This is a genomic window from Pseudomonas parafulva, assembly GCF_002021815.1.
Classification (GTDB): Bacteria; Pseudomonadota; Gammaproteobacteria; order Pseudomonadales; family Pseudomonadaceae; genus Aquipseudomonas; species Aquipseudomonas parafulva_B.
This window is the reverse complement of the sequence record NZ_CP019952.1, coordinates 1,763,885-1,821,555: the sequence shown is the minus strand read 5'-3', so window position 1 is coordinate 1,821,555 and position 57,671 is coordinate 1,763,885. Positions and strand designations below refer to the sequence as shown.

The following is a 57,671-nucleotide window of genomic DNA, read 5'->3' as shown; positions in this document are numbered from 1 at the left end:
AAACAGATCGTCGAGCCAGGCTGGCGTCGCGCCTTGCCAGAAGCGTTGACGCCAGCCAAGGGCCGCGAAGCCGCCCCGCCCCAGGTACTTCCAACGTTGCGCGAAGGCCAAGCCTGCGCGGTCCAGGATGTCCAGCTCAAAGACCTGTGGACCCAACCACCCAAGCCCTTCACCGAAGGCGACCTGATCAAGGCCATGAAGAACGTGGCCAAGCTGGTGGACGACCCTCGGCTTAAGCAGAAGCTCAAGGAAACCACTGGGATCGGTACCGAGGCCACCCGCGCCAGCATCATCCAGGGCCTGCTGGACCGAGGTTACCTAGTCAAAAGTGGCAAGGCGCTGGCAGCAACGCCTGCCGCTTTCAGCCTGATCGACGCCGTACCCCGCGCCATCGCCGACCCCGGCACCACTGCCATCTGGGAGCAGGCACTGGACATGGTGCAAAGCGGCGACATGAGCCTGGAAGAATTCGTGGCCCGGCAATCGGCCTGGATGGGCAAGCTGGTAGAACGTTGCCGCGGTCTGCGCATGACCATTACTGGGCCGGCGGCGGGCGCTGCCCCGCCCTGGAAGAAAAAGCGCAGAAGCAGCGGTAAGGCCCGATCAACGTCAGGTAAGGCAGCAGGCCCCAAAAGTGGCGCAAGTAAAGCCAGGCAACCGAGGAAGAAGCCCACATGAACCTGTGGGTGCAGGCCATAGCGGGCGGATTGGGCGGCATCTGCTAGATTTCCCTGGACCTGTTCCACTGTGGAGTCGCCCATGAGCCTGGACTCGGAACGCACGCCTGCGCAAACGAGCTTCCCGAATGTACTCGCTGAAGTTCGCACCTTTCGTGCCCGGTATCCCGACGTGCACCATGTCGACCTGATCAGCCTCGACATCCCAGGCCATTTCTATGGCAAGCGCTACCCGATCGACATGCTTGAGAAGGTCGCCGCCGGTAGCCCGCTCAAACTGCCCCAGAACGCGGTGCTGCTCGGCACCCAGGGTGGCCTGTTCCAGATCGGCGACTACTGCTTCAACGACGGCGACCCTGACGCCCTGCGCCGGCTGGTGCCCGGCACATTGAAGCCCGTCACATGGGAAGCGCAGCCCTTGGGGCAGATGCTGATCAGCAGCGACGCAACGCCAGCGCCCATCGCGTTCGAGCCTCGTGAGGTGCTGGCGCGTGTTCTGCAACGCCTGGCAGGCCGCGGGATTCATCCGGTCGTGGCGTTCGAGCTGGAGTTCTATCTGTTCGACCGCGCGCTCAAAGCGGGCCTGCCGCAGTTTCCTCGCGACCCGCTGAGCGCCGATGAGGACGACCAGCCCAACTTGCACATTGAGCGCTTGAGCCGCTTCGCAGACGTACTGCATGACATGGTTGCCACAGCCAACGTGCAGGGCGTGGATGCCAACGTCATCACCGCCGAGCTGGGGCCAGGCCAGTTCGAGATCAATTTCGGACACTGCAATGACGGGCTGCAAGCGGCGGACTGGGCGGCGTTGTTCAGCCGTAGTACGCGCGGTGTCGCGCGCAAGCACGGCCACCGCGCCTCGTTCATGAGCAAACCCTACCTGCATGCGCCCGGCAGTGGCATGCATGTGCATGTCAGCCTGTATGACGAGGGAGGCAACAACCTGCTGGCCGCCGATGGTCAGCGTCCGCTGCGCCATGCAGTAGCCGGATGCCTGGCTCTGCTGCCCTATTGCATGCCAATCTTCGCCGCCAACCACAATGCATTTCGCCGTTACGGCGCCATGGTCAACGCCGCCAGCCGGGCCAGCTGGGGGTACGAAGACCGCGATGCCTGTATTCGCATCCCCGAATCCGATGCCCGCAACTTGCGCATCGAACATCGTCTGGCCGGCGCCGATGCCAACCCCTACCTGGTGCTGGCCGCCATCCTGTGCGGCCTGGTACAGGGCCTTGACGCCGCGCAGGAACCCATCGCACCGTTAAACGACGACCGCACCAGCGGCATCGACTTTCCTAAGGACATGCTCAGCGCAGTGACGGCCATGCAGCACGCGCCTGCGGTGATCGAAGGCTTGGGGGCCGAATTCGTTAAGGTGTACTGCGAAAACAAGCGCCAGGACCACCTGGCGTTCATGCATGAGATCAGTGCTCGCGAGTACCGCTGGTTTCTGTGATCACGACCGTATCGTGCTGGCGCGGGCACCTCGATCAACCCCCGCGTTGGCACTTGCACGGTAGGGGTATTAACATGTCCCGCTTATCGCGCGGCGTTTTGTCGCATACCGTCACATTGCCTGCCAGATTCCCATGCCTTTCGAACTTACCGTAGAACCCTTGACCCTGCTCATCCTGGCAGTGGTCGCTTTCGTCGCCGGCTTCATCGATGCCATTGCTGGCGGCGGCGGCCTGCTGACCACGCCCGCCCTGCTGACAGCCGGCATGCCGCCTCATCTGGTACTGGGCACCAACAAGCTCAGCTCCACGTTCGGCTCGGCCACGGCCGGCCTGACGTACTACAGGCGCAAGCTCTTTCACCCGGTGCAGTGGCGTCGTGCCCTGTTTGGCACCTTGGCCGGGGCCCTGCTAGGGGCGGTCGTTGCGCACTACATGCCCGCCGAATGGTTGAACAAGATGCTGCCGGTGATCGTGTTCGCCTGCGGCCTGTACCTGTTGTTCGGCGGTACGCCAAAGGCGCCACTGGACGCCGATGCCCCGATTCGCAAGAAGTGGCAGCTGCCGCAAGGCCTGACCCTGGGCTTCTATGACGGCGTGGCTGGGCCGGGTACAGGTGCGTTCTGGACGGTCAGTACCCTGCTGCTCTATCCCATCGACCTGGTTCGCGCCAGTGGCGTGGCCCGCAGCATGAACTTCGTCAGCAACATCGCAGCCCTGACGGTGTTCGTGATTTCCGGGCAGGTGGACTACATCGTCGGCCTGTGCATGGGCCTGTCAGTCATGGTCGGCGCCTTCTTCGGCGCCAGAACGGCAATCAGCGGCGGCAGCAAGTTCATCCGCCCTGTGTTCATCACCGTGGTGCTGGCCCTGACCGTGCGCCTGGCCTGGCAGCACTGGTTTGGCCAGGCGTGATACGCCAGCCAGGGACTGCACGCATAACGGCTTAGGAGCCGCGCCCTCTGGAGCGGGCCTGATCGGTCACTGTCCGGGGAAAGCAGGTTCGGCATGGCCCAGTCGGCGGGCTACGTACAGGTCGATCAGGTAACGGGCAATCGACCGCCCCGCCGGCAGCGGCGGCAGGTCGTGCACATTGAACCAGCGGGCGTCCTCGATTTCATCCGGCTGCATGACGATGTCGCCAGCGGCGTATTCGGCATGAAAGCCCAGCATCATCGAGTGCGGAAAGGGCCAGCACTGGCTACCCACGTACTGGATGTTCTTGACCTCCAGCGCCACCTCTTCGCGCACCTCGCGCACCAGGCAGTCTTCGGCCGACTCGCCGGGTTCGGCGAAGCCTGCCAGGGTGCTGTACACACCTGCCACGAAACGCGGCGAGCGCGCCAACAGAACCTCGTCGCCCCGTGTAATCAACACGATCATGCTGGGCGAGATGCGCGGGTAGCTGCGCAGGTCGCACGCGCTGCAGTGCATGGCGCGCTCCCAGCGAATTTGCGACATGGGCTGGCCGCAACTGCCGCAGAACCGATGTTCGCGCGCCCAAGTGCCGATCTGCGCGGCATAACCCAGGACCGTGTAGGTCTCGGCATCCCCTTCGAGCATGAACGTGCGCAGGCCGCGCCAGCTGCAACCGGCTATTCGGGCGGCCTTGGCGAGCTCAAGTAGAAACACCGGCTGGCCGTCGAAGTGGCCGATGCCATGCTCGCACAGCACATCCAGCCCCTGGCGCTTGAGCCAGTCGCGCTGGAACAACGCGCCCTCTTCCCCAACCAGAAAACCCTCCGGGCTGTGGGCCACGGCCAGTCCGGCGGGCGTTTGCGGGTCGAGTACTGCGGTCGTCCAGCGTGCTGACATAAGGGCATTCCTGTGAGGTGCGCCCGTCGACTCTGTCAGTCGGCGAACGACGGTTTGTGTTTGTTCATGTGTGCAGCCATGGCCAGGCGCATGTCTTCGGACTGCAACATCGCCGCATTCCAGGTGGCGATGTACTCCAGGCCGTCGTCGATGCGGTGATCACGCATGTAGCTGAGCATGTGCTTGGTACCCGCCACGGCGATCGGTGATTTGGCTGCGATGTCCCGGGCAATGGCGAACACACCTTCGAGCAAGGCGGCCTGGTCATCGTAGACCCGGTTCACCAGGCCGATGCGCAGCGCCTCTTCGGCTTCGACGGTGCGTCCCGTGTAGGCCAGTTCCCGCATGATGCCGTCGTTGATGATGCGTGGCAAACGCTGCAGTGTGCCGACGTCCGCGGCCATGCCCATGTCGATTTCCTTGATGGAGAACTGGACGTCACGGCTGCAATAGCGCATGTCGCAGGCTGACAGCAGGTCGATGGCCCCGCCGATGCAGTAGCCCTGCACCGCTGCCAGCACGGGCTTGCGGCAGCGGTCGACGGCGTTGAACGAGGCTTGCAGGCTCAGGATGGTCTTGCGCAACGTGCGGGCGTTGCGCGAAGGGTCCTTGCCCATCTGCCCCGCGACCGAGGCCAGCATGGCCAGGTCGATACCGGCCGAGAAATGTTTTCCAGCGCCGCTGATGACCACGGCCCGTACCGCGTCGGTGTCATCCACCCACTGGAAGATCTCGATGATTTCCTCCCAGAACGCGGCATTCATGGCGTTGAGTTTTTCCGGGCGGTTGATCTGAACGTGGGCAATGTTCTCGTTCAGCTCGACCTTGAACGCGCTGTACTGGGTCACGGGCGACACTCCTGTGGGCTCTGGCAATGACAGCGATGGTAGCGCAGCCCGGTTGCCGTGCGTCTGCCAAAAGCGGGACTGCCGGAACGGGCGGACGGTCCAGGCCTGGCAACGCGCGTACAACTTTTGCTCAAGGCAGGCATCGAATCTGTGTAAGCACTCACTCTCAGGAGAAACACAATGGCGATACGCAAGGCATTGATGCTTTCCTGCATGGCCCTTGCCCTGGTTGGCTGCGCCGGCAATGATCACCCTGCCCCACCGCGCACGCAGCAGGTGGACCTGCAACGCTACCAGGGCACCTGGTACGAGCTGGCAAGGTTGCCGATGTTCTTCCAGCGCAACTGTGTGCAATCAGAAGCCCACTACGCCCTGCGCACCGATGGCCGAATCGATGTGACCAACCGCTGCAGGGAGAAAGACGGCCAGTGGAACGAGGCCAAGGGTATCGCCGAAGCTCAGCAGCCGGGCAGCACCGACAAGCTCTGGGTACGCTTCGACAACTGGTTCAGCCGTCTGGCGCCTGACCTGACCAAGGGTGAGTACTGGGTGCTCTATCACGACAAGGACTACCGCGTAGCGCTGGTCGGCCATCCTAACCGCGAGTACCTGTGGCTGCTGTCCCGCACCCCGGCCATTCCGGACAAGACCCGTGACCAACTGCTGGAGATTGCCCGCGAGCAAGGCTATGACACCAGCAAACTGGTCTGGCGCCAGGCTGACAGCACAGGCGTCGAATAAGACTTTGATGGCGCATGACAAGGAGTAGACATGGACCTGCTGTTTCTGGGCACCAGCGCCGGTGCCCCGACCAAGGCCCGCAACGTGAGCGCAACGGCGCTGCTGGAAGCGACGGGTAAACGCTGGTACTTGATCGATTGCGGTGAGGGCACTCAGCATCGTCTGCTGCACACATCGCTGTCGACCCATGACCTGGGCGGCATTTTCATCACCCATGTACATGGCGACCACTGCCTGGGTTTGCCCGGCCTGCTGGCCAGTGCAAGCATGAACGGGCGGCGCCAACCGTTGGATGTGGTGCTGCCCCGGGCCTTGCACGATTGGGTGCGCGTCAGTTTGGCGGTTACCGACAGTCATCTGTCCTTCGATCTGCGGCTGTTGCCCGTCGAAGAGTTCAGTGGCTGGCACAACGCGGCCGTAACGGTGAGCACCGTCACTTTGTCGCACCGCGTGCCCAGCGTGGGCTACCTCTTCGAGGAGCGCTGCCCCGAGTCACGGCTGGACAGCAGGCGCCTTGACGCCGAAGGCGTGCCTCGTGGGCCGCTGTGGGGAGCGCTGGCGAAAGGCCTGGCAGTGAATCACCAAGGTCGTGAGCTGCAAGCGGCGCACTACCTTCAGCCTGGTCGAGCTGCCCGCCGCATCATGATCTGCGGCGACAACGACACGCCCGAACTGCTGGCCGAGGCAGCGGCAGATGCCGACGTGCTGGTGCATGAAGCGACCTTTACGCAACCTGCGGTGGAGCGATCCGGCGTGACATATGGCCACAGTACTGCGGCGGCAGTGGCTCGGTTTGCCGAAGCGGCCGGAGTGCGTAACCTGGTGCTGACGCACTTCAGTGCGCGCTACCAGGCTGACAATCGGCGCAGCCCCTCGATCGATGACATCAGGCAGGAGGCTGCCCTGCACTATGCCGGCAACCTCACATTGGCCGCGGACCTTCAGCGGTATCATTTGGGGCGTGAGGGTGTTTTGTTGCCAGTCGATTGAGCGACCTGCATGTGCCCGGGTGGTATTGGAATGGGTATGAGTCGCCTTGGACTTCCTGGGTGAATTATAGATCGTGGGGTCCGCTGCGCGGCCCATCGCGGCACTAGGCCCTCCAACAATGGATCTGCGTAGTCCTCACATTTCTGCAAGCACCGCTACCCGTTGTGGGAGCGGCCTCGTGCCGCGATGGGTCGCGCAGCGGACCCGGCAATGTAAACCGCGAAGCTGAAACCCAGAGACCGCCCCACCGCCCACAGCTTCATCCTCGCAGCGCCTGTCAACCAGACTGCTATAGCGTCCACAGCGTCCACAACAGCGTGAACAGCCCCGCAGCTAAGCCGCCATTCGCCCCTTGGCCACCGCTTCGGACGCCGCCAACATGGCGCGCAGCAGCACGGCACACCCCGCCGCCAGATCCTCTGGCGTAGCGTTCTCGATTTCGTTATGGCTGATGCCGTTTTCGCACGGCACGAAGATCATGCCAGCGGGCCCGAGTTCAGCCAGGAAGATCGCGTCGTGCCCTGCCCCGCTGACGATATCCATGTGCGGCAAACCCAGTGCCTGGGCCGACTCACGTACCGCACCCACGCAGCCGTTGTCGAAATACAAGGCCGGAAAATCTGCGGTGGGCACCAGCTCATACGTCAGCCCATGCCGTTCGCAGGTCTGTTCGATCACGCTGCGGACCTCGGCAATCATTCCCTCTAGCCGGCCCCCCTCGAGGTGACGCAAATCCAGGGTCATGCGCACTTCGCCAGGAATCACATTGCGCGAGCCAGGATAGGCTTGCAGGCAGCCCACCGTACCGCAGGCGTGCGGCTGGTGGCCCAGGGCGGCGCGGTTGACCGCTTCGACCACGGCAGCGGCGCCGACCAGGGCATCCTTGCGCAGGTGCATGGGCGTTGGCCCGGCATGGGCCTCCACCCCACGCAACGTCAGGTCGAACCATTTCTGGCCCAGGGCGCCGAGCACCACGCCGATGGTCTTGGCCTGGTCTTCCAGGATCGGGCCTTGTTCGATGTGGGCTTCGAAATACGCCCCCACCGGGTGGCCGGTCACCGCCCGGCTCCCGGCGTAGCCGATTTCATTCAACGCTTCGCCCACGCTGATCCCTTGGGCATCGCGTTTTGCCAGCGTCTGCTCGAGACTGAACTTGCCGGCAAAGACCCCCGAGCCCATCATGCACGGCGCAAAGCGCGAGCCTTCCTCGTTGGTCCATACCACCACTTCCAGCGGTGCTTCGGTTTCAACGCCCAGGTCGTTGAGGGTGCGGATGACCTCCAGCCCAGCCATGACCCCGTAGCAGCCATCGAACTTGCCACCGGTGGGCTGGGTGTCGATGTGGCTGCCCGTCATCACCGGCGGCAGCGCTGCGTTGCGCCCTGGCCGACGGGCAAACAGATTACCCACCCCGTCGACTGTCACCGTGCACCCCGCCGCTTCGCACCACTGCACGAACAGGTCACGGGCCTGTCGATCCAAGTCGGTCAGGGCGAGGCGACAGACGCCACCCTTGGGCGTGGCGCCTAGGCGCGCCAAGTCCATGAGCGATTGCCACAAGCGTGCGCTATCGACATGCCGGGCAGTCGATTGAAGAACGTCTTGAGCGCGGGTCATAGGTTTCTCCTCAGGCTTTTCTTGTCGGATGTGTAAGCCACAGCGCGGGCCTGCCCGCACTGCGACGAGCAGGTTACTCAAGGCAAAGGCTTGGCCATGCGCGCCGGGCTGCGGGCGGCCATGGCGGCGAAGACGTAATACAAGCCAGCGCCAAGCAGCGAGCCGGTGAACCAGCCATAGTCGTAGAACCAACTGAAGTGACTGTTGCCAATGGCCATTACTGTGAGCGCCACGGGCAACGCAAAGGCCGCAAAGCCGGGCCAGTGCCAGGCGGGATAGACGTCATCGCGGTACAGCCCGGCCAGGTCCAGGTACTGACGCCGGACCAGGAAATAATCCACCACCATGATCCCGGCAATGGGACCCAGCAGGCTGGAATACCCCAGCAACCAGTTGGAATAGACGCTTTCAAGGCTGATGTCGGAAACGATCCAGCCCAGCTTTTTGAGCAGCTCGTGGCCCATCAGCGCCAGCCCGATGAAACCGGTCAGCCACACCGCCCGGCTGCGGCCGATCAAGCGCGGCGCAATGTTCTGGAAATCGTTCGTGGGCGAGACGATGTTGGCCGCCGTATTGGTGGACAAGGTAGCGATCACGATCAAGGCCATGGCCAGGGCTACCCAGAAGGGGCTCTGAATCTTGCCGATCAGCGTCACCGGATCGGAAACAGTCTCGCCCACCAGCGAGGCCGAGGCCGCCGTCAACACCACACCCAGCGAGGCGAACAGGAACATGGTCAGGGGCAGGCCGAATATTTGCCCCAGAATCTGGTCCTTCTGGCTACGGGCATAACGACTGAAGTCCGGGATGTTCAGCGACAGGGTGGCCCAGAAGCCCACCATGGCAGTGAGCCCTGCGCAGAAGTAGCCCACCACGCTGGCCCCTTGCGGACGCTTCGGTGGCTGGGCCAGCAACTCGGTCATGGACATGTGCGGCAGCGCCCACACCAGCAGCCCGATACCCACCGATACCAGCAAAGGTGCGGACAAGGTTTCCAGCCACTTGATCGATTCGGCGCCGCGCAGCACCACCCATAGGTTCAGGCACCAGAAAATCACGAAACCGATCACCTCGCCGGTGCCGCCCAAGGCCTTCCAGCCCTCGAATACCGAGCCCAGGAACAGATGAATTGCCAGCCCACCGAACAGCGTCTGGATCCCGAACCAGCCGCAGGCGACCACCGCTCGCACCAGGCAAGGCACATTGGAACCCAGGATGCCGAAGGATGCACGCAGCAGTACCGGGAAGGGTATGCCGTACTTGGTACCGGGGAAGGCGTTGAGCGTCAGTGGAATCAGCACGATGAGGTTGGCCAGCAAAATGGCCAGCAACGCTTCACCCACGCTCAGGCCGAAATACGCCGTGAGAACGCCGCCCAGGGTGTAGGTGGGCACGCAGATGGACATGCCTACCCACAGGGCGGTGATGTGCCACCTGTTCCAGGTGCGCTGATGCACCTTGGTGGGAGCGATGTCGGGGTTGTAGCGCGGGCTGTCGAGCACGTCGGCGCCTTCGCACAGCTCTACCAGGCCGTTGCGATCAACCACGTGCGATCTGCTCTGTTGCATGGGGCCTTCTCCAGAATGTTGTTGTAGTTGTTCGCTCATCGGGGCGAGTCGATGGCCGGAGTACACACGCAGAATGTGGGTAGAAATTTCGACCAAATTTGGATCTTGTCAAGTACGTCAGCCTGATCCGAAACGCCTATGCTAGAGCCACCCTAATTTTTATTTCCTTATTAATCAGCAGGTTAAAAACCACAAATTCCGTGTGATTTATTTCTTGCTGAATCCAGAATCTGCATCTAGCCTCGAATCTTGTCAGCGATGACAGGATCGCTCTGCCACCCTGGCCTACCAATTCCAAGAACCGGCACAGACCGGTCAGCCTGCGAGGAAAACGGCATGTCCCTGTTGATCCGTGGCGCCACCGTGGTCACCCACGAAGAAAGCTTCAGCGCCGATGTCCTGTGTGCAAACGGCCTGATCCAGGCCATCGGCCAAGACCTCGACCCACCGGCCGGTTGCAAGGTGCTCGATGGCAGCGGCCAGTACCTGATGCCCGGCGGGATCGACCCGCATACCCACATGCAGCTGCCATTCATGGGCACCGTGGCCAGCGAGGACTTTTTCAGCGGCACCGCCGCCGGGCTCGCAGGCGGTACCACCTCCATCATCGATTTCGTGATCCCCAATCCCCAGCAGTCGTTGATGGAGGCGTTTCACACCTGGCGCGGATGGGCAGAAAAGAGCGCCAGCGATTACGGCTTTCACGTGGCCATCACCTGGTGGAGCGACCAGGTAGCCGAGGAAATGGGTGAGCTGGTTGCCCACCATGGGGTGAACAGTTTCAAGCACTTCATGGCCTACAAGAACGCCATCATGGCCGCTGACGACACCCTGGTCGCCAGCTTCGAGCGCTGCCTGCAACTGGGCGCCGTGCCCACGGTGCACGCCGAGAACGGCGAGCTGGTGGATCACCTTCAACGCAAGTTGCTGGCCCAGGGCCTGACAGGGCCTGAGGCGCATCCGTTGTCACGTCCGCCCCAGGTCGAGGGCGAAGCGGCCAGCCGCGCCATCCGTATCGCAGAAACCCTCGGTACGCCGTTGTACCTGGTGCATGTCTCCAGCCGCGAGGCGCTGGATGAGATTGCCTACGCTCGCGGCAAGGGGCAGCCGGTCTACGGCGAGGTCTTGCCTGGCCACCTGCTGCTGGACGACAGCGTCTACCGCGACCCGGACTGGGCCACGGCAGCAGGCTATGTGATGAGCCCGCCCTTCCGACCGCGTGAACACCAAGAGGCGCTGTGGCGCGGCCTGCAGTCAGGCAACCTGCACACCACCGCCACCGACCATTGCTGTTTCTGCGCCGAGCAGAAGGCCATGGGACGCGACAACTTCAGCCGCATTCCCAATGGCACGGCCGGTATCGAGGACCGCATGGCGGTGTTGTGGGATGCCGGTGTGAACACAGGTCGCCTGTCGATGCACGAATTCGTCGCCGTCACGTCCACCAACACGGCGAAGATCTTCAACCTGTTCCCACGCAAAGGCGCCATTCGTGTCGGCGCCGACGCCGACCTGGTGCTGTGGGACCCACAGGGCACGCGCACGTTGTCGGCCAAGACCCATCACCAGCAGGTGGACTTCAACATCTTCGAAGGGCGCACCGTGCGCGGCGTGCCCAGCCACACCATCAGCCAGGGCAAGGTGGTGTGGGCCGACGGTGACTTGCGCGCCGAAGTCGGTGCCGGACGGTATGTCGAACGCCCGGCCTACCCGTCGGTGTACGAACTGCTCGAGCGTCGGGCCGACCACCATCGGCCCATCCCCGTGCCCCGCTAGCCGCTGACACTGATCGACCGGCTTTCATTGCAAGACCGACTCGTCAGGCCAACCCGTGCCTGGAGCACGGCGTGCCGGTGAGCGGGGCCGCCTGCGCTCCACCCTTTCAAGCCCACGACAAGAAAGAGAGGCTACCACCGTGATCGACGCACTGAACCATTTGCCGCGCCCTGGGGCCGGTAGCGACCAGCTGGCCGAGCATTTCAGCGACTTGGTTCCACCACTGACCGCGCGCCAGGCCGCCGTGGAGAGCGCGCGCTGTCTGTACTGCTACGATGCCCCGTGCATCAACGCCTGCCCCAGCGACATCGACATTCCGTCCTTCATCCACCGCATCAGTGATGAAAACCTGGAAGGTGCTGCCGAACGGATTCTGTCGGCCAACATCCTGGGTGGCAGCTGCGCCCGTGTCTGCCCGACCGAAATCCTTTGCGAACAGGCCTGCGTGCGCAACAACGCGCAGGAATGCGCGCCGGTGCTGATTGGTCAGTTGCAGCGCTATGCCCTGGACAACGCCCAGTTCAGCGGGCATCCCTTCCAGCGCTCTGTGGCGACCGGCAAGCGTATCGCCGTGGTCGGCGCCGGCCCGGCGGGCTTGTCCTGCGCACATCGCCTGGCCATGCACGGGCACGATGTAGTCATCTTCGAAGCCAGTGAAAAACCGGGCGGTCTGAACGAGTACGGCATTGCCCGCTACAAGCTGGTGGATGACTTCGCCCAGCGTGAAGTGGCGTTTTTGCTGGGCATCGGTGGTATCGAGATCCGCTACAACCAGCGCCTGGGCAGCAACCTGAGGCTCGGTGACTTGCGGGACCAGTACGATGCCGTGTTTCTCGGCCTTGGGCTCAGTGCCGTGCGGCAACTGGGCCTGCCCGATGAGCAGGCGCCGGGCCTGCTGGCTGCCACCGACTACATCCGCGAGCTGCGCCAGGCGGATGACCTCAGCCGCTTGCCTTTGGCCGACCGCTGCCTGGTGATCGGCGCCGGCAACACGGCGATCGACATGGCCGTGCAGATGAGCCGCCTGGGGGCACGCGACGTCAACCTGGTGTATCGCCGTGGGGCGCCCGACATGGGCGCCACGGGCCACGAGCAAGCCATCGCCAAGGCCAACCAGGTGCGCCTGCACTCCTGGGCGCGTCCCGACGCCGTACTGCTGAGCGACGATGGCAACGTACGCGGCATGCGCTTCGCGCGCACGGCGATGGTGGACGGTCGCCTGGGTGATACCGGGGAAACCTTCGAACTGGCTGCCGACGCGATCTTCAAGGCCATCGGGCAGCGCTTGGAAGAACAAAGCCTGGCTGACCCGGTCGCCGCGCAACTGGCCCGCGATGGGGAGCGCATCCGCGTCGATGAGTGCATGCAGACCAGCTTACCGGGCGTGTATGCCGGCGGTGACTGCACTGCCCTGGGCCAGGACCTCACCGTACAGGCCGTACAACATGGCAAGGTGGCGGCCCAGGCCATCCATGCCCAACTCATGCTCAATGTGGAGGCCGCGTAAATGGCTGACTTGTCTATCGTCTTCGCCGGCATTCGCGCCCCGAATCCCTTCTGGCTGGCCTCCGCGCCGCCCACCGACAAGGCCTACAACGTGGTACGCGCCTTCGAAGCGGGCTGGGGTGGCGTGGTCTGGAAAACCCTGGGGCAAGACCCTGCAGCGGTGAACGTCTCATCGCGTTATTCGGCGCACTTTGGCGCCAACCGCCTGGTTCAGGGCATCAACAACATCGAGTTGATCACCGATCGGTCATTGGAGATCAACTTGCGGGAGATCACCCAGGTCAAGAAGGATTGGCCGGACCGGGCACTGATCGTGTCGCTGATGGTGCCGTGCGAGGAGGCATCGTGGAAATTCATCCTGCCGCTGGTCGAGGCCACCGGGGCCGATGGCATCGAGCTGAACTTCGGCTGCCCCCATGGGATGCCCGAGCGTGGCATGGGGGCAGCGGTGGGCCAGGTGCCTGAGTATGTGGAGATGGTCACGCGCTGGTGCAAGACCTACTGCTCGCTGCCGGTGATCGTCAAGCTTACCCCCAACATCACCGACATTCGCCAGTCGGCTAGAGCCGCACACCGGGGCGGCGCCGATGCGGTGTCGCTGATCAACACCATCAACTCCATCACCAGCGTGGACCTAGACCGCATGGTCGCCCACCCGATTGTCGGGGACCAGAGTACGCACGGGGGTTACTGCGGCTCGGCCGTCAAACCCATCGCGCTGAACATGGTCGCGGAAATCGCCCGCGACCCCGCCACCCAAGGCTTGCCGATCTGCGGGATCGGCGGTATTGGCAATTGGCGTGACGCTGCCGAGTTCGTGGCCCTGGGCAGCGGCGCGGTGCAAGTCTGTACGGCCGCCATGCTGCATGGCTTTCGCATCGTCGAGGATATGAAGGACGGCCTGGCACGTTGGATGGATCAGCATGGGCATGCCCGTCTTGAGGACTTCCGAGGCCAGGCAGTCGGCCACACCACCGACTGGAAGTACCTGGACATCAACTACAAGTCCATCGCGCACATCGATCAGCATGCTTGCATTGGTTGCGGCCGGTGCCACATCGCCTGCGAGGACACCTCGCACCAGGCCATCGCCAGTACGGTGAAGGCCGACGGAACCCATGCCTATAGCGTGATCGAGGAAGAATGCGTGGGCTGCAACCTGTGCCAGATCACCTGCCCCGTGGAAGACTGCATCGAGATGGTTGCGCAGGACACTGGCAAGCCGTACCTGAACTGGACGCAGGACCCGCGCAACCCCTATCGGGAGGCTGGCTGAGGGTGGGCGTGTGAATGCAGGCGCCCGCCGTTTTGCCAGGCGCCGGATCCGTCGCGGTGCGGCGCACATGGGCCTTGATGATTGGGATTCAGGGCTGAAATCGTGGGGCCGCTGCGCGGCCCATCGCGGCACAAGGGCCGCTCCTACAAGGGGTAGCTGCAGCGCAACGTTCGATTTCCAAAATTCGAGAAGGCATCCGCTTTCTATCGGATCTGGAGGCTATCGAATTCAGTGCAGGAGCGGCCTAGTGCCGCGATGGGCCGCGCAGCGGCGCCACGATTTCAGCCCTGCATGGTAGTTCGCTCAAGGCTCCAACCCAATGCCCCTCAGGATTACGCTGGTCACCGTCTGCACGGCGCTTTCGAAATCCCGGTCGGACAGCGGCTCGCCGTCGTTGAGCAAGGCCACCTGGTATCCGAAGTCGGCATAATGCTGGGTCGATGCCCAGATCATGTACAGCAGCGCCGACGGCTGCACTGGCAGAATGCGCCCCTGTTCCACCCAGCGGCGGATCTTGGCTTCCTTGAGTCTGGCCCAGGGCACCAGGCTTTCATCCAGGTTGGCCCTGAGCACCGGCGCACCGTGCAGCATCTCCTCGGCCCAGATTTTCGAGCCCAGCGGCCGTGACCGGGAGTGAGCCATCTTCGCGCGTATGTAGCTGGTCAACACGACGCGGGGGTCATCGAAGTGCTCGAAACTCAGGGCATCCTGTTTCCAGACTTCAAGCAAGTCCTGCAATACCGCACGAAACAGGTCGTCCTTGGTCTTGAAATAGTAATGAAGGTTCGAGCGCGGCAGCTGCGCCTGCTCGGCGATGTCGCCCATGGACGTGGCAGCGAAGCCCTTTTCGGCGAACACACGCTCGGCGGCCTGCAGAATCTTCTCGATGTTACGACGACGGATTTCAATCTTGTGGTTGGCCATCAAGCGCTGACCGTGAACTGGATGTTGTCGATCTGCCAATCCATACCGCCAATGCCCATGGTTGCTCCGTGCTCTCGCAAATGTCCCGTAGTCTACTCCGCTTGCGCAGCGAAACCATCAGCCGGCGCAAGCGCCGGCTGCCAAGCTTCAGGCACTGGCGCGCACGCGCGCAGGGCACTGCGCACGGTGCAGGTTGAGCGCGGTATTGATGATGCCGATATGACTGAACGCCTGCGGGAAGTTGCCCAGCATGCGCTTGCCTACCGGGTCGTACTGCTCAGCCAACAGGCCCACATCGTTGCACAGGTCTGTCAGCCGCTGATACAGCGCATGCGCTTCGTCCTGGCGTCCCAGCAGCACGTACACGTCGGCCAGCCAGAAGGAGCACACCAGAAACGTACCCTCGCCCGCCGTCAGGCCATCGGTACAGCTGTCGGTGTCGTAGCGCAGCAACAGGCCGTTGTGCAGCAGGCGTTTTTCGATCTGGGCCAGGGTGCGCAGAAAGCGCGGGTCATGGGCCGGCAGAAAGCCGGTCAGCGCGATGTGCAGCAGGCTGGCATCCATCTCTGAAGAACCGTAGGCCTGCACAAAGTGCTGGCCCTGGGCATCGAGGCCCTGCTCGCACACTTCGCGGCGGATCTGATCAGCGACCTGCCGGTAGTGAAGGCCCCGTTCACGGTCCTCCTCGGTGGTGTCGGCAAGCTCTGCGGCGCGGTCGAACGCCACCCAGGCCATGACCTTGGAGTGCACGAAATGCTGCCGACCACCGCGCACTTCCCAGATGCCTTCATCAGGTTCACGCCAGATGCTTTCCAGGTAAGGCATGATCACCCGGCTAATGGCCGCGCTGCGCGGGTGCCTGGGCAGACCGCCGCGGATGGCCTGGCTCATGGCGTCGGCCAGCTCACCGTAAATGTCCAGCTGGGTCTGCGCGGCGGCTGCGTTGCCCACCCGCACCGGCTGGGAGTGCTCGTAGCCGGCCAGCCAGGGCAAGGTGTATTCCTGAAGATCACGCTCACCGGCCAGGCCGTACATGATCTGCATCTGCTCCGGGTTGCCCGCCACCGAACGCAACAGCCATTCGCGCCAGGCCTGGGCTTCTTCGAAGTAGCCCAGGTTCATGAAGGCCAGCAAGGTCATGGTGGCATCGCGCAGCCAGCAGAAGCGGTAGTCCCAATTACGCTCACCGCCCACGCGCTCGGGCAACGAAGTCGTCACTGCCGCCACAATCCCGCCCGTTGGGGCATAGGTCATGGCCTTGAGCACCAGCAACGAGCGCCGCACCAGGGCCGTGTACGGCCCCACGTCGGGGCACTTGGCTGCGAAGACCTGCCACTGATCCACGGTGGCCTTGAGGCAGGCATCGATGTCCTGTTCGGCGGGCACCGGCAGGTGGGACGGGTGATGACGCAAGCTGAACACGTGGCGCTCGCCCTCGCCTACCCGCACACGCGCCACCGTGTGGTGATCGCGGGCATGGGGCGCCACGGTCGAGGACAGGACCAAGCGGTCCGGGCCTGCCACCGCGCTGAGGGTCAGCGGGTCGAGCCGCTCCACCCAAGGGACGCTGCGCCCGTAGTCAAAGCGCATCACCAGGTCCATTTCGAACGTGGTCTGCCCCGAAAGGCCTTCGACGATGCGCACCACTGCGTTCTCGTCACCCAAGGGCATGAAGTCCAGCACCCGCGCCTTTCCCGAGGCCGTGACCCAGACGGTCTCAAGCACCAGCGTGTCGTCCAGGTAGCGCCGGGTGCGTTCTATCACAGGGTCCGAAGGCGCCAGGCGCCAACGGCCATTTTCCTCGTTACCCAGCAAGGCCGCGAACACCGCTGGCGCATCGAAACGCGGCAGGCACAGCCAGTCGAGCGAGCCGTCGCTGCTGACCAGGGCTGCGCTGCGGCAATTGCCCAGCAGGGCATAATCTTCAATATGGGCAGGCATCGAGACTCCAGAAATTCAGTGCGTCCATTGTGCCGAGCCTGCCTTCACCGACAGGCCCGGCACCACGCGATCGGATCAAAACGGTGCGCTATCAACCCAGCCGGTGCCACTCGCGCTTGTCCCGGGCCAGCAGTTCGCCGCCCGCCTGCGGGCCATCCTGGCCGGCCTCGTAGTCATGCACTTCCCCGCCCCGGGCCCAGGCATCGAGAAACGGCTGGACGGCGCGCCAGCCGTTCTCGATGTTGTCGGCACGCTGGAACAAGGTCTGGTCGCCCGTCAGGCAGTCATAGATCAAGGTCTCGTAGCCGGTGGCCGGGGTCATCTTGAAAAAATCCTTGTAGGCAAACCCAAGCTCTACGTTCTCCATGACAAGCTCCGGCCCTGGCCGTTTGGCCTGCAGGTCGAACCACATGCCTTCATTGGGCTGGATCTGAATCTTCAGGTAATTGGGCTTGGGCCTTTGCAGCGCGGACTCACGGAACTGGGCATACGGCGCCGGCTTGAAGCAGATGGCGATTTCCGTATCGCGCACGCTCATGCGCTTGCCGGTGCGCAGGTAAAAGGGCACACCGGCCCAGCGCCAGTTATCGATCATGATCTTCATGGCCACGAACGTTTCGGTCTGGCTGTCAGGCTCCACCTTGGTTTCCTGACGGTATCCCGGCACGTTCTTCCCATCCAGGGTGCCGGCTACGTACTGGCCCCGAACCGAGTTCTTCAACGCCATCTTGGTCGACCACGGGCGGATCGCGCCGATCACCTTGGCCTTCTCCCCGCGAACCGCGTCAGCGGCAAACGCCGCAGGCGGCTCCATGGCTACCATCGCCAGCAGCTGGAACAGATGATTGGGCACCATGTCGCGCATCGCACCGGTGCTGTCATAGAACGCACCGCGGGTTTCGACCCCTACGGTTTCAGCGGCGGTGATCTGCACATGGTCGATGTAGTGATTGTTCCAGAACGACTCGAACAGCCCATTGGAGAAACGGCTGACCAGGATGTTCTGGACGGTCTCCTTGCCCAGGAAATGGTCGATCCGGTAGATCTGACGCTCGCCCATCACGTTCAGCAGACAAGCGTTGAGCGCCTCGGCGCTGGCAAGGTCGTGGCCGAACGGCTTCTCGATGACCACCCGACGAAACCCGCCGCCCGACTCGTCCAGCAACCCGGCCTCCCCAAGGCGTTTGGCCACTTCTGGGAAAAACCGTGGAGACGTCGCCAGGTAGAAAATCGCGTTGCCATGGCTGGTCTTGTCGATGCGCTTGGCAATAGCCTCATAAGTCGCAGCGTCGAGAAAGTCCCCGGTCTGGTAGTCCAGGCGCTTGGCAAGGCTGGCCCAGAGCTTTTCGTCCAGGTTCGCCGGGGCACCCTCTGCGCCTTTGTCGCGCTCGGCCATGAACGCGTGCAAACGTTCAGCAAATGCCTCGGCGCTGACAGCGTTGTGGTCGACACCCACGATGCGCAGGTCTTTATCGAGCAGGCCGTCGCGGCTGAGGTTGTAGAGTGCGGGCATCAGCAGGCGCTTGACCAGGTCGCCATTGGCGCCGAACAGGAACAACGTGCAGGGTGGAGCAGCAGGCGTTGCCGGTTTTTTGCTCATTCAGGTTTCTTCTCGACGTGTCCACCGAACCCAAGGCGCATGGCCGAGAGAATCTTGTCGCCATAAGTGCCTTGTTGCTGTCGCGAACGAAAACGCGCGAACAGTGCACTGGACAGCACCGGAACCGGCACCGCCTGCTCGACGGCCGCATCGATGGTCCAGCGCCCTTCCCCGCTATCGGACACCGAGCCGCTGAACTGGGCCAACTGCGGGTCGGCCACCAGCGCGTCGGCGGTCAGGTCCAGCAGCCAGGACGTGACCACGCTGCCACGGCGCCACACTTCAGCGATCTCGGCCACGTTCAGGTCAAAGCGCTGGTCCTCAGGCAGCTCGGCACCGCCTTTGCTGCGCAGCAGGTCGAAGCCTTCGGCGTAAGCCTGCATCAAGCCGTATTCGATACCGTTGTGCACCATCTTCACGTAATGCCCTGCGCCCGGCGGGCCGGCGTGGATATAGCCATGCTCGGCGCGCTGGTGTTCACCGGTGCGCCCGTGGGTGCGTGGGATATCACCGACACCGGGTGCGAGCGCTGCAAACAGTGGCTCCAGACGTTCGAACACGTCCTTTTCCCCGCCGATCATCATGCAGTAACCACGCTCCAGCCCCCATACCCCGCCGGAAGTACCCACATCCAGGTAATGCAGCCCACGCTGCGCCAGTTCTGCAGCGCGGCGCATATCGTCTTTATAGAAGGTATTGCCACCGTCGATGATCGAGTCGCCAGGTTCCAGCAAGTCAGCCAGCTGGGCAATGGTCTGCTCGGTAGGCGCCCCAGCGGGAAGCATGACCCAGACGGCACGAGGCGCCTGGAGTTTCTCGACCAGTGCGGCCAGGTCAGCCGCCCCCACGCTACCTTCGCCCTCAAGGGCGGTGATCGCTTGTGCGTTGCGATCGTGCACCACCGTGTGATGGCCGGCGAGCATAAGCCGCCTTGCAATGTTGCCGCCCATGCGGCCCAGCCCGACAATTCCCAATTGCATGAGCAGGTGCTCCCCTTCTGGAATGAGTGACGACGTTTCGCCTTTCAGGTTAGTCCAGTGGACTGCATGAGGGTTCAGCGACGGGCGGTGTGTTCATGTTCGTTCGCTGGGGCCGAAGTACCTTTCTCTTCGCCCGTTCGGGGCGCCAGAGGCATTCAGCAGCGCTGAATCAATCAGAGCGCTGTCATGCAGCACCGACCGCACCATTAAGGTGCAAGGCACTGGGCAAAGCGCCACTCGTCGCCTAGCGATCGTGTGTGTTCAACGCGCTCGGCATATGCGGCGGGCGAGTGCCAACGTCTGCGTCTAGCACGCGGGCCGCCTGGAATGACCGTTCGGTCACATTTGTAATATTTCTCTCCTACACTCAGGTTCCGGCCCGCCATTTGCTCAATGGAAGAGCAACGGAAAAAAAGTCGAACTTTAAGGAAAGACGGCAGGTCAGGAACTAAGCAGGCCAGATGAAATGGGTTATTCCCACGCATGGCCCGCCCACCCCAACCAGTCCACTCGCCTTTTGGCCAGAATGCCGAATGCGCTGTGCCTGTGCGCACGACTCGGGGGCAAGGATTGCATTACGCAGAATTCGCAAAGAGAGAATCAACACGAAAGACCGCCGCGGTTTATCAGTGCCCGGCCAAGCTTAGGGACGGAGAGAAACAATGATCAGTGCCGCTGTCGCGACTCAAGTAGCTACCTTTACCTCGGAACATCGCGAACCGCTCATCCCGGAGCTCGCCAAGACAGGCAAGGCACCTGGCGCCCAGCGCCAGAACAACCCGAACAAACGCAAGATCCTTTTCGTCACCTCGGAAATCGCTGACCTGGTGAAGACCGGTGGCTTGGGCGACGTCTCCGCTGCGCTGCCACGGGCACTGGCGCACCTGCACGACGTGCGCGTGCTGATCCCGGGCTACCCGCAGGTCGTCGAAAGCGACAACCCCATCCACATCGTCGGCGAGCTGGGCGGCCACGCGGCCTTGCCACCTTGCAAGATTGGCCGGATGGACTTGCCCGACGGCCTGGTGATCTACGTGTTGATCTGCCCGGAGCTCTACCAGCGCCCTGGCACGCCCTACGCAGCAGAAAACGGTCGCGACTGGCCGGACAACCATATCCGTTTCGCCCGCCTGGGCCTGGCGGCTGCAGAAATCGCAGCCGGTGAAGGCATGATCCACTGGAAACCGGAGATGGTGCATGCCCATGACTGGCCAGCGGGCCTGGCCCCTGCGTACATGCACTGGCGCGGCTTGAGTACGCCGACCCTGTTCACCATTCACAACCTGGCGTATCAAGGTGTCTACAGCCGTGGCTGCAGCCCGGAGCTGGCCATTCCCGACCATGCCATGCAGCAGGAAGGCATGGAGTTCTACGGCAAGCTCTCCTTCCTGAAAGCTGGCCTGGCCTACTCCAGCCACATCACCACGGTCAGTGCCACCTACGCCCAGGAAATCACCACGCCCGAATTCGGCTGCGGCCTGGACGGTTTCCTGGCCAGCAAGGCGCAACAAGGGCTGTTGGGCGGCATTCCCAACGGTATCGACGAAAGCTGGGATGCGGCGACCGACAAGCACCTGCAGCATAATTTCAGCATCAACGACTGGGAGGGCAAGGCGCGTAATGCCCAGGCGGTGCGCGAGCTGTTCCAGCTGGACCCTTCCGAGGGGCCGCTGTTTGCCGTGGTCTCGCGCCTGGTCTACCAGAAAGGCCTGGACCTGACCCTGGGCGTTGCCGAGTACATCGTCGAGCAAGGCGGCCAAATTGCAATCATCGGCCGCGGCGAACCCGAGGAAGAGCAGGCCATGCGCGAACTGGCCCTGCGTCATCCCGGCCGCGTTGGTGTGCGCATCGGCTTCAACGAAACCGATGCACGCCGCATGTTCGCCGGCAGCGACTTCCTGTTGATGCCCTCGCGCTACGAGCCCTGTGGCCTGAGCCAGATGTACGCCCAGCGTTTCGGCTCGCTGCCCGTTGCGCGCAAGACCGGCGGGCTGGCCGACACCATCGAGAACGGCGTTACAGGTTTCCTGTTCGATGAATCGACGGTGGAAAGCTACCGCGAGGCGCTCAGCCGGGCGTTCTACATCTACCAGAAAAAAGACCTGCTCAATGCCATGCGCTGCCTGTCCATGACCCAGCCATTCAACTGGTGCCAGGCAGTGGAACCCTACGCACGCCTGTACGAAGACCTGGTCAAGCAAGCCCAGCTGGCTCATTACTGAAGAGAGGTCGAAGATGCAAAGGCATGGCGCACACTTAGAGGACGCCACGTCGGCGCGCTTCGCCCTCTGGGCACCCGACGCGCGCAGCGTGAGTGTGGAATTGCAACACCAGGAAGCCGTCGCCCTCGCCCCCGAGGCCGATGGCTGGTTCACCGGCACCGCCCCTGCCAAGCCAGGGGACTTGTACCGCTACTGCATCAATGGCGAGCTTCGCGTTGCTGACCCTGCATCGCGCTTCCAACCCGAAGGCGTTCATGGCCCCAGCCAGGTCGTGAACCTGGGCGGTTACGCCTGGCAGCATTGCTGGCAAGGCCGCCCCTGGTACGAAGCGGTGATCCAGGAGCTGCATGTGGGCGTACTTGGTGGCTATGAAGGCGTGGCAAGCCATCTGCAACGTATCGCCTCGACCGGCATTACCGCCATCGAACTGATGCCAATCAGCCAATTCCCAGGTACCCGCAACTGGGGCTACGACGGCGTGCTGCCTTATGCAGCGCAGCACAACTACGGCACTCCTGAGCAACTGTGCAGCCTGGTGGACCAGGCACACGGCCACGGGCTGATGGTGATGCTCGATGTGGTCTACAACCACTTCGGCCCGGATGGCAACTTCCTGCATGAGTACGCCAGCTCGTTCTTCCGAGAGGACCGCCACACTCCCTGGGGGGCCGCCATCGACTTCCGGCGGCCGGAAGTGCGCGAATTTTTCATCCAGAACGCGCTGATGTGGATATGCGACTACCGCATCGATGGCCTGCGACTCGATGCGGTACATGCCATCGACCAGCCGGACTTCCTCGAGGAGCTGGCCCAGCGTGTGCGCGAGGCCGTCGAGCCGGGTCGACACGTCTGGTTAGTGCTGGAAAACGAACACAACCAGGCTTTCTTGCTTGAACAAGGCTTCGACGCGCAGTGGAACGATGATGGCCACAACGCGCTGCACGTGTTGCTGACCAATGAAACCGAGGGTTACTACGAAGACTACAAGGACGACCCGATCGGCAAGCTGGCGCGCTGCCTTGGCGAGGGCTTCGTGTTCCAGGGCCAGCCCAACCGCCACGGCGAACCACGCGGCGAACCCAGCGGCCACCTGCCGCCCAGCGCCTTCGTGCTGTTTTTGCAGAACCACGATCAGATCGGCAACCGCGCCATGGGCGAGCGCCTGACCCGGCTGACTTCGCCTGCGGCCCTGCGCGCAGCGACAGGGCTGTTGCTGCTCAGCCCCATGATTCCCTTGCTGTTCATGGGCGATGACGACGGTAGCCGTGCACCCTTCCTGTTCTTCACCGATTTTCATGATGAGCTCGCCGATGCGGTGCGCGAAGGCCGGCGCGGTGAGTTCGAACATTTTGCCGCCTTTGCCGACCCCGAAAAGCGCGCGCGTATACCCGACCCCAACGCCGAGCAGACCTTCCACGCCTCCAGGCCTGACCCGCAGGATGTGATTGCCGGCTGGCATGGGCTGTACCAGCAGCTGCTCACGACGCGCCGTCAGCAGCTTGTCCCACGCCTGCCCGGTACCCGCCCCCTGGGCGCCGAGGTGTTGGCTGACAAGGCACTGACTGCACGCTGGCAGCTGGGCGATGGCAGCACATTGCGCATCGACCTGAACCTGGGCGACCAGCCTCTGCACCTGGAGGCTGCGCCTGCCGGCAGTTGCCTTTTCGACAGCGGCGACAAGGCGCACGCCGGCTCGACGCTTTCGCCCTACAGCTGCGTGGTCACCCTGCTACCCCCCAGACCAGAAGATGCAATGAGCGATTCCCTGCTTCACCGGCTCGCTCAGCGCGCGGGCCTTGCCCGCGACTGGGTGGATGCCAACAACAAACCGCAGCAAGTGACCGATGAGGTACTGCGCAAACTGCTTGAAGCCCTTGGCCATAGGGCTAGCGACGAGGCGCAATTGCAGGACAGCCTGTCCAGGCTCGAACGTAGCGACGACGCACAACACGTTCCGCCGCTGCTCACTGCCGACCAGGGCAAGCCGCTCGACCTCTCGCGGTATTTCCCAGCGCAGGCCGGCGTGCGCGGACAGTTGGAAGATAGCAGCAGCATCGACTTGCAGCTTGATGCCCAGGCCCACCTGCCAGGTGATTTGCCGGTCGGCTATCACCAACTGGAGGTGGCCCAGCACCGCTTTACGCTCGCTGTCGCCCCGTCCGCTTGCCCATCGCTGCATGACTTGGTTCAGGCGGCCCCCGCGCGCTGCTGGGGCTTGTCGGCGCAGCTCTACAGTCTGCGCCGCCCAGGCGATGGGGGCTACGGCGACTGCATGGCCCTCGAGCAACTGGTACGCAGTGCCGCTGAACGGGGCGCCGATGCAGTGGCGATCAGCCCTATCCATGCCTTGTCGGCCTTCGATCAGCAGCACTATAGCCCCTACTCGCCATCGAGCAGGCTGCTGCTCAATACGCTTTACGCAAGCCCGGCGGCCATCCTGGGTGAGCGCACCGTGCGCCTGGCTATCGAGGCCTGCCACCTGGAGCAGACACTGACCTCGCTCGAGCAAGAGCCTTTGGTGGACTGGCCGCGCGCAGCCGATGCCCGGTACAAGCTGCTGGACGCGCTTTACCAGCACTTCAGCCAAGGCGATCACCCGCAACGCGCCGATTTCGAAAGCTATCGCCAGGCCGCAGGCGAGGCGCTGGAGCACCATTGCCGTTTTGAAGTACTGCAAGCCGAGGCGGTCGACAAAGGCCATGGCGCTGATTGGCGCAACTGGCCAGAGGCGTGGCGCGACCCATTTGGGACCGAAGTCCGCGCCTTGGCCGAAAGTTATCCGGCCAGGGTGGAGTTTCACGCGTTCTGCCAATGGCTGACCGAGCGCAGCCTGCAGCGCGCCCAGGAGGCTGCCAAAGGCAGCGGCATGGTAGTGGGCCTGATTGCCGACCTTGCCGTTGGCGCCGATGGCGCTGGCAGCCAGGCCTGGAGCCGCCAGGACGAACTGCTGGCCAACCTTACCGTTGGCGCGCCACCTGACATCCTCAATCGCTCGGGCCAGGACTGGGGCATCTGCGGGTTCTCGCCCGAAGGGCTCAAGCGCAACGGCTACCGCGCGTTCATCGAGATGCTGCGTGCGAACCTTGCCCACGCCGGTGGCCTGCGCATCGACCATGTGATGGGTTTGCAACGGCTCTGGCTGATCCCGCGCGGCTGCAAACCCAATGAAGGCGCCTACCTGTACTACCCGCTCGAAGACATGCTGCGCTTGCTGGCGCTCGAAGCCAGCCGCCACGGTGCAATCATCCTGGGTGAAGACCTGGGCACGGTACCGGACGGTCTACGCGAGGCCTTGGCGCAGAAAAACATCCTGGGCATGCGCGTGCTGCCCTTCGAGCAGACCTCCCCAGGCCAATTCACCCCCCAGCTACAGTGGCCCGACGACGCCTTGGCGACCACCGGCACCCATGACCTGGCGACCGTGGCAGGTTGGCTGAAAAACCGCGACGTCGAATGGAGCCGGCGCCTGGGTTTGATTGATGAATCCACCGAGCAGCAATGGCGCGATGACCGCCGCAAAGAACACGACGGCTTGCGCCGCACGCTTGAAACCCACTATGGCCCGCTGAAGGACGACACTGCCGTGATCGATGCCGCGATTGGTTATGTAGGCCACACCAAAGCTCCGCTGGTGCTGGTCCCGCTTGAAGACCTGCTGGGTTTGGAAGAACAGCCGAACATGCCCGGCACCACCGAAGGGCATCCCAACTGGCGCCGCCGCTTTACCGAGGCGGCAAGCCACATGCTTGACGACAAGGATGCCGCACGGCGCCTGGAAGTGCTGGCGCAAGCGCGCGAGCAGGCATGGGAGCGCGACCGATGAAACCGCTTACCGCGACCCTGCGCCTGCAGTTTCACAGCGACTTTACCCTGGACCATGCCCTGCCGTTGGTGCCGTACTTTGCCCAACTGGGCATCAGCCACCTGTACGCCTCGCCGATCCTCAAGGCCCGCGCAGGTTCGCGCCACGGCTACGACGTCGTCGATCCCACCCAGGTCAACCCGGAACTGGGCGGCGAAGCGGCGCTCGAGCGCCTGGTCAAAGCGCTGCGCCAGCATGGCATGGGCCTGATCGTGGACACCGTGTCCAACCACATGGCCGTTGGCGGCGCTGACAACCCCTGGTGGCAGAGCCTGCTGGCCTGGGGGCGCCGCAGCCCGTATGCGGAGTTCTTCGATATCCAGTGGCACTCCACCGACCCGCTGCTCGCTGGCCAATTGTTGCTGCCGTTCCTGGGCAGCGATTACGGTGTAGCGCTGAAGGAAGGCCAGATCCCCTTGGAATTCGACGCCGACCAGGGGGTACTGCAAATCGCTCACTATGAGCACCGCTTCCCGATCTGCCCGGTCGATTACGGCTGGGTGCTGGCGCTCAGCGCTGACCCGACCCTGACCAGCCTGGCCGAACAGTTCACCGCCCTTGGCGAGTCCGCCACCCCGCTTGACGATGCCGCGCCGTTGCAAGCCGAACTGGCCCGTCGGGTGCGCGAAGGCGCCGACCTGGCCTCGGCCCTGGTGGCATTCGACAGCCGCAGCGAGGCCGGCTTCAAGCGCCTTCACCTGCTGCTCGAGCGTCAGACCTATCGCCTGGCCAGCTGGCGCACCGCTGCCGACGACATCAACTGGCGGCGCTTTTTCGACATCAATGAGCTGGGCGGTTTGCGGGTCGAGCGCCCGGTGGTGTTCGAAGCCACCCATGCCAAGCTGTTCGAGTTGATTGAACGCGGCCTGGTCGATGGCCTGCGCATCGACCACATCGACGGCCTGGCAGACCCACGCGGTTATTGCCGCAAGCTGCGCCGACGCGTGGACAGCCTGATGGCCAGCCGCCCACTGGACGCTTGCGTTGAGCACTTCCCCATCTACGTCGAGAAAATCCTGGGCGTCGATGAGCATCTGCACCGCGACTGGCTCACCGATGGCACCACCGGCTACGAGTTCATGAACCAGGTCTCGCTGTTGCAGCACGACCCGGCCGGTGAGGCCCCGCTGACCGAACTGTGGTCGACGGTCAGCGAGCGCCCGGCGTTTACCGAAGAAGTGCGCCTGGCGCGCCATCTGGTGCTCAACGCAAGCTTGGCAGGTGACTGCGAATCGGTGGCGCAAGCTCTCCTGCAGGTTGCGCGCAACGACCTGATGACCCGCGATTTATCCTTGGGTGCCATTCGTCGCGCCCTGCAGGCACTGGTCGCGCACTACCCGGTTTACCGCACCTACTTCAATGCGTGTGGCCGCCCGGCCGAGGATGAGGCATTCTTCCAGCAGGCCCTGGCCGATGCGCGCCAGGACCTGAGCGAGGCCGACTGGCCCTTGCTGGAGCAACTGGAAAAATGGTTGGGCGGCGAAGGTTGGCGCCAGCTGCCACCTGGCCGTACCCGCAAGCAACTGCGCCACGCCTGCGTACGCTTCCAGCAATTGACGGCCCCCAGCGCGGCCAAGGCCGTCGAAGACACCGCGTTCTACCGCAGCGCAAGGTTGCTCTCGCGCAACGATGTGGGCTTTGAGGCCGAACGCTTCAGCGCTCCGCTGGAGCACTTCCACAACGAGGCTCAGCGACGCCTGCGGGACTTCCCGGACAACCTGCTGGCCACCGCCACCCATGACCACAAGCGCGGTGAAGACACGCGCGCCCGCCTGGCTGTGCTGAGCGAGCGCGGGCCTTGGCTGGCCAGCCGCATGGCGCACTGGCGCGAGCTGGCAGCGCCATTGCACACACCGCTCGAGGATGGGCTGGCGCCGAGTCCTGGTGATGAAATGCTGCTGCTCCAGACCCTGTTGGGCACCTGGCCGTTGGACCTGGCCGTCGATGACGCCCAAGGCCTTAAGCAATACGCCGAGCGTGTCGGTCAGTGGCAACAGAAAGCGCTGCGCGAGGCCAAGCTGCGCAGCAGTTGGAACGCCCCCAACGAAGCCTACGAAAAGGGCTGTGCTCGCTATCTCGAAGGCCTACTGCTGGAGGCCGATGCCCTGCCCCTGCGCACCTCCATCGCCGAGGCGGCGCAGCTGATCAGTTGCCCGGGTGCGCTCAACAGCCTGGTGCAGGCGTTCATGCGCATGACCGTGCCAGGGGTGCCTGATCTGTATCAGGGTAACGAATACTGGGACTTCAGCCTGGTGGACCCAGACAACCGCCGGCCCGTCGACTATCCCGCTCGACGCAGCACCTTGGCAGAGGCCGCGCCGCTCGACGCGTTGTTAAGCCACTGGCATGACGGCCGGGTAAAGCAGGCGCTGGTGGCCCGCGTGCTCGACTGCCGCATGGCCAACCCGGAGCTGTTCCGCCGGGGCAGTTACCTGCCGTTGACCGTCAAGGGGCGCCATGCCGACAAGGTCGTCGCCTTCGCCCGCCTGGGCGACTCACAACGCGCCGTGATTGTCGCGCCGCGCTTGGCCAGCGGTCTGCTGGGCGCGGCACAGAGCCCTCACGTCCCCCCACAGAACTGGGAAGATACCCGGGTCGTATTGCCGTTCGACTTCTCACCTGCCAATTCGACTGGACTTTTCGGTGGGGCCGTTGTCAGCCCTGTAAGAGAGTTGATGGTGTGTGCTGTGCTGTCGGACTTTCCAGTCAATCTGTTGATCGAAGATAACTAGCATTCAGGAGCGTCATATGAGTGTCGATGATAAACGCATACGCGAGTTTGCCTACCAGATCTGGGAGTCGGAAGGTAAGCCACACGGCGAGGAAGAACGTCACTGGGACATGGCCCGCAAATTGGCGGAAGCCGAAGCCAAAGCCCCTGGGGCCAAAGCCAAGGCCCCGGCCAAGCCAAAGGCGCCTGCCAAGCCCAAGGCCGCTGCTGCACCCAAGCCTCCAGCTGACCCTAAAGTCGCTGCATTGCCAGGGGTGAAGCCTGCGGCTTCGAAGAAGCCACGCGCACCGAAAAAGCCGACCGCTAGCTGAACCATCCACGGCCCTGCCGTCTTCAGCACCGCACTGGCACCGAGCACCTCGGTTGCCAGGCCTGATGACGACAAGGCCGTTGCAGTACCCAACCTTATTTTCCAGACAAGGCCATTCGAGGATTGCCATGAGCCCGCGCACCGCAAAGAAAACCCGCTCCGTTGCACCGTCGCGCATTCGCGAAGGCTTACCCTACCCCCTCGGCGCCACCTGGGACGGCCTGGGCGTGAACTTCGCCATCTTCTCGGCGAACGCCACCAAGGTCGAGCTGTGCGTATTCGACGCCACCGGCGAGAAAGAGCTCGAGCGTATCGAGCTGCCTGAATACACCGACGAGATCTATCACGGTTATCTGCCTGACGCGCACCCGGGCCTGATCTACGGCTATCGCGTGCATGGCCCTTACGAGCCTGAAAACGGCCACCGCTTCAACCCCAACAAACTGCTGATCGATCCCTACGCCAAGCAGTTGGTCGGTGAGCTGAAATGGTCCGAGGCGCTGTTTGGCTACACCATTGGCCACCCAGACGGTGACCTGTCGTTCGACGAGCGCGACAGCGCCCCCTTCGTGCCCAAGTGCAAGGTCATCGACCCGGCGTTCACCTGGGGCCGGGACAACCGTGTCCAAACCCCTTGGGATAAGACCGTCGTGTACGAGGCCCACACCAAGGGCATCAGCAAGCGCCACCCGGCCGTGCCTGAGAACCTGCAAGGCACCTTCGCGGGCCTGGCCAACGACGAGCTGCTCAAGCACATCAAGGACCTGGGCGTCTCCAGCATCGAGCTGCTGCCCATCCATGCATTCGTCAATGACCAGCACCTGCTCGACAAGGGCCTGAACAACTATTGGGGCTACAACACCATCGCGTTCTTTGCACCGCACCCAAGCTACCTGGCCAGCGGCAAGATCGCCGAATTCAAGGAGATGGTGGCGCACCTGCACGACGCGGGCCTGGAGCTGATCCTCGATGTGGTCTACAACCACACCGCCGAAGGCAACGAGATGGGCCCCACGCTCTCCATGCGCGGCATCGACAACGCGTCGTACTACCGCCTGATGCCCGACCAGAAGCGTTACTACATCAACGACTCGGGCACCGGCAACACCTTGGACCTGAGCCATCCGTGCGTCCTGCAACTGGTGACCGATTCGCTGCGTTACTGGGCAGGCGAGATGCATGTCGACGGCTTCCGCTTCGACCTGGCGACCATTCTGGGTCGCTACCACGACGGCTACAGTGAGCGTCACAGCTTCCTCGTAGCCTGCCGCCAGGACCCGCTGCTGCGGCAGGTCAAACTGATTGCCGAGCCATGGGACTGTGGCCCAGGTGGCTACCAGGTGGGCAATTTCGCACCGGGCTGGGCTGAGTGGAACGACCGTTTCCGTGACACCGTGCGCGCTTTCTGGAAGGGCGACGAGGGCCAACTGGCCGATTTTGCCGCCCGCATGACCGGCTCTGGCGACATGTTCAACAACCGCGGCCGCAGGCCGTATTCGTCGGTCAACTTCATCACTGCCCACGACGGCTTCACCTTGCGCGACCTGGTGTCGTACAACGAGAAGCACAACGAGGACAACGACGAGAACAACCAGGATGGCACCAGCAATAACCTGTCCTGGAACTGCGGCGCCGAAGGCCCGACCGAAGATGCGGAAATCAACGCCTTGCGCATGCGCCAGATGCGTAACTTCTTCGCGACCCTGCTGTTTGCCCAGGGCACGCCGATGATCGTTGCCGGCGATGAATTCAGCCGCACCCAGCACGGCAACAACAATGCCTATTGCCAGGACAGCGAAATCGGTTGGGTGAACTGGGATCTGGATGAAGAAGGCCAGGCACTGCTGGCGTTCGTCAAGCGCCTGACCCGTCTGCGCCAGAAGTATCCGGTGCTGCGGCGTTCAAGCTTCCTGGTGGGCGATTACAACGAGGCAATCGGCGTCAAGGACGTGACATGGCTGGCGCCCGATGGCAACGAGATGAGCGTTGAACAGTGGGAAGACCCTAACGGTCGCTGCCTGGGCATGCTGATCGATGGTCGTGCGCAGGTCAGTGGCATTGCCCGTCCAGGTTCGGAGTCCACCGTGTTGCTGATCGTCAACGCCCACCACGATACCGTGCCGTTCAAACTGCCCAGCGTTCCAGAGGGCGAACACTGGAGCTGCGTGATGGATACAGACCGGCCACAACTGCGCAAACCCGAAGACCTGCCATTCGACAGCTCGTTTGACCTGACAGGGCGCTCGGTGGCGCTGATGGTGCTCCAGCACAGCGAAGATTGATGGCAAGCGCATACGTCACGCGCAATGCGTGACGTAGTCGTCACAGACCCGCCGGGCCATCTCAGACAGGGATTGCCCGGCGGGTTTTTTCTGGTGGTTCGACTGTTACCGCTTGAGCCTGCGGCAGGCACGCTCTACACCTTCAACCGGACTATGACGGCCGGCCAGTGCGGTAAAGCCACCGCGGGCAGAACGCCCGCGGGTAGCTGACGATCAGACCGGCTTGAGCACCAGTATCGCCAGCGGAGGCAGGTTCAGCGCCAGCGACAACGGCTGACCATGGCAGGGGGTCTGCTGCGAGGCGACCGTGCCCATGTTACCCACATTGGAGCCCGCATAGGCTTCGGCATCGCTGTTGAGCAGCTCCTGCCATTGCGCCCCGAACGGCACACCGATGCGGTAGCCCTCGCGCACCACGGGCGTGAAGTTGGCAACCACCAGCACTGGCTCGCCCGCGCTGCTCCACCGCAGCCAGGCGAATACACTGTTCTGCGCATCATCCCCGATCAACCACTGGAAGCCCTCGGGCTTGCAGTCCTGCTCATGCAGGGCAGGCACATCGCGGTACAGGCGGTTCAGGTCGCCCACCAGGCGCTGTACACCCTGGTGCTCCGGATACTGCAGCAGGTACCAGTCCAGCTGGTGGTCGTGGTTCCATTCGCGCCACTGGCCGAACTCGCAGCCCATGAACAGCAATTTCTTGCCCGGGTGCATCCACATGAAGGCCAGGTAGGCACGCAGGTTGGCGAACTTCTGCCAGCGATCGCCCGGCATCTTGTCGATCAGCGAGCGCTTGCCGTGTACCACCTCGTCGTGGGAGATCGGCAGGATGAAGTGCTCGGAGTAGGCGTATACCAGGCTGAAGCTCATCTCGTTATGGTGATGAGCACGGTGCACAGGGTCGTTCTGGATGTAGCTGAGCGAGTCATGCATCCAGCCCATGTTCCACTTGTAGTGGAAACCCAGGCCGCCCTCTTCGGTTGGCTTGCTCACGCCAGGCCAGGCCGTCGATTCCTCGGCAATGATCAAGGCACCCGGCGCTTCATGCGCCGCCACGCCGTTGAGGTGGCGGATGAAGTCGATGGCCTCGAGGTTCTCACGCCCACCATGGCGGTTGGGCACCCATTCACCGGCCTTGCGCGAGTAGTCGCGGTACAGCATCGACGCCACGGCATCTACCCGCAGCCCGTCGATGTGGAAGTGTTTGAGCCAGTGAAGCGCCGAGGCCATCATGAAGCCCCGCACCTCGTTACGGCCGAGGTTGTAGATCAGCGTGTTCCAGTCCTGGTGATAGCCTTCGAACGGGTTGTCGTATTCGTAGAGGGCCGTGCCGTCGAAGCGCGCCAGACCATGTTCGTCCGTGGGAAAATGCGCCGGCACCCAGTCCAGGATCACGCCGATGCGTGCCTGGTGGCAGGCGTCGATGAAGGCGGCGAAGTCCTCTGCCGTGCCATAGCGCGACGTCGGGGCGAACATCGACAGGGGCTGGTAGCCCCACGAGCCGCCAAAGGGGTGCTCCATGATCGGCAGCAGCTCGATATGGGTGAAACCCAGCTCCTGCACGTAGGGCACCAAGCGCTCGGCCAACTCACGCCAATTGTAGAAACGCCCCACCTCCCCAGCTTCGTCCAGCTCGCAGCGCCAGGACCCGGGGTGCAGTTCGTAGATCGACAAGGGGGCGCCGTAGGCGTGGCGCTGGGCGCGCTCGTCCATCCACTGCTGGTCGCGCCATTCATGGGCTAGCGCACCGGCCACCTTGGAAGCGGTGCTGGGCGGCAATTCGGTGGCACGGGCCAAGGGGTCGGCTTTGAGCGGCAGGATCCCATCCTTGCCCAGCACCTCGAACTTGTAGGTCTCACCCACGCCCAGGCGTGGAATGAACAGCTCCCAGACCCCGGCACCGTGGCGCAGGCGCATCGGGTGCCGACGACCGTCCCAGTTGTTGAACTCGCCCACGACCGATACCCGGCGCGCATTGGGTGCCCATACCGAGAAGCACACCCCGTCCACCCCGTCGACTTGTGCCGGCTGGGCACCAAAACGCCCTGCCAGGTCCCGGTGATTGCCCTCGGCGAACAGGTGCAGGTCGATGTCGCCAAGCTGCGGGCCGAAGCTGTAGGGGTCTTCCGTGACTTGCTCGCCGCCAGCCCAGTTGATGTGCAACTGATAGGGAAGCGCCTCGTTCAGGCGCGCGGTGAACAGGCCAGGTATCGCGCCGGGCTGCATGTCAGCCAGTACGCGCTGGTCGTCGCGCGCCAGCACGCGGGCGCCCAGTGCATTGGGCAAGTAGGCACGGATGGTCACGCCCCCTGCAGGATCGGTGTGAGGCCCCAGCACCGCAAAAGGATCGGCGTGCTCGGCGCGCGCCAGGGCATCCAGGTCCCGTTGGCCAAGACCGCCGTTTTCACGCGTTGAAACGTTCATTCTGACTCTCCCCAGGTACTGATCAGTCCATGCAGGCCATGCAAAGGCACGGCCAGCCAGCTTGGACGGTTTTCGGCTTCATAAGTTATTTCGTATGCCGCTTTTTCCAGGCAGAACAGCTCAAGTGCCGCACGCTCGCCTTCGGCTTGTTCCCAGGCGTGGGGCATGGCCGCGGTGGCCAGGCCATAAGCCTCGATGAATGCATGCCGGGACTGGTGAAGATACTGTCGGGCCACCCGCTGCCGAGCTTGTCGCGCCGGCTCGGAAAGGTCCACGGTAGAGGCGCTGCGCAGGATCATCGCAGCAGCATAGTCGAAAGAGCGCAACACACCGCTGACATCTTTGTACGGGCTATGCTTGGCCCGGCGCTCTTCCAGTGGCCGGGATGGTTCCCCCTCGAAGTCGATCAGGTAGGCATCGCCTTGCACCACCAGCACCTGGCCCAGGTGAAGGTCGCCATGCACACGCATCAACAGGCCGCCCTGCGCCTGCTGTGCCAGTTCGGCCACGCGCTGGGCGAGCCCGTCGCGCTGCTGCTGCAGGTCATCGACCAATGCCTGGCTTTCCGCGTCGAGCTTGTCACGGTGCTGCGTCAACAGATCCAGCGCATGGGTCAGCTCTGTGCTGATCTGTGCACTCCACCGCTCGCTGTCTTCGGCAGTGCTCGGATAAGGCGCGAAAGCCTCGTCATCGGTAGGTGCCGCGAGCATCAGGTGCATCTCGCCCAGGCGCTGGCCAAGCAGGGAAGCGAAGTCGCGCAGCTCGTTGACCGCGTCGGTGTGCGGTTCACCTTCGCTGCTGGAGGGCTGCATCTGGTCGCGAATGGCGCGCTCCAGGGTGTTCTGGGACCAGGCCCAGGCATCGCCCTGATTACTCAGATAGCCTTGGGCGATCATCAACAGGTGCGGTGCGCCTTGGGCATCCTCGCGACTGACCCAGGCCAGCAACGGCGAGATGTTGGCAAAGCCGGCTGCGGTGAGATAAGCACTCATTTCAAGCTCTGGATGAATGCCTGCGTTGACCCGCCGGATCAACTTGAGCACCACCGAATCGCCCACCACTACCGAACTGTTTGACTGCTCGGCGCTCAAGTAGCGCACCGGGCTGTCATCACCCAGTGCCAGGCCAGCCAACTGTTCGGTGTGGTTGAAATGCAGCTCGCCCTGATCATTCCCACAGGACAAGCGCAGGCCTTCCTGACAGGCCTTGAGCACCGCGCGAACGAACGGCTCAAGCACAAAGGCATCGGTGATCAGGCCCACTTCATTGGCCCGTCTCACGCGCGACAAGGCCAACTGCTGCGGCAATGCCGTACTGATCTGCTCCTCGGGCAGCAGGCCGAACGGCAGCTGGTAGCGGCTTGTCACCCCGTCGCTGATCACCTCGATTTCACTAAGCAGCACGGGCGTGCCGGCCGTGGTCATGCGCACGCCATAGCTCAGGTCGACCTGATCAATAGGCCCTTCCTTGCCCGCGAACCAACGCCGCTTGGGCAGGTACTGGGGCAGGATGGTGGACTGCAGGGCGTCGCGTGAAGGCGACTCGAGCAGCTCTTCCAGACGTTTGCGTAGCACTAATGTAGTCAATTCCGGTAACCCCTCAGTAGGCTGGTTATGCCAGCTGGGCATGCGATCGTGGGCAGCCAGCACGAACCAGTAAAAGCCATAAGGCGGCAAGGTCAGCAGGAACGGCAACTGCCCGATGGGCGGGAAGGCGCTGCCCCCGATCATTTCCACGGGGACCTTGTCGGCGTATTGGGACAAGTCCAGTTCCGCAGCCTGGGCTGCGCGGGACACGTTGGCGACACAGAGAATGACCTCGGTGTGGCCATCGGCACCGGTGAACTCCCGGATGTAGGCAAGGATGCGTCGGTTGCTGGGTGTCAGGGTGCGCAGCGTGCCGCGGCCGAAGGCTTTCTGCTGCTTGCGCACGGCGAGCAGGCGACGGGTCCAGTTGAGCAGTGAATGGGGATCGTGGCTCTGCGCTTCGACGTTGACCGTCTGATAGCCGTAGAGCGGGTCCATGATCGGTGGCAGCACCAGCCGCTGTGGGTCGGCGCGGGAGAAGCCGCCGTTGCGGTCAGGCGACCACTGCATGGGCGTACGCACACCGTCGCGATCACCCAGGTAGATGTTGTCACCCATGCCCAGCTCATCGCCGTAGTACAGCGTCGGTGTACCTGGCATGGACAGCAGCAGGCTGGTGAGCAGCTCGATCCTGCGCCGGTCGCGCTGCAGCAGCGGCGCCAGGCGGCGGCGGATGCCGAGGTTGATCCGGGCGCGGCGGTCTTCGGCGTAGTAGTTCCAGAGGTAGTCGCGCTCACGGTCGGTGACCATCTCTAGGGTCAGCTCATCGTGGTTGCGCAGAAAGATGGCCCACTGGCAGTTGGCCGGAATCTCCGGGGTCTGGCGCAGGATGTCGGTGATGGGAAAGCGATCTTCCATCGCAAGCGCCATATACATGCGAGGCATCAGAGGAAAATGGAACGCCATATGGCATTCGTCCCCGTCGCCTTCGCCGAAGTAAGGGCGGGTGTCCTCCGGCCATTGGTTGGCCTCGGCGAGCAGCATGCGGTCAGGGTAATTGGCATCGATCTCGGCCCGGATCGCCTTGAGCACACCATGGGTTTCGGGCAGGTTTTCGTTGTTGGTGCCGTCGCGCTCGATCAGGTACGGGATGGCGTCGAGCCGCAAGCCATCGACGCCCAGGTCCAGCCAGAAACGCATCACGCCGATCACAGCCTTGAGCACCTGCGGATTGTCGAAGTTCAAGTCCGGCTGATGGGAATAGAACCGGTGCCAGAAGTACTGGCCTGCCACCGAGTCCCAGGTCCAGTTGGATTTCTCGGTATCGAGGAAGATGATGCGGGTGCCGTCGTATTTGTGGTCGTCATCGGACCACACATAGAAGTCACGGGCTTTGCTGCCACGTTTGGCGTGGCGGGCACGTTGAAACCACGGGTGCTGGTCGCTGGTGTGGTTGATGACCAGCTCGGTGATTACCCGCAGCCCGCGCTTGTGCGCCTCGGCAATGAAGCGGCGGGCGTCGGCCAAGGTGCCATAGTCCGGATGCACCGCCTTGTATTCGGCGATGTCGTAGCCGTCGTCGCGCCGGGGCGAGGGGTAGAACGGAAGCAGCCATAAGGTATTTACGCCCAGCTCAGCGATGTAGTCGAGCTTGCTGATCAACCCGGCGAAGTCACCGATACCGTCGTTGTTGGCATCGAAGAAGGACTTGATGTGCAACTGGTAGATCACCGCATCCTTGTACCACAGCGGGTCGTCAATGAAGGCTGCCGGGCGGGTACGCTTGGCCATGTACCATTCCTCTGAATGCTTGATCGGTAAAAACCCGTCAGAGAGCGGGCGCGCCCGCTCCCTGACACGCTCAGCTGACTTTGCTGATTCGCCAGATACCGAATGGCTGATGCCAAGGCTCGATGCGCATGAACTGGGTCTTGCCGTACCACGACCAGCGATGACCATTCATCAGGTCCTCCCCGTGGGTTTCGGCACCGTCATCAAGGCCAAGCTCCCACAACGGCAGTTCGAAATGGGCTTCCTGGGCGTTGTGCGGGTCCAGGCTCACGGCGATGAGAATGTAATTGTCACGGGCGGGGGTGCGCTTTGCGAAATACAGGATGTTGTCATTCCAGCAGTTGAGCAGCGTCAGGCCCAGGTGGCTCTGCAGGGCCGGGTTCTGCCGGCGGATACGGTTGAGCTGGGCGATCTCGGCGATGATGTTGCCCGGTTGGGTAAAGTCTCGCGGGCGGATCTCGTACTTCTCCGAGTCCAGGTATTCTTCCTTGCCCGGCAGCCCTGCCGCTTCGCACAGCTCGAAGCCCGAGTACATGCCCCACAAGCCCGACCCCATGGTCGCCAGTGCGGCCCGGATGAGGAAGCCGGCCCGGCCATTTTGCTGGAGGAAGAACGGGTTGATGTCTGGCGTGTTGACGAAGAAGTTCGGCCGGTAGCATTGGCTCCACGGCGGCTGGTTGAGCGTTTCGAAATACTCGCTCAGCTCCTGCTTGGTGTTGCGCCAGGTGAAATAGGTGTAGCTCTGCGCATAGCCGACCTTGCCCAGGCGGGCCATCATGGCGGGCTTGGTGAACGCCTCAGCCAGGAACAACACGTCCGGGTATCGACTGCGCACATTGGCGATCAGCCACTGCCAGAACGGCAGGGGTTTGGTATGCGGGTTGTCCACCCGGAACGTTTTCACGCCCTCCTCCACCCAACCGATGATCACATCACGCAGTGCGATCCACAGCCCAGGCACGGCATCGGGCGCGTAGAAGTCGACGTTGACGATGTCCTGGTACTTCTTCGGCGGGTTCTCGGCATAGCGGATGGTGCCGTCCGGGCGCCAGCTGAACCAGCCTGGATGTTCCTGGAGCCACGGATGGTCCTGGGAGCACTGGATGGCGAAGTCCAGGGCGATTTCCAGACCGTGCTGGGCTGCCGCCGATACCAGGCGACGGAAATCTTCACGCGTGCCGAGTTCGGGGTGGATCGCATCGTGCCCACCGTCGGCACTGCCAATGGCGTAGGGGCTGCCAGGGTCCCCCGGCTGGGCCTGCAACGAATTGTTCCGGCCCTTTCTGTGCTGCATGCCAATGGGGTGAATGGGCGGGAAATACAACACGTCAAAGCCCATGTCGCGAATCATCGGCAGGCGCTGGTGCACATCGTTGAAGGTGCCATGGCGCTGGGGATCATCGGTGATCGAACGGGGGAACAGCTCATACCAGCTGGCGAATTGCGCGGCCGGGCGGTCCACATCCAGCGGGTAGTTGCAACTGCGGGTCAGGTAGCTGCGGTGTTCGGCGGCGGCCATCATCTGCGATGCCTCGGCGCCCAGCAGCAGGGCCACTTGTTCATCCTCGGGCAGCGTCTGCAAGGTGGCTTGCAGCGACTGTAATTGCTCGCGCAAGGCGCCGCTGCTCAATTCAATGCCCTTGCCCAGCAGCAACCGCCCTTCCTCGAGTTCCAGCTTTACGCCGACGCCGGCATTGAACTTTTTCTCCAGGTCGTAGCAGTAGGTGGCGTAGGGGTCGATCCAGGCTTCGATGCTGAACACATGCGGCCCGATTTCAGTGGGGGTGAATTCTGCCAGCCACAGGTCATTGCCGGGCGAAGTCATGGGCACGCAATGAATGCGACGGCTACCGGCCTGGCACCAGTTCAACACCACAGCCATCCGGTCGTGGCCGTCGGTGAATACCTTGGTGCTGACCGAAACCGGCTGGTTGCTGATGGCCTTGGCGGCAAAGGCGCCGCCGTCGAGCACCGGCTGGGTGTCCTCTATGGCGATACGCGGTGCCATCAAGGCCTGGGACAGGCTGATGACCTGGTCCGGATGATCATTTGCCGTGGGCACGCTTTCGAAGGGCTCGTTCAAAGACATCAGGCCTTGCTCCCTGGGACTGGTGGCGGTAAGGATTGAGAGCGCGGCGACCAAGCCTGGGTTCAAAAATGAATTGATTCGAAGCACCAGCGGTCGAACGCTGCAGGACAGGTTCACTCAACCGCAAGAGGCATGGCCATGACGCTCCCAACGCCCCCGGAAACGCCCGATCCGAACATTGACGATCCCAACCTCCCGCCCCCAGAGCCTGAGCGTGACCCGGATGACCTGCCGATTCAGCCGACCGTGCCGCCAACCGTGGGTGACCCACCCAGTCAAGAACCCCCGATAAAGGCGTAAGACTGTTCATTCAAGATCGCTGGGGCCGCTGAGCGGCTCCAGGTGAACGGCACTACGCTAACGGCGGGCGATTGAAGTCGACGACTGTCAATTTTGCCCGTGGCGCGTCGGCTGCGTTGTTTCGATCAAAAGTCACCCTGTGTCGCTGACCTTTCTACTCGACCCTGCCCAGTTCAGCCACGCTGATCTCCCGCATCCTGAACTTCTGCACCTTGCCCGTCACCGTCATGGGAAATTCATCGACGAAGCGGATATGGCGGGGCACCTTGTAGTGGGCGATACGGGATTTGCACCAGGCCTGCAGCTCCTCGGCAGTGGCCTGGTGACCTGGATGCAGCTTGACCCAGGCGACGATGTCCTCGCCGTAGCGGCTGCATGGGATACCAATGACCTGGGCATCGGCGACCGCCGGGTGGGTATAGAAGAACTCTTCTATTTCACGCGGGTAGATGTTTTCGCCACCGCGGATGATCATGTCCTTGTTGCGCCCGACGATGCGCACATAGCCCGCCTCGTCCATCACCGCCAGGTCACCGCTGTGCATCCATCCGGCCGCGTCGATGGCACTGGCCGTGGCCTCGGGGTTATCCCAGTAACCCAGCATCACGCTGTAGCCGCGCGTGCAAAGCTCCCCGGTTTCACCGCGCGCAACCGTTGCGCCTTGCGGGTCGATGATCTTGCTTTCCAGTTGCGGCTGGGTACGGCCCACAGTGGTGACGCGCAGCTCCAGGTCATCATCCGGGCCGGTTTGCAACGACACCGGGCTTGTTTCAGTCATGCCGTAAGCGATCTGCACCTGGGCCATGTGCATCTGGTCGATGACCCTGCGCATGACCTCGATCGGGCAGGTGGCGCCGGCCATGATGCCGCTGCGCAAGGACGACAGGTCCATACGCTGGCGGGCCGGATGATCGAGCATGGCGATGAACATGGTGGGCACGCCGTACAGGATGGTGCCGCGTTCCTCGGCCACGGCGCGCAAGGCCAACTCGGCGTCGAAGCCGTCGCCTGGGTAGATCATGGTGGTGCCATGGGTGATGCAGCCCAGGTTGCCCATGACCATGCCGAAACAGTGATACAAGGGCACCGGGATCACCATGCGGTCATGCGCAGTCAAGCCCAGGCTTGCGCCAACCATGAAGCCGTTGTTCAGAATGTTGTAGTGGCTGAGGGTAGCGCCCTTGGGCGCGCCGGTGGTGCCAGAGGTGTACTGGATGTTCACCGGCTGGTCGAAATGCAGGCTGTTTTGCCGAGCCGTGCACGCTTCGCGGCTTACGGACATGCCCCAAGTGGCCAGTGCCTCCCACGGCAGGAAGCCAGCAGGCGGGTCGTTGGCCAGGCTTACGACCCCGCGCAAGGCAGGCAGCGCGGCACTGCTGATCTGACCGGGTGCTGCGGTCGCCAACTCCGGCACCAAGGCCTGGGCCATGGCGTGGTAATCGGAATGCTTGAACGCGTCGGCACAGACCAGCCAGCTGCACCCTGACTGGCGCAGCACGTACTCAAGCTCACCCACCCGGTAAGCCGGATTGACGTTGACCAGGATGGCGCCCACCTTGGCAGTTGCCACCTGCAGGATGCACCACTGCGCGCAGTTGGGTGCCCAGATGCCCACGCGGTCACCGGTTTCGATCCCAAGGGCCATCAGCGCCCGGGCACACGACTCGACCTGCTCCGCCAGTTGCCGCCAGCTGTAGCGCAGGCGCTGGTGCCGAGCCACCAAGGCTTCCTGCTCGCCCAGGCGCGCCACGGTCGCGTCGAAGGCCTGGCCAATGGTTTGAGTAAGCAAGGGGCGGTCCTGGCGACCGCGGGTATAGCTGGGTTGAGTCATGTGCGTCCCTTCTTTTGATTGTTCTGGATAGGGGCCAAACGCGCGCCAATCACTTTGGCTCAGATTTACGTTTACGTAAAGGTGACGGATAAATTGACAAAAAAGCAGGTGCAGGTTTACGTTTACGTAAAGGTGATAGGCAGCTGAGCACGCTTTCTGCGTCAGCTGCCTGCCCAGGCAAGCTTGCCGCTCGCAGCGTGATCCCATTTCAAGAACAACAAGGTGCCCTCGCATGCATTACCCCAGCCTGAACTTCGCCCTGGGCGAGACCATCGACATGCTTCGCGACCAGGTGCGCACCTTCGCCGCCGCCGAGCTCGCCCCTCGCGCCGCGCAGATCGACCACGACAACCTGTTCCCTGCCGATATGTGGCGCAAGTTCGGCGACATGGGCCTGCTCGGCATCACCGTGCCGGAAGAATACGGTGGCGCAGGCCTGGGCTATCTGGCGCACGTGGTGGCGATGGAAGAAATCAGCCGCGCCTCGGCCTCGGTCGCGCTGTCCTACGGCGCCCACTCCAATTTGTGCGTCAACCAGATCAACCGTAACGGCACGCCCGCGCAAAAGGCCAAGTACCTGCCCAAGCTGGTCAGCGGCGAGCACGTCGGCGCCCTGGCGATGAGCGAACCCAATGCAGGGTCGGACGTGGTGTCGATGAAACTGCGCGCCGACAAACGCGGCGACCACTACGTGCTCAACGGCAGCAAGACGTGGATCACCAACGGGCCCGACGCCAACACCTACGTCATCTACGCCAAGACCGATCTGGAAAAGGGCCCCCATGGCATCACTGCGTTCATCGTCGAGCGCGATTGGGCAGGCTTTAGCCGCAGCAACAAGTTCGACAAGCTGGGCATGCGTGGCTCGAACACCTGCGAGCTGTTCTTCGATGACGTGCACGTGCCAGAGCAGAACATCCTCGGCCAACTCAATGGCGGCGTACGGGTGTTGATGAGCGGCCTGGACTACGAGCGCGTGGTGCTCGCCGGCGGCCCGACCGGCATCATGCAGAGCTGCATGGACCTGGTGGTGCCGTACATCCATGACCGCAAGCAATTCGGGCAGAGCATCGGCGAGTTCCAGTTGATCCAAGGCAAGGTCGCCGACATGTACACCCAGCTCAACGCCAGCCGCGCTTACCTGTATGCCGTGGCCCAGGCCTGCGATCGCGGCGAAACCACCCGCAAGGACGCAGCCGGGGTGATCCTCTACACCGCCGAGCGCGCCACGCAGATGGCCCTGGAGGCGATCCAGATTCTTGGCGGCAACGGGTATATCAACGAATTTCCCGCAGGTCGCTTGCTGCGCGATGCCAAGCTGTACGAAATCGGCGCCGGCACCAGCGAAATCCGCCGGATGCTGATCGGCCGCGAGTTGTTCAACGAGACCCGCTGAACACGCTGGCGCTGCGGCCGGCTCATACGCCCGCCGTGGCCACACCGGACAACCTTGCACGGCCACGCCAAGGGCGCGCCGCTGCACCAGGAGTCATGATGATTCTGAAAACCCAAGTGAACCCCCGGTCACCCGAATTCGCCCAGTCCCAGGCGGCCATGCTGGCGCAGGTCGACAACCTGCGTGTGCTGCTTGCCCAGGTAGCCCAGGGTGGCGGCGCCAAGGCTCAGGAGCGGCACACCTCGCGAGGCAAACTGCTGCCGCGCGAGCGAATCGAACGTCTGCTCGATGCCGGTTCCGCCTTTCTTGAAATCGGCCAGTTGGCTGCACACCAGGTCTACGGCGAAGACGTTCCGGCAGCCGGCCTGATCGCCGGGATCGGGCGCGTGGAAGGCGTGGAATGCATGATCGTGGCCAACGACGCGACGGTCAAAGGTGGCTCCTATTACCCGCTGACGGTGAAAAAGCACCTGCGGGCGCAGACCATTGCCTTGCAGAACCGTCTGCCGTGCATCTACCTGGTGGATTCGGGCGGCGCCAACTTGCCGCGCCAGGACGAGGTGTTTCCCGACCGTGAGCACTTCGGGCGGATTTTCTTCAACCAGGCCAACATGAGCGCACTGGGCATCGCCCAGATCGCCGTGGTGATGGGGTCATGCACCGCAGGCGGCGCCTACGTGCCGGCAATGGCGGACGAGGCGATCATGGTGCGTCAACAGGCCACCATCTTCCTGGCCGGCCCACCGCTGGTGAAGGCGGCCACAGGCGAGGTGGTGAGCGCCGAGGCGCTAGGCGGCGCCGATGTACATTGCCGCACCAGCGGTGTAGCCGACCATTACGCCGAGAACGACGAGCATGCCCTGGCGCTGGCCAGGCGCTGCGTAGCCAATCTCAACTGGCGCAAGCTAGGTGCCCTGCAATGCAAGCCGCCGGTTGCGCCCTTGTATGCGGCGCAGGAGCTATATGGCGTGATTCCGGCTGACGCCAAACAGCCTTTCGATGTGCGTGAAGTCATCGCACGGCTGGTCGATGGCTCGGTGTTCGATGAGTTCAAAGCCTTGTTCGGGACCACGCTGGTGTGCGGCTTCGCCCACCTGCACGGCTACCCGATCGCCATCCTGGCCAACAACGGCATCCTGTTTGCCGAGGCAGCGCAAAAAGGCGCGCACTTCATCGAGCTGGCTTGCCAGCGCGGTATCCCGCTGCTGTTCCTGCAGAACATCACGGGGTTCATGGTGGGCAAGAAGTACGAAGAAGGCGGCATCGCCAAGCATGGCGCCAAGTTGGTCACGGCCGTGGCCTGCGCGCAGGTACCCAAGTTCACGGTCATCATTGGCGGCAGTTTCGGTGCCGGCAACTACGGCATGTGCGGACGCGCCTACGACCCGCGCTTTCTCTGGATGTGGCCCAATGCGCGCATCGGGGTGATGGGCGCCGAACAGGCTGCCGGCGTGCTGGTGCAGGTCAAGCGCGAGCAGAGCGAGCGCAGCGGCGAGCCGTTTGGCGCCGAGGATGAGGCCAGGCTCAGGCAGCCGATCCTCGATCAGTACGAGCATCAGGGCCACCCCTACTACTCCAGCGCCCGCCTATGGGACGACGGCGTCATCGACCCAGCGCAGACCCGCGATGTGCTGGCCCTGGCCTTGTCTGCGGCGCTGAACGCACCGATCGAACCGAGCCGCTTCGGCATATTCAGGATGTGACCCCATGAGCGATTTCACTACGGTAGAGGTGAGCCACGATCCACGTGGCTTCGCCACCTTGTGGCTCAGCCGCGAGGACAAGCACAACGCCTTCAATGCCTTGATGATCCGCGAGCTGAACATTGCCCTGGGGCAGCTTGCCGACGACGCGGGCGTACGCTTCGTGTTGCTGCGCGGGCGGGGACGGCATTTCAGTGCCGGCGCCGACCTTGCGTGGATGCAGCAGTCGGCGCAGCTGGACTTCAACACCAACCTGGATGACGCACGCGAGCTGGGCGAGTTGATGTATGCACTGCACCGCATCAAGGTGCCGACCCTGGCAGTGGTCCAGGGCGCCGCATTCGGCGGCGCCCTGGGCCTGATCAGTTGCTGTGACATGGCCATCGGTGCCGAAGACGCCCAGCTGTGCCTGTCGGAAGTGCGCATCGGCCTGGCACCGGCGGTGATCAGTCCCTTCGTGGTCAAGGCCATCGGCGAGCGCGCCGCCCGCCGTTATGCACTCACGGCAGAGCGCTTCAGCGGGTTGCAGGCCCAGGCCCTTGGGTTGTTGGCCGAGGTGTACCCGGCTAGCCAGTTGGAGGCCAGCGTGAACCAGTGGGTTGAAACCCTTCTGGCCAATAGCCCCCAGGCAATGCGCGCGACCAAGGAGCTGTTGCGCGAGGTCGACGGCGGCACCCTCAGCCCTGGCCTGCGTCGTTATTGTGAGAACGCCATCGCGCGAATCCGCGTAAGCGCCGAGGGCCAGGAAGGCCTTCGTGCGTTTCTGGAAAAACGCCAACCTGCCTGGCAGGCCGATGCAAACAAGGAGCCACGCCCATGAACCGCCCGCCATTGACAACGTTGCTGGTGGCCAACCGTGGTGAAATCGCCTGCCGGGTGATGCGCACCGCCAAGGCCATGGGCCTGACCACGGTGGCGGTGCACAGCGCCATCGACCGTAATGCCCGCCACAGCCGGCAAGCCGATGTGTGCGTTGACCTGGGCGGTAACAAGGCGGCAGACAGTTACCTGCAGATCGACAAGCTGGTGGCGGCGGCCAAGGCAAGCGGTGCCCAGGCCATTCACCCGGGCTATGGCTTTCTTTCGGAAAACGCAGATTTTGCCCGCGCAGTCGAAGCCGCTGGCTTGATGTTCCTGGGCCCACCTGCGTCGGCCATCGACGCCATGGGCAGCAAGTCGGCCGCCAAGGCCTTGATGGAGTCCGCAGGCGTGCCGCTGGTGCCGGGCTATCACGGCCAGGCCCAGGACCTGGACACCTTCAAGCAAGCCGCCCGGCACGTCGGCTACCCGGTCCTGCTCAAGGCCAGCGCCGGTGGTGGCGGCAAGGGCATGAAGGTGGTCGAGGACGAAAGCCAGTTGGCCGATGCCCTGGCGTCGGCGCAACGTGAAGCCCTGTCATCCTTTGGCGATGCGCGGATGCTGGTGGAAAAGTACGTATTGAAGCCGCGCCATGTGGAGATCCAGATTTTTGCCGATCGCCATGGCCACTGCCTGTACCTCAACGAACGGGATTGCTCGATCCAGCGGCGTCACCAGAAGGTGGTCGAGGAAGCCCCTGCCCCGGGCCTTTCGGCAGACCTGCGCCGCGCCATGGGCGAGGCGGCAGTACGCGCGGCGCAGGCCATCGGCTATGTCGGCGCTGGCACCGTGGAATTTCTGCTGGACGCCCGTGGCCAGTTCTTCTTCATGGAAATGAACACGCGCCTGCAGGTGGAGCACCCCGTCACCGAGGCCATCACCGGCCTGGACCTGGTGGCCTGGCAGATTCGCGTGGCCTGCGGTGAACCCCTGCCCATCACCCAGGACCAGGTACCGCTCAACGGCCATGCCATCGAAGTGCGGCTGTACGCCGAAGATCCGGCCAATGACTTCTTGCCGGCCACCGGCACCCTGACGCTTTACCGGGAACCGGCTTGCGGCCCAGGCCGGCGCGTGGACAGCGGTGTGAGCGAAGGCGATGCGGTGTCGCCCTTCTACGACCCGATGCTGGGCAAACTGATCGCTTGGGGCGAAGACCGGGAGCAGGCCCGCCTGCGCTTGCTGGCCATGCTGGATGAGTTCGCGGTAGGCGGCGTCAAGACCAACATCGCCTTCCTGCGACGTATCCTGGCCCACCCTGGGTTTGCAGCAGCCGAGCTGGATACCGGCTTCATCCCGCGTCATCAGGAAACGCTTTTGCCCGCCGCGCAGGCATTGTCGGCCGAGGGCTGGGAGGCTGCAGCCCAGGCGTGGTTGCTGAGCGAACCTGCCCGCGCACGCGTGGACGACCCACACTCCCCATGGGCCCGACAAGACGGGCTGCGCTTGGGGGCTGGAACTTCGCTGAATGTGCATCTGACCCACAATGGGCATGACCAGGCCGTTACGCTCAACCAGAAGACCCAAGGCATCTGGAGCCTGCAAGGGGATTGGCTGATGCGAGAGCAGGCAGGCCTGCGCACCCGCCACCTGGCCATTCGCAAAGGTGCCAGCCTGTATCTGCACTGGGATGGAGAACTCCACACCCTCGAAGCATTCGACCCGCTCGCCCAGGCAGCCATCGACCTTGCCCATCAAGGCGGCCTGACCGCCCCCATGAACGGCAGCATCGTGCGGGTACTGGTCGAGGTGGGTCAGGCGGTAGAGGCAGGTGCCCCGCTGGTGGTGCTGGAGGCCATGAAGATGGAGCACAGCATTCGGGCCCCCAAGGCCACCACGGTCAAAGCCTTGCTGTGCCAGGAAGGCGACATGGTCAGCGAGGGGGCAGCGCTGGTCGAACTGGAACCGTGAAGGCCGCGGGGTCGCGGTGCCTGACGGCCTGCGGCCCTTGCCTCACCGCACGGGCCACGTGGCCTCAGAACGCCCCGTGTACCCGCACTACCACGCCCAGGAACTCACAGCCGGTTTCGCAGAGCACCGTGGGGTAACGGGTGTTCAACGGCTTGAGCATCTTGTCGCCGCCTTCTTCGACCAATTGGCGGAGCACGGGGGCTTTGCCAGGCTGGCGTGCGATCACCAACCTGCCGGGCTCCACGGGCAACCCGGTATCGACCAGCACGCGCATGCCTTCGGGCACGCTCTTGCCGCTGGCAGCGTTCATCGAGTCGTTTTCCACGGCAAGCCAGAACGCATTGCCGGCAGGCATGTAGTCGGTCTGCTCGTGCACTTCACTGGTTTCAGGCAACGGGCCCTGCAAGTCCGCCCACTTGAGCACCGGAAAGCGAAAGCTCGCATAGAGCAGGGCCTGTGCGGAAACAGGCGGCTGAGCACCGTAGCGGCCAGGTGATTCGCGCATCAGGTCGCGCTCGACCACCATGACCTGCGCCTCCAGAAAGACCAGGCCGAGCTTTTCCAGTTTTTCGTTGATGGTCTCCAACGTGGGACGACGGGTGCCGCGAAGCCAGTGCCCTACCCCACCTTGCGTCATGCCCAGGCGCTCGGCCAGTTTCAACTGGCTGAGGTTGTGTTCGCGCTTGTAGCGCTTGAGAAATGCATTCCAATTTTCCATGAGCGGCAACAATACGGACTGTATTGGAAGCAGCAATACACAATCTGAATTATTTATTTGGCGCTAGAAAATACAAATTGACCTATGCTCTGAGTTCATTGTGTTTGACGAGAACCTGGAAGGTATCGCAATGAAACATCCGAAAAACGACGAAACAGATCTCGACAGCGAAGCCGCCCGCCGCGCGCTGGATTATTACCTAAACCCCAACCCGCCCCGCCCTACGCCTGAGAACAGGATTTGGACGCTTCACGAAGGCGTCACACGTGATCAAGCACAGGAGCATGCCATTGCCCTGCTGCGCTGTGCGGCAGCAACCGCCCAGGAAACCGCCACCCACCAGCACGGTGGCCAGCGAGAGCTGCTGTTTGCCTTGATGCACATGATGGACATGGCTCGCGCGCTGCTGGAACACCAGCGCACGGCAGACCCCGCCGCTTGAGGCAGGTTGCCGTGAATGAGAGGGAACGCAGTAGGCGCTTGGCGTGTAAAGCCAAGGCCCCGCTTTGGGGGACAAGGAAGCGCAGCGGTAGATTTTCTACCGTCGTGAATAAAAAATCATTTGACTGGCAAATGATAACGATTATTATTGCACTCAGCTGATCGCGAGATCAGCTGGATAAACCGGAGCTTAGGTCGCTCTCGGATTATCTCCTCATCAGGCTAATCACGGTTTTTGACCCAGCTTTTTGCTGGGTCTTTTTTTTGGCTCTTCAGGCTAATGAAGATCGTGATGGCGGCGATGGTAGCAAAAGTGTTTCCGGGGGTGAACGGCCATTACAAAAGTTTGCCGATTCAGCACTTGAGAATCAATCTCGTTAAGCCTAAGCTCGGCTTCTACGGATGTCCCCATCTGCTCTCTAGCAAGGAACTGCTCATGACCCGCATGCTCTTGCGCCTCCATACGCCTCTGCCCGAGCACGCTGCCGATAGCGATGCTGCCCTGTTGCTCGCACTCAAGCGCCTGCCACGCGCTGCGCAACAAGTGTTTCTGCTAAGCCGTCTCGATCAGCTGGCCCAGGCCAGGGTCGCCACACGTCTAGGCTTGCCCCTACGCAGTGTCGAGCGTCTCATGGTCCAGGCGTTGCTCGCCGGTCAGCCCCGCCCCGATGGCCCAACGAGCCAGGCAGCTCGGTGGTATGTGCGTTTGCAGAGCCCGGACGTCACCGCCTGCGAGCGTATCGACTTTCGTCGCTGGCTGGACGCCTCGCCCAACCACCTGCAGGCGTTCCACGCTACTGAACTGCGCTGGCGCAGCCTTTACGCGCCTGCCCTGGCCTTGGGCCGCGATGGCTGGTATCGCAAGGGTCGCGCTGCCCTGTCGCTGGGTGGATGCTCGATTGCCGCCGCGCTGGGCATGGCCGTACTGGTCTTGCTGGGGCTGTGGACGTGAAAAGGAGCCATTGCCCGTAGCTGACGCCTGCGCTTTGAGCGCCTTACCACAGCGCGATGTCGTACGTCAGGTACAGCCGATTGCTGTCGCGTCCACGGGCAAAGTCCGACCGGTACACATAGTTGCGCAGCTTGACGCCAAGCCCTTTGGCGGGGCCTGATTGCACCACGTACGCAAGCTCTGCGTCGCGCTCCCATTCGCTCAGGCCCGCCGCGCCAGAACGGCCGTTATCGCCGCTCAGGTAACGGGTCATGAAGGTCAACCCCGGCACCCCGGCAGCGGCGAAATTGTAGACATAGCTCGCCATCCAGGTCTTTTCATCTTCTTCGATGAACTTGCCGATGCCCACGTTGCTGAATGAATACACCGTCGCGCCGCTGATGTATGGCAGTCCCGCTTTGCCATTGAGCTGCTGATAGCCTGCGCCGAACGTGTGACCGGAATGCGTGTAGGCGATTTGACCGCTGAGCATGTCATTGTCGATCGGGCCACCGTAGGCCGCGCCGGTGCTTTTGCTTTTGAAGTAACGCAGGTCCGTGGTCAGTACACCGCCAGCCAGCGCATGGTCGTGAACCAAGCCGGCGAAGTCCTGACGGTAGAAGTGCTCGAGCTGGCCGTGGTAGTAGCTCAGGCGCAGCTGTTTGCTGAAGGTGTAGTCGGCGCCGGCAAAGCTGAAGTCTCCGGCTTCGCCGCCACTGTAGCCGTCCAGGTACAGGCCGGTGCTGTTGGATGAATCGCGCTGCTTGAAACGGGTCAGGTGCCCGGCCGTGAGGGTCAGGTTATCGAGGGCGGTACTGGTGAGCTGCGTGCCTTGGTAGGTTTGCGGCATCAAGCGAGCATCGTTATGCACCAGCACTGGTAACTTCGGCAACAGGGTGCCATGCCTGACGAGGCTCTGCCCAACACGCGCCTTGACCGTAACGCCGGCACTGGCGAACGTGTCGGCGGCCCGGCCATCGTCATGCACAGGCAAAAGGCCCGTGCCACTGCGGCCACGCCCCGAATCCAGGCGCACGCCCAACAGGCCCAGTGCATCGAGCCCCAGACCCAGGGTACCGGGGGTGTAACCCGACTGGTAATCGAGCAAGAAGCCCTGCGCCCACTCGGTACGCTCGCTCTTGGCAGTGGCTGCGGCGCGGGGGCTCATACCCTGTTCGTCGCGAAAGTTCTCGTTGAAATAGACGTTGCGCAGTTGCAGCTTGAGCTTGCTGTCTTCAATGAAATCGGTAGCGCCGGCCACAGGCAGGCAGCCGCAGAGCAGGCCACAGGCGGCCCCTCGCGCGAGGGTCAAGGACATGATCGGTACTCTATTGTTGTTTTTAGGGTGTAAGCGATGGCGGGCGCCTGGGGGCGCCCGCACCGTTCAGACGAAGAACGACAGCGCGCCGGTCAACACCGCCAATGCAGTGATGACCAGCGAAGTGAGCACTGCCCACTTCACCGTGGCTTTCTGGAAGTCGCCGATGTCCTTGTCGACCATGCCCACCAGCAGCAGGGTCGAGGCGACCAACGGGCTCATCAAGTGCACCGGCTGGCCCAGCACCGAGGCGCGGGCGATCTCCACCGGGTCGATGCCATAGGCGGCGGCTGCATTGGCCAGGATCGGCACCACGCCGAAATAATAGGCATCGTTGGACAGCACGAAGGTAAGCGGCATGCTGGTCAGCGCCACCACCAGCGGGAACCAGTGGCTCCAGGCTTCCGGGATCCAGTCCACGAGGGTTTGCGCCAGGGCATCGACCATCTTGGTGCCCGAGAAGATACCGGCGAAGATACCGGCGGCGAACACCAGCAGCACCACGGTCATGGCGTTGCCCGAATGGGCCAGAATACGTTCTTTCTGCAGTTCCAGCTGCGGGTAGTTGATCATCAGCGCAGCAACGAAACCGATCATGAACAGGATCGCCGCGTGCATCAGGCCCAGCACCAGCGCGGTCATGACCACGATGACCAGCACCAGGTTCACATAGGCCAGACGCGGGCGCTTGTGGGGCGTATCACCCAGGATTTCCTTGATGTAGCAGTTGCCGCCGCCGGACTCCAGGGCCACGTTGCCAATGCGGCGTCGTTCGGCACGGCCCAGCAGGTAGGCGGTGAACACCACCCAGGCGGCCCCGCCGATCACCGTGGGCAGCATGGGAATGAAATAGTCGGTGGCATCGAGCCCAAGTGCTGCGATGGCGCGGGTGGCAGGCCCGCCCCAGGGGCTCATGCCACTCATGATGCTCAGCGACAGCATTGACACCGTTGCCAGGATCATCGGGTTCATGCCGATGCGCTTGTACAAGGGCAGCATGGCCGCGCAGGTGATCATGTAGGTGGTGGTGCCGTCGCCGTCCAGCGCCACCAGCAGCGACAGCAATGCAGTGCCAATGGCGATCTTGATGGGGTCGCCGTTGACGCGCTTGAGAATCTTGCGGATCAGAGGGTCGAACAGGCCGGCATCGATCATCAAGCCGAAAAACAGGATGGCGAACAGCAGCAAGGCGGCCGACGGGGCTACCATTTTCAGCCCATCGAGCATCATCTTGCCAAGGTCAGGTGCAAAGCCTCCCACCAGTGCGAAGACGATGGGCACGACCGTCAAGGCGACGATCGGGGACAAGCGTTTGCTCATGATCAGGTAGGTGAACGTCACCACCATGATCAGGCCCAGGAGTGCGAGCATGGCTTTTTCTCTCTTGTTTTTATCCGGTTTGGGCCGTCGATGACGCAGACGAGCCCCCTACCCGCGCGCGTTCCTGCGCGCGGGTTGCAGCGTTTTGAGGTCAGGGTGTTGCGGACGTCTTATCCGTGATGGCTTGGTTTGGCGACCCAGGTGGCGTCAGGGCCCACCGCGGCGGGTGCCGGCTCGACCACAGGCTCGCCGTTGAGGCGGCTGAGCAGTATCTGCTTGTCACACGCGTTTTCGGAAATCGACACCACTACGGTGGCCACGGCGTTGCTGGCAAGGCTCGTGAGGGCGCGAGCCTCTGACATGAAGCGGTCGATGCCGATCAGCAGGGCCAAGCCTGCCAACGGGATGTCGTGGATGACTGTCAGGGTCGAGGCCAAGGCCACGAAGCCGCTACCGGTCACGCCCGCTGCGCCTTTTGACGACAGCAGCATGATCGCCAGCATGGTCACCACCTGGCCCAGGCTCAGGTCGATGTTGCAGGCCTGGGCAATGAACACGGCGGCCAAGGACAGGTAGATCGCCGTACCGTCGAGGTTGAACGAGTAGCCGGTAGGCAGTACCAGGCCGACGACCCCTTTCTTGCAGCCAAGCTTTTCCAGCTTCTCCAGCATGCGCGGCAACACAGGTTCCGTGGAAGAAGTGCCCAGCACCACCAGGAACTCTTCCCGGAAATAGCGCAGCAGCTTCCACAGGCTGAAACCATGGGCGCGGCAGATGCCGCCCAGCACGACCAGGACGAAGAACGCACAGGCAATGTAGAGCGTACCGATCAGCTTGGCGAGCGACCCCAGCGAGGTGACGCCGTACTGCCCGACCGTGAACGCCAGGGCACCGAACGCACCGACCGGTGCGAAACGCATGAGGTAGCCGAAGATGCGGAACACCATGGCCGAGGCCGCTTCCAGTACGTCCAGCACCGGTTTGCCCTTCTCGCCCATGGACGACAGCGCGAAACCGCTGAGCACGGCAATGAACAGCACGGGGAGCACTTCACCCTTGTTGAACGCCCCCATGAAGGTGTCTGGGATGATGTGCATGAAAAAGTCCACCACGCCCAGTTTGGCGGCCGAGGCGGTGAACTGGGTCAAGCCTTCGGTGCTCAGGGTGGCCGGGTCGATGTTCATGCCGACCCCTGGCTTGAACAGGTACACCGCAGCCAAGCCGATGATCAGGCTGACAATGGTCAGCCCCAGGAAAAGCAATAGTGTCTTGCTCATCAAGCGCCCGAGCGAGCGCTTGTCGGTCATGCCGGCTATACCGGTGACGATGGTGCAGAACACCACGGGCGCGATCATCATCTTGACCAGCTTGATGAAGGCATCGCCCAAGGGCTTGAGCGCAACGGCCTGTTGCGCCCAGAAGTGACCGACCACTACGCCCAGCACGACGGCGCAGAGGATCTGGAAGTACAGCGATTTGGCAAGTTTCATGAGGCATCACCCATTGTTCATATTGTGCGGATGCGCTTGTTGCAAGGTACAGCGGTCGACCCTTGAGGTGGCTAGCCAGCCAACCTGCGCAAGGTAGGCGCGTAGACGAACCCTGAAAAGAGCCGCCGGGCAGTACGTACTACAGAGGCTTGCAGGGTCTTGCCATCAGCGCCGCTGCGTGACAACGCGACGTCGATGCCACCACTTGGATGCTCAAGACGAACCTGACTCAGGTCCAAGGCTTGTTCGCCCAGCAGATCCACAATGACGCTGCCGGGGCTGACACAGGCAGTGGCCAGCCCCACAGCACCGGTGATCGCCAGGGCACGGTGGCAATTATGCGGCATGAAGTAGCGCACCTGGAGCGTGCCGTCGTAGCGCGGCTTGGACACCAGTACCGGCTTGGGGATCACCATGCCGCTGACATCGCCAAGGCCCATGGCCTTGCCGGCTTTGAGGCGCAGGGCTTCCAGACGCTTGAGCAGAGGGCCGTTGGCGTCAAGCTCGTCGGGCGTTTCGGCGCCGGTCATGCCCAGGTCACTGGCCTGGATGACCATCATGGGCATGGCCATGTCGATACAGGTCATGGGCACGCCATCGATCACATCCTTGGCTTGCCCAGTGGGGAACAGCTTGCCGGTCTTGCTGCCAACCGCATCAAGGAAGGTCAGGTGCACCGGCGCGGCAGTGCCGGGCACGCCATCGATGGCGGTACGCCCTTCATAGCGCACGATGCCACCCGGGGTTTCCACCAGCGAGTTGACGAAGGTGCCCGTGTTCAGGTTACGAATGCGCACCAGGGTCTTGCCTTCCTGGCCCTTGACCAGCCCTTGCTCGATGGCGAAAGGACCGACCGCGCACAGCATGTTGCCGCAGTTGGGCGCAGTGTCCACGCGGCGCTGGGCGACCATCACCTGCACGAACAGGTAATCGACGTCGGCGTCGGCATGCAGCGACGGGCTGATGATCGCGACCTTGCTGGTCTGCGGGCTGCCGCCACCGATACCGTCGATCTCCAGCTCGTGGCCGGACCCCATCAGGTCGATGAGCAATTCATCGCGTTCGACCACATTGGCAGGCAAGTCCCAGGCATGAAAGAACGGCCCTTTTGAAGTGCCGCCGCGCATGAGTACGCAAGGAATTCGTTGCATGATTTCGCACTCTTGTTGATCAATGGACATCATTGATGCCGTGAGCAAAAGAGTGACAGGGATGGATAAATCATTCCAATGCAAATATCGTAGCGATTATTCCGTTTTACAACATAATAAAAATCGACTTCGACCTGAGGTGAATCGTGGAATATGAGCTTCAAGACATACGATCTTTCGTGAAAATCGCCGAACTCGGCAGCTTCCACGAGGCCGCTGAAGTGCTGCATCTGTCACAGCCGGCTTTGAGTCGACGTATCAAGAAGCTGGAGGAAGGGTTAGGCACCTCACTGTTGGAGCGCACCACCCGCCGTGTCAGCCTGACCAGCGTAGGCCGCGATTTTCTGCCCAAGGCCAGGCGCCTGCTGGACGACTTCGAGGATTCGATTCTCAGCATCCGGGAGCTGGCCGAGCGCCAGACCGGGCAGGTGACGCTGGCCTGTATCCCGACTGCAGCGTTCTATTTCTTGCCGTCGGTGATCCGCGATTACAACGACCAGTATCCCAAGATCCGCATTCGCCTGCTGGACCTGAGCGCCAATGACGGCCTGGAGGCCGTGCTGCGCGGGGAAGCCGATTTTGGCATCAACATGATGAGCGGCCAGCATCCGGACATCGAGTTCGTGTCCTTGGTGCAAGAGCACTTCGTGCTGGCCTGCCGGCGCGACCACCCATTGGCCGACCGCAATGCAGTGACCTGGACCGAGCTTGCCGACTATCGCTTGATCGGTGTCGGCCGATTGAGCGGCAACCGCATGTTGCTCGACCACGCTCTGGCCGGGCTGAATCTGCGGCCCAAATGGTTCTACGAAGTGCAGCACCTGTCCACGTCCCTGGGCATGGTCGAGGCCGGGCTTGGCGTATCGGCCATGCCTAGCCTGGCCATGCCCAGTGCAGACCACCCTACCCTGGTAAGCGTGCCGTTGATTGAGCCAGAGGTCACCCGCACCTTGGGGCTGGTCTACCGCCGCGGCGCCTCGCTGTCGCCAGCAGCGGAGAAGTTCGTGTCGATCCTGCTGGAGAAATGGCCGAACCGCTGAGCATGAAACATTATTAACGCCGGTTAATTCAGCGCTGGGCCCGCCTGCCAATAAGCTATGCGTTTTATTCGGAGTTTTCCCATGCTCAAGACGTTGTCCTGCACGGCACTGCTGGTCGCCACCTTTGCCTGCTCTGCCGCAGAGCCCACCCCTGACCAGGCCCCCACGCTGACAGTGCTCAGCTCCGGCGGCATCATGGGCGCCATCCGCAACGTTGCACCGGCTTATGAACACACCTACGGGGTCAAGCTCAACGTGCTCGCCGCGCCATCGATGGGCCAGACCCCGCAAGCCATCCCGAATCGGCTGCAACGGGGCGAGCCGGCCGATGTGGTGCTGATGGTGGGCTCGGCGTTGGACAAGTTGGTCACCGACGGCAAGGCCGACAAGGCCAGCCGCATCGACCTGGGCAAGTCGTTCATTGCCATGGCCGTACGCAAAGGTGAGCCCAAGCCGGCTATCGGCACAATGGGTGAGTTGCGTCAGGTGCTGCTCGATAGCCCCTCGGTTGCCTACTCCGACAGCGCCAGCGGGGTGTACCTGTCCAAAACCTTGTTCCCGAGCATGAACCTGGGCGAAGGGTTCACCCACAAAGCCCACATGATCCCTGCCGAGCCCGTCGGCAAGGTGGTCGCACGCGGCCAGGCAGCCATCGGGTTCCAGCAACTGAGCGAGCTCAAGCCGGTGGCCGGCATCGACATCGTGGGGCTGATCCCGGCCGAGGGGCAAAAGATGACGATGTATTCGGGTGCGGTGGTTGCCAACAGCCAGCACCGGGCGGCGGCCCAGGCGCTGCTTGACTACATGGCCTCTGCCCAGGCGGACGCCGCCATCGAGAAAAGCGGCCTGACCCCGCTGCCGCACACGGCCCACTAAACTTCAACCCTCGCCCGGGCACGTTGATCGAAGGCGTGCCCTGCCGGCGTGCCGCAGCGTCTGAGACCCATCCTTCCTCGTTCCCAAGGCCGTCGCGATGCAAGACATGCTGCAAGAGATCCTCGACCAGGTGCGCCCACTGCTCAGCCAGGGTCAGGTCGCGCAATACATCCCCGCCCTGGCCCAGGTCGACCCCAACCAGCTGGGTATCGCAGTGCACAGCCTCGATGGCCAGCTGCACTGCGCTGGCGATGCCTACACACCCTTTTCCATCCAGAGCATTTCCAAGGTGTTCAGCCTGGTCCAGGCGATCAACCATAGCGGCGAGGACATCTGGTCACGCCTGGGTTACGAGCCTTCGGGGCAGGCCTTCAACTCGCTGGTGCAGCTGGAGGTGGAAAAGGGTCGCCCGCGCAACCCGTTCATCAATGCTGGCGCACTGGTGATCTGCGACATCAACCAGTCACGCTTCGCCACCCCTGCCCTGTCGATGCGCGACTTCGTTCGCCGCCTGGCTGGCAACCCGCGCATCGTCAGCGACACGGTGGTGGCCGAGTCCGAATACCAGCACCGCGCACGCAATGCCGCCATGGCCTGGCTGATGACCGCGTTTGGCAACTTTCATAACGACGTGGACGCGGTGCTGAGCAGCTATTTCCATCACTGCGCGCTGTCGATGAACTGCGTCGACGTAGCGCGGGGCTTTGCGTTTCTGGCCAACAGCGGCTATTGCCCGCACAGCGGTGAACACGTGCTCAGCGCACGTCAGGCCCAGCAGGTGAACGCCATCATGGCTACCAGCGGCTTGTACGACGAAGCCGGCAATTTCGCCTATCGTGTGGGCCTGCCGGGCAAGAGTGGCGTGGGCGGCGGCATCGTGGCAGTGGTCCCCGGGCGGTACAGCATTTGCGTCTGGTCCCCAGCGCTTAACGCTTCTGGCAATTCGCTGGCAGGTATTCGCGCATTGGAATTGCTGAGCGAGCGCATTACGGGGTCGGTTTTTTCGGCGGTACCGTGAGGGCCATTTCCTACACGTCGGAACCCTTATCAGACGTGCAAACCCCTTGTTTACAGTCAAGTACGATCGTCCTAAGTAAGATCCAGATGCACATACAGGCCCTCAGGGAGAGCAGCCATGAGCATCAACAGCAAAAGACGACGTGACCTGAAAAAAGCCAAGAGAAAGCCTGCTATCGGCGGCGGCAGTGGCCTGCAGCCGTCAGCCCTCTATCAACTGAAGAGCTTTCGCAAAGCGTACATCAAGAGCTGGGGCATCAACTCCGAAGGTCACTTGGCCCAGGGCCACTATTCCTGGATGGCCGAACGCGTAAAGGGCTTCCCGCGTACCCTGGAGATTGGCTGTGGCGTCGGCCATTCCACGCTGGCGCTGCTGCAACAGGGGCATACCGTCGTGTGCGTGGAAGAGAACCCCCAGTG

General features: G+C 62.9%; 40 protein-coding genes and 1 pseudogene (2 of these 41 running past the window's edge). 24 read left to right on the top strand and 17 right to left on the bottom strand.

Features of this window, described 5'->3' with window-relative positions:
• The 3 genes from B2J77_RS08075 to B2J77_RS08065 form a co-directional block, all read left to right on the top strand.
• On the top strand, nucleotides 1-678 hold the final stretch of the coding sequence (locus B2J77_RS08075; RefSeq protein ID WP_078479405.1) for a DNA topoisomerase III. The gene continues 1,293 nt to the left of window position 1, outside the view; only the last 678 of its 1,971 coding nucleotides appear in the window; its start codon lies off the left edge, out of view; it ends in the stop codon at nucleotides 676-678.
• Nucleotides 679-759: 81 nt separating this feature from the next.
• On the top strand, nucleotides 760-2,133 hold the full coding sequence (locus B2J77_RS08070; protein WP_078478340.1) for a glutamine synthetase family protein: 1,374 nt from the start codon (nucleotides 760-762) through the stop codon (nucleotides 2,131-2,133).
• A gap of 133 nt (nucleotides 2,134-2,266) precedes the next feature.
• Nucleotides 2,267-3,046 carry a TSUP family transporter gene (locus tag B2J77_RS08065; RefSeq protein WP_058603474.1) on the top strand — a complete coding sequence of 260 codons (780 nt, stop codon included), beginning with the start codon at nucleotides 2,267-2,269 and terminating at the stop codon, nucleotides 3,044-3,046.
• 66 nt (nucleotides 3,047-3,112) lie between these two features.
• Here the strand turns inward: B2J77_RS08065 and nudC are convergent, their stop codons facing one another.
• Nucleotides 3,113-3,946, bottom strand: coding sequence for an NAD(+) diphosphatase (gene nudC / locus B2J77_RS08060; RefSeq protein ID WP_078478339.1), 834 nt, complete (start codon nucleotides 3,944-3,946; stop codon nucleotides 3,113-3,115).
• A gap of 35 nt (nucleotides 3,947-3,981) precedes the next feature.
• On the bottom strand, nucleotides 3,982-4,794 hold the full coding sequence (locus tag B2J77_RS08055) for a crotonase/enoyl-CoA hydratase family protein (protein ID WP_078478338.1): 813 nt from the start codon (nucleotides 4,792-4,794) through the stop codon (nucleotides 3,982-3,984).
• Nucleotides 4,795-4,974: 180 nt separating this feature from the next.
• Between B2J77_RS08055 and B2J77_RS08050 the strand changes: the two genes are divergently transcribed.
• Together B2J77_RS08050 and B2J77_RS08045 are read left to right on the top strand one after the other, a co-directional pair.
• A complete protein-coding gene (locus B2J77_RS08050; protein WP_078478337.1) occupies nucleotides 4,975-5,535 on the top strand; it encodes a lipocalin family protein in 561 nt (186 codons plus the stop codon).
• A gap of 30 nt (nucleotides 5,536-5,565) precedes the next feature.
• On the top strand, nucleotides 5,566-6,525 hold the full coding sequence (locus B2J77_RS08045) for an MBL fold metallo-hydrolase (protein WP_078478336.1): 960 nt from the start codon (nucleotides 5,566-5,568) through the stop codon (nucleotides 6,523-6,525).
• Between the two features lie 333 nt (nucleotides 6,526-6,858).
• Here B2J77_RS08045 and B2J77_RS08040 read toward each other — a convergent pair whose 3' ends face one another.
• Both B2J77_RS08040 and B2J77_RS08035 read right to left on the bottom strand, forming a co-directional pair.
• Nucleotides 6,859-8,142: a Zn-dependent hydrolase gene (locus B2J77_RS08040; protein WP_078478335.1), complete on the bottom strand. Its 1,284-nt coding sequence runs from the start codon at nucleotides 8,140-8,142 to the stop codon at nucleotides 6,859-6,861.
• 77 nt (nucleotides 8,143-8,219) lie between these two features.
• The gene (locus tag B2J77_RS08035; protein WP_058637935.1) at nucleotides 8,220-9,710 is read right to left on the bottom strand and encodes an NCS1 family nucleobase:cation symporter-1; all 1,491 of its coding nucleotides are present in this window, start codon (nucleotides 9,708-9,710) and stop codon (nucleotides 8,220-8,222) included.
• Between the two features lie 336 nt (nucleotides 9,711-10,046).
• Between B2J77_RS08035 and hydA the strand changes: the two genes are divergently transcribed.
• From hydA to preA, 3 genes are all read left to right on the top strand, one after another.
• A complete protein-coding gene (gene hydA / locus B2J77_RS08030; protein WP_078478334.1) occupies nucleotides 10,047-11,486 on the top strand; it encodes a dihydropyrimidinase in 1,440 nt (479 codons plus the stop codon).
• A gap of 139 nt (nucleotides 11,487-11,625) precedes the next feature.
• Nucleotides 11,626-12,993, top strand: a complete 1,368-nt coding sequence (locus tag B2J77_RS08025) for an NAD(P)-dependent oxidoreductase (RefSeq protein ID WP_078478333.1) — start codon at nucleotides 11,626-11,628, stop codon at nucleotides 12,991-12,993.
• Nucleotides 12,994-14,268 carry an NAD-dependent dihydropyrimidine dehydrogenase subunit PreA gene (gene preA, locus B2J77_RS08020; protein ID WP_078478332.1) on the top strand — a complete coding sequence of 425 codons (1,275 nt, stop codon included), beginning with the start codon at nucleotides 12,994-12,996 and terminating at the stop codon, nucleotides 14,266-14,268.
• A 303-nt stretch (nucleotides 14,269-14,571) separates the two neighbouring features.
• Here the strand turns inward: preA and B2J77_RS08015 are convergent, their stop codons facing one another.
• From B2J77_RS08015 to gnd, 4 genes are all read right to left on the bottom strand, one after another.
• Nucleotides 14,572-15,192, bottom strand: coding sequence for a TetR/AcrR family transcriptional regulator (locus B2J77_RS08015; protein ID WP_078478331.1), 621 nt, complete (start codon nucleotides 15,190-15,192; stop codon nucleotides 14,572-14,574).
• Between the two features lie 147 nt (nucleotides 15,193-15,339).
• Nucleotides 15,340-17,133, bottom strand: a complete 1,794-nt coding sequence (locus tag B2J77_RS08010; RefSeq protein WP_058639580.1) for a glycoside hydrolase family 15 protein — start codon at nucleotides 17,131-17,133, stop codon at nucleotides 15,340-15,342.
• Between the two features lie 91 nt (nucleotides 17,134-17,224).
• A complete protein-coding gene (gene zwf / locus B2J77_RS08005) occupies nucleotides 17,225-18,733 on the bottom strand; it encodes a glucose-6-phosphate dehydrogenase (RefSeq protein WP_078478330.1) in 1,509 nt (502 codons plus the stop codon).
• Nucleotides 18,730-19,713, bottom strand: a complete 984-nt coding sequence (gene gnd, locus B2J77_RS08000; RefSeq protein ID WP_058639578.1) for a phosphogluconate dehydrogenase (NAD(+)-dependent, decarboxylating) — start codon at nucleotides 19,711-19,713, stop codon at nucleotides 18,730-18,732. The genes zwf and gnd overlap by 4 nt, the downstream gene beginning before the upstream one ends.
• A gap of 662 nt (nucleotides 19,714-20,375) precedes the next feature.
• Here gnd and glgA point away from each other — a divergent pair.
• From glgA to glgX, 6 genes and pseudogenes are all read left to right on the top strand, one after another.
• On the top strand, nucleotides 20,376-21,935 hold the full coding sequence (gene glgA / locus B2J77_RS07995) for a glycogen synthase GlgA (protein WP_027916213.1): 1,560 nt from the start codon (nucleotides 20,376-20,378) through the stop codon (nucleotides 21,933-21,935).
• Nucleotides 21,936-21,948: 13 nt separating this feature from the next.
• Nucleotides 21,949-23,682, top strand: a pseudogene (treZ, locus tag B2J77_RS07990) (malto-oligosyltrehalose trehalohydrolase); the annotation flags it as partial.
• Nucleotides 23,683-23,688: 6 nt separating this feature from the next.
• Complete coding sequence (gene malQ, locus B2J77_RS07985) at nucleotides 23,689-25,758, top strand: 4-alpha-glucanotransferase (protein ID WP_058639582.1); 2,070 nt, start codon at nucleotides 23,689-23,691, stop codon at nucleotides 25,756-25,758.
• Nucleotides 25,755-28,529, top strand: a complete 2,775-nt coding sequence (locus B2J77_RS07980) for a malto-oligosyltrehalose synthase (RefSeq protein WP_058639576.1) — start codon at nucleotides 25,755-25,757, stop codon at nucleotides 28,527-28,529. Before malQ ends, B2J77_RS07980 begins: the two co-directional genes overlap by 4 nt.
• 16 nt (nucleotides 28,530-28,545) lie before the next feature.
• Nucleotides 28,546-28,839: a DUF2934 domain-containing protein gene (locus B2J77_RS07975; protein ID WP_058605048.1), complete on the top strand. Its 294-nt coding sequence runs from the start codon at nucleotides 28,546-28,548 to the stop codon at nucleotides 28,837-28,839.
• Nucleotides 28,840-28,966: 127 nt separating this feature from the next.
• Nucleotides 28,967-31,120 carry a glycogen debranching protein GlgX gene (gene glgX / locus B2J77_RS07970; protein ID WP_058639575.1) on the top strand — a complete coding sequence of 718 codons (2,154 nt, stop codon included), beginning with the start codon at nucleotides 28,967-28,969 and terminating at the stop codon, nucleotides 31,118-31,120.
• A gap of 213 nt (nucleotides 31,121-31,333) precedes the next feature.
• On the opposite strand, the gene glgB is transcribed toward glgX, so the two are convergent.
• From glgB to B2J77_RS07950, 4 genes are all read right to left on the bottom strand, one after another.
• A complete protein-coding gene (glgB, locus tag B2J77_RS07965) occupies nucleotides 31,334-33,544 on the bottom strand; it encodes a 1,4-alpha-glucan branching protein GlgB (RefSeq protein WP_058639574.1) in 2,211 nt (736 codons plus the stop codon).
• Complete coding sequence (gene treS / locus B2J77_RS07960; RefSeq protein WP_078478329.1) at nucleotides 33,541-36,861, bottom strand: maltose alpha-D-glucosyltransferase; 3,321 nt, start codon at nucleotides 36,859-36,861, stop codon at nucleotides 33,541-33,543. Before treS ends, glgB begins: the two co-directional genes overlap by 4 nt.
• Nucleotides 36,862-36,931: 70 nt before the next feature.
• A complete protein-coding gene (locus tag B2J77_RS07955) occupies nucleotides 36,932-38,950 on the bottom strand; it encodes an alpha-1,4-glucan--maltose-1-phosphate maltosyltransferase (RefSeq protein WP_058639572.1) in 2,019 nt (672 codons plus the stop codon).
• Between the two features lie 454 nt (nucleotides 38,951-39,404).
• Nucleotides 39,405-41,081 carry an AMP-binding protein gene (locus tag B2J77_RS07950; protein ID WP_078478328.1) on the bottom strand — a complete coding sequence of 559 codons (1,677 nt, stop codon included), beginning with the start codon at nucleotides 41,079-41,081 and terminating at the stop codon, nucleotides 39,405-39,407.
• Nucleotides 41,082-41,313: 232 nt separating this feature from the next.
• On the opposite strand from B2J77_RS07950, the gene B2J77_RS07945 reads away from it, so the two are divergent.
• The 4 genes from B2J77_RS07945 to B2J77_RS07930 all read left to right on the top strand — a co-directional run bounded on the left by B2J77_RS07945 (nucleotide 41,314) and on the right by B2J77_RS07930 (nucleotide 46,949).
• Nucleotides 41,314-42,477, top strand: a complete 1,164-nt coding sequence (locus B2J77_RS07945) for an isovaleryl-CoA dehydrogenase (protein WP_078478327.1) — start codon at nucleotides 41,314-41,316, stop codon at nucleotides 42,475-42,477.
• A 95-nt stretch (nucleotides 42,478-42,572) separates the two neighbouring features.
• A complete protein-coding gene (locus B2J77_RS07940) occupies nucleotides 42,573-44,180 on the top strand; it encodes a carboxyl transferase domain-containing protein (RefSeq protein WP_058639569.1) in 1,608 nt (535 codons plus the stop codon).
• A gap of 4 nt (nucleotides 44,181-44,184) precedes the next feature.
• Nucleotides 44,185-45,000, top strand: coding sequence for a gamma-carboxygeranoyl-CoA hydratase (locus B2J77_RS07935; RefSeq protein WP_058605056.1), 816 nt, complete (start codon nucleotides 44,185-44,187; stop codon nucleotides 44,998-45,000).
• Entirely contained in the window at nucleotides 44,997-46,949 is a 1,953-nt protein-coding gene (locus B2J77_RS07930; RefSeq protein ID WP_078478326.1) for an acetyl/propionyl/methylcrotonyl-CoA carboxylase subunit alpha, read from the top strand. Before B2J77_RS07935 ends, B2J77_RS07930 begins: the two co-directional genes overlap by 4 nt.
• A 64-nt stretch (nucleotides 46,950-47,013) precedes the next feature.
• Here B2J77_RS07930 and B2J77_RS07925 read toward each other — a convergent pair whose 3' ends face one another.
• The gene (locus tag B2J77_RS07925) at nucleotides 47,014-47,667 is read right to left on the bottom strand and encodes a LexA family protein (RefSeq protein WP_078478325.1); all 654 of its coding nucleotides are present in this window, start codon (nucleotides 47,665-47,667) and stop codon (nucleotides 47,014-47,016) included.
• A gap of 130 nt (nucleotides 47,668-47,797) precedes the next feature.
• Between B2J77_RS07925 and B2J77_RS07920 the strand changes: the two genes are divergently transcribed.
• The gene (locus B2J77_RS07920; protein ID WP_078478324.1) at nucleotides 47,798-48,109 is read left to right on the top strand and encodes a DUF6124 family protein; all 312 of its coding nucleotides are present in this window, start codon (nucleotides 47,798-47,800) and stop codon (nucleotides 48,107-48,109) included.
• 435 nt (nucleotides 48,110-48,544) lie between these two features.
• Nucleotides 48,545-49,060: a DUF4880 domain-containing protein gene (locus B2J77_RS07915; RefSeq protein WP_078478323.1), complete on the top strand. Its 516-nt coding sequence runs from the start codon at nucleotides 48,545-48,547 to the stop codon at nucleotides 49,058-49,060.
• 43 nt (nucleotides 49,061-49,103) lie between these two features.
• Here the strand turns inward: B2J77_RS07915 and B2J77_RS07910 are convergent, their stop codons facing one another.
• The 4 genes from B2J77_RS07910 to B2J77_RS07895 all read right to left on the bottom strand — a co-directional run bounded on the left by B2J77_RS07910 (nucleotide 49,104) and on the right by B2J77_RS07895 (nucleotide 54,318).
• A complete protein-coding gene (locus B2J77_RS07910; protein WP_078478322.1) occupies nucleotides 49,104-50,357 on the bottom strand; it encodes an OprD family porin in 1,254 nt (417 codons plus the stop codon).
• Between the two features lie 66 nt (nucleotides 50,358-50,423).
• On the bottom strand, nucleotides 50,424-51,728 hold the full coding sequence (locus B2J77_RS07905; protein WP_027916232.1) for a CitMHS family transporter: 1,305 nt from the start codon (nucleotides 51,726-51,728) through the stop codon (nucleotides 50,424-50,426).
• Nucleotides 51,729-51,847: 119 nt separating this feature from the next.
• The gene (gene dctA, locus B2J77_RS07900; protein ID WP_058639776.1) at nucleotides 51,848-53,167 is read right to left on the bottom strand and encodes a C4-dicarboxylate transporter DctA; all 1,320 of its coding nucleotides are present in this window, start codon (nucleotides 53,165-53,167) and stop codon (nucleotides 51,848-51,850) included.
• A gap of 71 nt (nucleotides 53,168-53,238) precedes the next feature.
• On the bottom strand, nucleotides 53,239-54,318 hold the full coding sequence (locus B2J77_RS07895) for a 4-oxalomesaconate tautomerase (RefSeq protein ID WP_078479404.1): 1,080 nt from the start codon (nucleotides 54,316-54,318) through the stop codon (nucleotides 53,239-53,241).
• Nucleotides 54,319-54,464: 146 nt separating this feature from the next.
• Between B2J77_RS07895 and B2J77_RS07890 the strand changes: the two genes are divergently transcribed.
• From B2J77_RS07890 to B2J77_RS07875, 4 genes are all read left to right on the top strand, one after another.
• The gene (locus B2J77_RS07890; RefSeq protein WP_078478321.1) at nucleotides 54,465-55,358 is read left to right on the top strand and encodes a LysR family transcriptional regulator; all 894 of its coding nucleotides are present in this window, start codon (nucleotides 54,465-54,467) and stop codon (nucleotides 55,356-55,358) included.
• Nucleotides 55,359-55,439: 81 nt separating this feature from the next.
• On the top strand, nucleotides 55,440-56,234 hold the full coding sequence (locus tag B2J77_RS07885; RefSeq protein WP_078478320.1) for a substrate-binding domain-containing protein: 795 nt from the start codon (nucleotides 55,440-55,442) through the stop codon (nucleotides 56,232-56,234).
• A gap of 97 nt (nucleotides 56,235-56,331) precedes the next feature.
• Nucleotides 56,332-57,252, top strand: coding sequence for a glutaminase B (glsB, locus tag B2J77_RS07880; protein WP_058639778.1), 921 nt, complete (start codon nucleotides 56,332-56,334; stop codon nucleotides 57,250-57,252).
• Between the two features lie 117 nt (nucleotides 57,253-57,369).
• Nucleotides 57,370-57,671, top strand: the 5' end (the start) of a protein-coding gene (locus B2J77_RS07875; RefSeq protein WP_078478319.1) for a class I SAM-dependent methyltransferase. It continues 616 nt past the right edge of the window; the window shows 302 of its 918 coding nt (coding positions 1-302); its start codon is at nucleotides 57,370-57,372; its stop codon lies beyond the right edge, outside the window.

What these genes read in the sequence shown, in the direction of transcription:
- B2J77_RS08070 (WP_078478340.1), top strand. Translation starts at nt 760, where the DNA reads ATGAGCCTGGACTCGGAACGCACGCCTGCGCAAACGAGCTTCCCGAAT.
- B2J77_RS08065 (WP_058603474.1), top strand. Translation starts at nt 2,267, where the DNA reads ATGCCTTTCGAACTTACCGTAGAACCCTTGACCCTGCTCATCCTGGCA.
- nudC (WP_078478339.1), bottom strand. Translation starts at nt 3,946, where the DNA reads ATGTCAGCACGCTGGACGACCGCAGTACTCGACCCGCAAACGCCCGCC.
- B2J77_RS08050 (WP_078478337.1), top strand. Translation starts at nt 4,975, where the DNA reads ATGGCGATACGCAAGGCATTGATGCTTTCCTGCATGGCCCTTGCCCTG.
- B2J77_RS08045 (WP_078478336.1), top strand. Translation starts at nt 5,566, where the DNA reads ATGGACCTGCTGTTTCTGGGCACCAGCGCCGGTGCCCCGACCAAGGCC.
- B2J77_RS08040 (WP_078478335.1), bottom strand. Translation starts at nt 8,142, where the DNA reads ATGACCCGCGCTCAAGACGTTCTTCAATCGACTGCCCGGCATGTCGAT.
- B2J77_RS08035 (WP_058637935.1), bottom strand. Translation starts at nt 9,710, where the DNA reads ATGCAACAGAGCAGATCGCACGTGGTTGATCGCAACGGCCTGGTAGAG.
- hydA (WP_078478334.1), top strand. Translation starts at nt 10,047, where the DNA reads ATGTCCCTGTTGATCCGTGGCGCCACCGTGGTCACCCACGAAGAAAGC.
- preA (WP_078478332.1), top strand. Translation starts at nt 12,994, where the DNA reads ATGGCTGACTTGTCTATCGTCTTCGCCGGCATTCGCGCCCCGAATCCC.
- B2J77_RS08015 (WP_078478331.1), bottom strand. Translation starts at nt 15,192, where the DNA reads ATGGCCAACCACAAGATTGAAATCCGTCGTCGTAACATCGAGAAGATT.
- B2J77_RS08010 (WP_058639580.1), bottom strand. Translation starts at nt 17,133, where the DNA reads ATGCCTGCCCATATTGAAGATTATGCCCTGCTGGGCAATTGCCGCAGC.
- zwf (WP_078478330.1), bottom strand. Translation starts at nt 18,733, where the DNA reads ATGAGCAAAAAACCGGCAACGCCTGCTGCTCCACCCTGCACGTTGTTC.
- gnd (WP_058639578.1), bottom strand. Translation starts at nt 19,713, where the DNA reads ATGCAATTGGGAATTGTCGGGCTGGGCCGCATGGGCGGCAACATTGCA.
- glgA (WP_027916213.1), top strand. Translation starts at nt 20,376, where the DNA reads ATGATCAGTGCCGCTGTCGCGACTCAAGTAGCTACCTTTACCTCGGAA.
- malQ (WP_058639582.1), top strand. Translation starts at nt 23,689, where the DNA reads ATGAGCGATTCCCTGCTTCACCGGCTCGCTCAGCGCGCGGGCCTTGCC.
- B2J77_RS07980 (WP_058639576.1), top strand. Translation starts at nt 25,755, where the DNA reads ATGAAACCGCTTACCGCGACCCTGCGCCTGCAGTTTCACAGCGACTTT.
- B2J77_RS07975 (WP_058605048.1), top strand. Translation starts at nt 28,546, where the DNA reads ATGAGTGTCGATGATAAACGCATACGCGAGTTTGCCTACCAGATCTGG.
- glgX (WP_058639575.1), top strand. Translation starts at nt 28,967, where the DNA reads ATGAGCCCGCGCACCGCAAAGAAAACCCGCTCCGTTGCACCGTCGCGC.
- glgB (WP_058639574.1), bottom strand. Translation starts at nt 33,544, where the DNA reads ATGAACGTTTCAACGCGTGAAAACGGCGGTCTTGGCCAACGGGACCTG.
- treS (WP_078478329.1), bottom strand. Translation starts at nt 36,861, where the DNA reads ATGGCCAAGCGTACCCGCCCGGCAGCCTTCATTGACGACCCGCTGTGG.
- B2J77_RS07955 (WP_058639572.1), bottom strand. Translation starts at nt 38,950, where the DNA reads ATGTCTTTGAACGAGCCCTTCGAAAGCGTGCCCACGGCAAATGATCAT.
- B2J77_RS07950 (WP_078478328.1), bottom strand. Translation starts at nt 41,081, where the DNA reads ATGACTCAACCCAGCTATACCCGCGGTCGCCAGGACCGCCCCTTGCTT.
- B2J77_RS07945 (WP_078478327.1), top strand. Translation starts at nt 41,314, where the DNA reads ATGCATTACCCCAGCCTGAACTTCGCCCTGGGCGAGACCATCGACATG.
- B2J77_RS07940 (WP_058639569.1), top strand. Translation starts at nt 42,573, where the DNA reads ATGATGATTCTGAAAACCCAAGTGAACCCCCGGTCACCCGAATTCGCC.
- B2J77_RS07935 (WP_058605056.1), top strand. Translation starts at nt 44,185, where the DNA reads ATGAGCGATTTCACTACGGTAGAGGTGAGCCACGATCCACGTGGCTTC.
- B2J77_RS07930 (WP_078478326.1), top strand. Translation starts at nt 44,997, where the DNA reads ATGAACCGCCCGCCATTGACAACGTTGCTGGTGGCCAACCGTGGTGAA.
- B2J77_RS07925 (WP_078478325.1), bottom strand. Translation starts at nt 47,667, where the DNA reads ATGGAAAATTGGAATGCATTTCTCAAGCGCTACAAGCGCGAACACAAC.
- B2J77_RS07920 (WP_078478324.1), top strand. Translation starts at nt 47,798, where the DNA reads ATGAAACATCCGAAAAACGACGAAACAGATCTCGACAGCGAAGCCGCC.
- B2J77_RS07915 (WP_078478323.1), top strand. Translation starts at nt 48,545, where the DNA reads ATGACCCGCATGCTCTTGCGCCTCCATACGCCTCTGCCCGAGCACGCT.
- B2J77_RS07910 (WP_078478322.1), bottom strand. Translation starts at nt 50,357, where the DNA reads ATGTCCTTGACCCTCGCGCGAGGGGCCGCCTGTGGCCTGCTCTGCGGC.
- B2J77_RS07905 (WP_027916232.1), bottom strand. Translation starts at nt 51,728, where the DNA reads ATGCTCGCACTCCTGGGCCTGATCATGGTGGTGACGTTCACCTACCTG.
- dctA (WP_058639776.1), bottom strand. Translation starts at nt 53,167, where the DNA reads ATGAAACTTGCCAAATCGCTGTACTTCCAGATCCTCTGCGCCGTCGTG.
- B2J77_RS07895 (WP_078479404.1), bottom strand. Translation starts at nt 54,318, where the DNA reads ATGCAACGAATTCCTTGCGTACTCATGCGCGGCGGCACTTCAAAAGGG.
- B2J77_RS07885 (WP_078478320.1), top strand. Translation starts at nt 55,440, where the DNA reads ATGCTCAAGACGTTGTCCTGCACGGCACTGCTGGTCGCCACCTTTGCC.
- glsB (WP_058639778.1), top strand. Translation starts at nt 56,332, where the DNA reads ATGCAAGACATGCTGCAAGAGATCCTCGACCAGGTGCGCCCACTGCTC.